The sequence below is a fragment of the [Flexibacter] sp. ATCC 35208 genome (assembly GCF_001975825.1).
Lineage (GTDB): Bacteria > Bacteroidota > Bacteroidia > Chitinophagales > Chitinophagaceae > Chitinophaga.
The window spans coordinates 115,344-162,499 of record NZ_MTKN01000005.1; the positions used below are offsets into that span (position 1 = coordinate 115,344).

The window sequence follows — 47,156 nt, forward strand, 5'->3', positions numbered from 1 at the left end:
ATTACCTGGGTTTACTGCATACTTAACCGGACGGGCTTTTCTGTTACTGAAAGTAAGTTGTAATGCAACCCAGAAGTGGATAATTACCGCGACTTTTAAACCCCATGCCACAAGCTGGATCAGTTCGTTGTGGGCCATGAAATCCGCGTAGGTGTTGAAGCCTTCCCCGTTGTCATTGAGCAGCAGCTGAAGATTACCTACAAGATGCACAATAACAAAACTACAAAGGAACAGGCCGGTAGCACCCACTAATAATTTTTTACCGATAGAGGTATTAAAAAACTGTGACCACTTCATAAGTAAAATTAGCTTCCTTAAAAGATGATATGATAATTATTCGAATATATCGCGCAAAGTTAAAGCGGGAAAAATAAAAACCAAATGATATTTCTCATATTTCGCGTGGATCAAAACCTCATTGGTGCTCATATCCAATGAGGTAGGGAAAAGAATTTTCTCACCCGACACAAGGTCACGTGGAATTTTTGAATTACCCTGATACGATGACTATTCCAACCTGCGCATCATCAGGTTATCGATCTCATTGAAAATATGATGGGGCTGATAAGGCCGCCATTTCTCAACATCCAGCAGATGTACATAGTTGTCCAGATGTGCTTTCTCGAACTCCTGCCGGGTCTGTACCGGCATATTCATCGCCACTATCCACCCACCGTCGTCTTTTATATCATCCCACCACTCTTCATAATAACAATCATCAGAGGAGTGAAAGTTCATTACATTCTCAGTAATTAATAGAAATTTTCTGATTCCTGTGGCAATCATCACATCTATAATGTCCCTTTTCAGGGTCATTATATCATTTTCAATGGCGTCATTCCACTCTCCCAATAGCTCTATTATGACGTAATTGAACTGATAATCAGCATATAGGACTTTCATATACAGGTTCCTGGAACCGAATTCATCCCACTGAGGGTGAACATAATAATTATATACTGTGTTCGAAAAGGTGAATTCACTGTACTCTCTTCCATAGAAAGGAGAGCTTTCATCCTCCTCGGCACTATATAAATGTCGCCAGTTGTAAAATGGTTCTATCTCGTGCATGGGCTATTTTCCTGAAATTAGTGTTTTCACAAATTTCAGGAAAAAACTGCAATTATTAACGGTAGTCCTCCATTGCTTTTTTCACACTGCCGGCTTTCAACAATAACGCCTTCGCCTGCTCATAATCACTGAGGTTCAACTGTCCCATCAGCATTCTCACCCCTCTATCCACCAGTTTATCATTCGTCAGCTGCATATTTACCATCTTATTATCCTCTACACGTCCCAGTTGTATCATCACCGCCGTCGAAATCATATTCAACACCAGCTTTTGCGCCGTTCCACTCTTCATACGGGTGCTCCCTGTCACAAATTCAGGCCCTACCACCACCTCGATCGGGTAATCTGCCGCTGCTGATAAGGGTGCACCAGCATTACAACAAATACTCCCTGTCACTATTCCCGCCTCCCGGCATTGATTCAATGCACCTATTACATAAGGGGTGGTGCCGCTCGCCGCAATCCCTACCACCACATCTTTTTCGGAAATATTATGTGCTAAAAGATCTTTCCATCCCTGCTGCGTATCATCCTCTGCAAACTCCACTGCCTTGCGTATGGCCGCATCTCCCCCTGCAATCAACCCGATCACCAACCCAAATGGCACTCCAAATGTAGGTGGGCACTCACTCGCATCTACAATACCCAGTCTGCCGCTGGTACCGGCGCCCATATAAAATAACCGGCCACCAGCCAGCATCTTATCGGCAATCACCGTCACCAGGTTCTCTATCTGAGGAAGCGCTTTTTCAACAGCCTGGGGTACAGTTTTATCCTCTTGGTTTATATTACTCAGGATCTCCTGCACACTCATCTTCTCCAGATGTCTATAGTGTGAAGGTTGTTCAGTGGTTCTCTGAAAAGACATTTTCGATTGATAGATTTTAAATTTGATGATACTCCAGCAACCCTTCCATAGGGCTCCGTAATATCCTTCCCAGCTGCAGCTCATACAGCTCGCACAACTCCTGCAGAATATCCCTGAAGTTCCAGGCTATGCTACCAGTGAAGTGCAGCGGATGTGTCCAGCTCTCGCTGTATTTATAGATGTGATTGAAAAAAAACTCGTTTAGCCCATCCTCGAGGATGTTCTCTATGATATAGTGCCCTCTGTTCTCTCCCAAAAAACGCGCAAAACCAGCCAGGTAACGGTTAGGCAATGGTTTACGGTATACATTTTCCAGGATTTCATCGTTCGTAGTATTATACATGTAGTCAAAGCGACTCTTCAGTTCCTCGTCAAATGAATTGTAGAGGTACATCTGCAACAACTTTTTGCCCAGTACGGCACCACTGCCTTCATCGCCCAGTACATAACCCAGTCCTGGATTATTCTTTACAATGGTTGTGCCATCATAAAAACCAGAATTGGAACCTGTACCCAAAATACTGGCTATACCGGGTTCTCTGCCACACAATGCCCTTGCAGCCCCCATCAGGTCATGTTTTACATCAACAGCAGCATGTGGCCATACAGATTGTAGGGCTGTTTGTACGATCTGTACACTCTTTGGCTGTAAACAGCCGGTTCCATAATAAAAGATTTCTGCAATCTCTACATCTGCTGGTAACTGTGGTAACAGCTCCTTTTCAAGGATTTCCCTGATCTGCTGAGCGCTTAAAAAATAAGGGCTGATGCCCTGTGTAGCAAAATGTCCTGTCTCATTGCCCCCCGTTAAACACCAATCCGCCTTGGTGGACCCACTATCTGCGATTAGCTTTATTTTCATGACACGCCCGTTAAGGTTTGAGGTTTAGGTGATGATTATATGTTATTATACTATTTTTGCCCCACAAGTTAAACAAAACAGGATTATATATACTACTGCTGTAAAAATTACCTAAAAATGGCCACAGCGCAGCGGACATTGCCGCAATCTTAATATCGAAGTTATGTCGAACAGGAAATTGAATGTTTTTTTACCATTACTTTTAGCCGTAGTACTGGCATTGGGAATGTATCTGGGCCATAAAATGCCGGGGTCTAACACCGGAGCGCAAACGCTCCTCTTTAGCCGGGTAGACAAGGGACCTTTACAGGAAGTCATGGACCTTCTCAAAGTGAAATATGTTGATACCCTGCAACTGGGCGATCTGCAACAGGAAGCTATCGAAGGCCTCCTCACCCACCTTGACCCCCACTCTATCTATATCCCCCCTTCCAGTGTGGAAGAGGTGAATGAAGATCTGGATGGCAACTTCCAGGGCATCGGTGTGGAATTCAACATTACCGGAGACACTGTTAATGTTATCTCCGTCATCGCCGGTGGTCCTTCAGAGACGGCTGGTGTACAGACCGGCGATAAGATCATCAAGGTAAATGACAGCCTGGTAGCGGGTAATAATATTACCAGCGACAAGATCCGTCAGTTACTGCGGGGCCCGAAAGGTTCCAAAGTAATGGTGACCATGATGCGTAACCATGAGCTGCGTCCTATCCAGATCACCAGGGGCATCATTCCACTGTATAGCGTGGATGCCAGTTATATGGCCACTCCTGAGATCGGGTATATTAAAATAAGTAAGTTCAGCGGCAATACTTTCGATGAATTCATGGCTGCACTGCGCAACCTGCAAAAGCAAAAGATGACGAAGCTGGTGATCGACCTGCGTCAGAATCCAGGTGGCTACCTCGATGCAGCTACCCGTATTGCAGACGAACTGCTGGATGATAATAAACTGATCCTTTATACAAAAGGTAAGAGCTATCCCCGTACAGATTATAAATGTGAGAAACCTGGTTTGTTTGAACATGGTGCACTCGCTATCCTGACGGACGAAGGTTCTGCAAGTGCCAGCGAAATACTGGCAGGTGCTGTACAGGATTGGGATCGCGGTACCATCATCGGCCGTCGTACATTTGGTAAAGGCCTGGTACAGGAACAGTTCGATCTGAGCAACGGTGGTGCACTGCGTCTTACTGTAGCCCGCTACTACACCCCTTCTGGCAGAAGCATTCAGAAGTCGTACGCCAATGGTCGCGAGGCATATGATGAAGATATCCTGAACCGTTTCAATCATGGTGAATTTGTAAACCAGGATAGCATCAAAGTACTGGATACCGTAAAATACAAGACGGCAAATGGAAGAGTGGTATATGGCGGTGGTGGTATTACACCGGACCTCTTCATGCCATTTGATACCAGCCGTTTCTCACCAGTGATTTCAAGTATGTATTCCCGTAGTGCCTTCAGTAATTTTGTATATCAATATTACATTGGTCACAAAGATGAGTTCAAACAATATAAAGATGCATCACAGTTTGTAAACCAGTACCAGGTACCGGCCAGCATAATGAGTGCATTCAAGAGTTATGCAGAACGTGATAGTATAAAAGGTTTGAGTGGATTGAAACCGCATGATGAAATTGAAATACAAAACAGGTTGAAAGCAATATTAGCGAGACAGATTTGGAGTTATGAAGGATATTGGGAGTCGCTGAATCAGAATGATGGCATGATGAAGAAAGCAATAGAAGTGCTGAATAAAGAGAAAAACGATTAATTATCGATTTTAAAGCCGGCCGCAGGCCATCTTTTTCCGCCGTTGATAACTGATGCTTACGACATCAGTTATCAACGGCGGATTTTTTTTAATACAACATGAATATCCTAAAAACAAAAAAGCCTTCCTGCATGCAGGAAGGCAAATTTCTTGTAAAACGTTAGTCTTACTTAGCAACTGAATCTGCAGCTGGAGCAGCAACTGAATCAACAGCTGGAGTAGCAACTGAATCTGCAGCTGGAGCTGTAGCAACTGAATCAACAGCTGGAGCTGTAGCAGTAGAATCTGTAGCAGGAGTAGAACCACCGTTACAAGCTACGAAGAACATACCAGCAGCAGCTGCTAAAAAGAATAATTTTTTCATGCTTTGATAATTTTAAGATGGGCAAAGGTATATAGTTATTTTTAATTATAAAACACTTTTGCCCTAATTTTATTAAAAAACGGTCGTTATTTCTTCCGGAAGAACAATTTAAGCGGTACCCCCTGGAAATCAAAGTTTGTACGCAATTGATTTTCAAGGTAGTTACGATACGGCAGTTTCACATCCTCCGGCAGGTTGCAGAAAAATGCAAATGCAGGCGTATACGTAGGTAACTGGGTCACATATTTAATTTTAATAGGTACACCCCTTACTACAGGTGGATGGAATGCCTCAATCGCCTTCAGCATCACATCGTTCAGCTTGGAAGTCTGTACTTTACGCTGACGGTTTTCGTACACACGCAGTGCCTCTTCGATTGCTTTGAATATACGTTGCTTCTCTGCCACTGAAGTAAAGATGATAGGCACATCGTTGAATGGCGCCAGTCTTTCTTTCAGCTGCTTTTCGTAATCACGGGCAGTATTTGTCTTTTTATCATCAATCAGATCCCACTTATTCACCAGGATCACAATCGCTTTCCCCTTACGGGCAGCCAGGCTAAAGATGTTCAGATCCTGCGCAGTGATACCCATTACCGCATCCAGTAGTAACAGACATACATCCGCTTCATCCATTGCTTTGATCGCACGGATCACTGAATAGAATTCCAGGTCTTCATGTACCTTCGACTTACGGCGTAAACCCGCTGTATCGATCAGTACAAAATCTTTCTGGAACATTTTGTAATGCGTGTGAATCGTATCTCTGGTTGTACCCGGAATATCGGAAACGATATTACGCTCTTCACCAATCAATGCATTCAGCAGGGAAGACTTACCTACATTCGGCTGACCGATGATGGCAATCTTTGGGATTTCCTTTGCTTCTGCATCTTCATCTCTCACCTCTTCTTCAGGCATCAGTTCTACTACTGCATCGAGTAACTCACCGCTACCACTACCGCTCATAGAAGACATAAAGAATACCTTTTCGAAGCCCAGACTGTAAAACTCAGCAGCTTCCAACATACGATTGTTGTTATCTACTTTGTTCACCACCAGGAGAACAGGTTTGGAAGAGCGGCGCAATAGTTCCGCCATATTATCATCAAGATCGGTAATTCCTGTAGCAGCATCACACATGAAAAGGAGCACGTTTGCTTCTTCCATGGCAATCACTACCTGCTTGCGGATCTCACGTTCAAATACATCATCACTACCGTGTACAAAACCACCGGTATCAATTACGTTAAAAGATCTGCCATTCCAGTCTGCCACTCCATACTGTCTATCTCTCGTTACGCCAGAGACGTCATCCACAATGGCTTTGCGCTGTTCCAGCAAACGGTTGAACAGGGTAGACTTACCCACATTAGGACGACCGACAATTGCTACTGTAAATCCAGCCATAATATTTTAAAAATTACTAAACTTAAAACCTATATGTTCTGTTAGAGAGCCGTCTCTATTCAGAATTAATAACCGTATTCTTTCAGATAAAGATCATTGTCTCTCCACTTACCTCTCACTTTCACAAACAATTCAAGGAACACTTTCTGACCAATAAACTTTTCAATGTCTTCACGCGCCATGGTACCCAGTCTGCGGATGCCTGTTCCTTTATCGCCCAGGATAATTCCTTTCTGTGTATCTCTCGTCACAATAATCTCCGCAGAGATTTTCGTCAATGTTGTTTTTTCCTGGTACTGTGTCACCACTACTGCTGTGTGATAAGGGATCTCTTCTTCATACAGATGAAAGATCTTTTCCCTGATTATTTCAGCTACGAAAAAGCGGGTAGATTTATCTGTTAATGTATCTTCAGGATAGAAAGGATCACTTTCCGGAAGCATGCTGACAATCTGTTTCAGCAGCGCATCCACACCTTTTTTCTGTAAGGCAGAAATGGTGATGACAGTTGCTTTGCCCCAGTCTTCACATTGCTTCACGATCTCTTCCAGCTTTTCCTTTTCCATCACGTCCATCTTGTTGATCACAAGCAGACATTTTGCTTTCAGTTTCAGCGAATCGAAGAGTTCGAGGTTTTCAGCCACATTGTCTTTCACATCCATCATCAGCAAAGCGACGTCTGCATCTTCAAGTGCTGACTTCACTGCGCCCATCATCTTTTCGTGTAACCGGTAACGCGGATCTATAATACCCGGGGTATCGGAGAATACAATCTGGTATTCATCAGTAGTCACAATACCAGTTATACGATGTCTGGTAGTTTGAACCTTCGGGGATACAATAGCGAGCTTTTCGCCAATGAGAGCGTTCATGAGGGTGCTTTTCCCTGCATTCGCCTTTCCGAAGATATTTACAAACCCTGCTTTATGCATGTAATTTTTTTCCTAAACTTCCTGAAATAAAAAAATCCCGACCTAGCCGGGACTTCGTTTGTAGCGAGGAGGGGATTCGAACCTCTGACCTTCGGGTTATGAGCCCGACGAGCTACCTCTGCTCTACCTCGCAATGAGAGTGCAAAGATAGACAAAGATTAATCCCTGCCAAATATTTTTTAAAAGAAATCCTGCTATCATTTTAACCCGGCCATAGACTCAAGCTATAAGATATACTACTGTCAAGGCTTTCAAGGCAGTACTTTTGAACAAAAAATAATTGAATATTTCTTTTTCTTCATTTACATGAATCAAAAAACTCACTTCTGCCAACGGCAAAAGTGAGTTTTTAAGATTCAGGAAATTGACAATATCAATGAACTGCCGACATCACACCAGGGATAAAGAACAGACCTATAGACGAAAACTATCCCTTTTAAAAAGGAAATTCATTAAAATGGCAAATCATTTCTTACACCTTCATCATCATCTTCTTCTTCATTCTCCCTTTCTAATTCTTCCTCACTTCGCTCCTCCTCTACCCCTGCACTTCCAGTTCCCAATACCCCCCTCGCTCCCGGCAGCAACGCCAGTTCCGCTACTCTCATGTTCACACCTGCCAGCACCTCGCCCTGCTTACCCGCATACCCTTTGAACACAGGCCTGCCTTCCACATACACCAGCGTTCCCTTCTTTAAATACGGTCCCAGATTATCCCGCCCCCAGACAGAACAATTAATCCATGTAGTACGCTCCTGTACTACTCCCATTAAATCTTTAAACTGTTCATTTTGTGCTACACTGAATGACAGCACTGATTTCCCGTTGATGACTTTTTTCAAAGCATCATGCCCCAGATGGCCAATGACCGAAAGTCTGATCATGCAATTACAAATTGATGGTTAACATTAAAAAAAATAAAACGTGTGAAAACTTTCCAGGGGGGATAATATATATGCAATTCTAATTTAACAATTTTCTTCCATTTAAAAAATTTTTCTCTATACCTTTGTTTCGGAATCCGGTATGTACTATCGTACATTTTTTCAAAACCACCAGCCGGCTTCACCTCGGGGTGCCTTACTATCAGGCTGAGATCAGACCCGTTGAACCTGATCAGGTAATGCTGATTAGGAAAGGTAAGTGAACCAATTCTTCCTTACCCACATATGGCAAGCTGCACGCACATGCGTAGCAGATAACTTAATGCTACCCTCATACCGTAGCTTTTTAAACTGTTGAGTCCATGAGACAATTCTTACTGCTATGGCTGGTTTTCAGCGCAGTCTCGGTACATGCACAAACCGTGCTAACCGGTATAATCACTGACAAAAAAACCGGCCACCCCCTTGAAGGCGTGTCTGTCAGCATCCTTTCTGCCGATAATACCGGCGCCCATTCCAATGCCAATGGGGTTTACCGCATTTTACTCCCTTCACAGGGCACCTTTACTATCAAAGCAACTTACCTGGGCTTTCAGCCCCTCACCACTGCTGTGCATACAAACGGAACTAGTACCAATGCCGATCTGCAACTGGAAGAAACCGGCCTCTTCGTACAGCCTGTTGAAATCACCAGCCTCCGCGTAGGCCAGCATGCGCCATTTACTCAATCTACTATCACCGCCGAAGAGATCAAAAAGCAAAACCTGGGACAAGATCTCCCCATCCTGCTCAATCAAATGCCAGGTGTAGTGACCAACTCCGATGCAGGTACTGGCATTGGTTACACCAGCATGCGCGTAAGAGGTACGGACATCACCCGTATCAATGTTACGAACAACGGTATCCCTGTCAATGATGCGGAATCACAGGGCACTTATTTTGTAGATATTCCAGACCTCGCTTCCAGCGTAAGCAGTATTCAGCTGCAACGGGGGGTAGGGACCTCTACCAACGGTGCCGGGGCTTTCGGCGCCTCTCTCAATATCAGCACCAACGATTACCGGGAAAAAGCTTATGGCGAAATCTACAACAGCTTTGGCTCTTTCAATTCATGGAAGAACACAGTCAAAGCAGGTACCGGGCTCATTAACGGCCACTTCACCGTAGATGCCCGCCTGTCAAGAGTCACCTCCGATGGTTATATTGATCGTGCCAGCTCCAATCTCAAAGCTTTTTATACTTCTGCCGCATATATTTCCAAAAACACCGCCATCCGCCTCAACATTTCCTCTGGCACTGAAAAAACTTACCAGGCATGGAACGGCGTACCACAGGATTCCCTGGCTACCCACCGTACCTATAACTCTGCCGGACAAAAATCGGATGGCTCTTATTATAATAACGAAACAGACAATTACCAGATGGACAACTACCAGTTGTTCCTCAACCAGGCCCTCAGCGATAAACTGAACTTCACCGTTGCGGCTCACTATACCAAAGGCAAAGGGTATTACGAGCAGTACAAAGAAGCACAGGCTTACAGTGCTTATGGCCTTACCAACCCTGTTATCAATGATGCGGAAGTGACCAGCACAGACCTCATCCGCCAGCTATGGCTGGACAATGATTTCTATGGTAGCATCTTCTCTGTCAATTACCAGGGCACTAAATTCAGCTGGAGTGTAGGTGGTGGCTGGAACCGTTACGAAGGCAATCACAACGGACAAATTATCTGGGCACAATACGCCATCGACAAGAATTATAAATACTATAACCTGGATGCGATGAAGCGGGATGCAAACATCTACTGGAAAGGTGAATACAAAGTAACCAAAGCCCTCCGTGTATTTGCAGATCTGCAATACCGCGATGTGAAATACAACATTGATGGTTTTGAAGATAATCCTACACTCATTCAGCATAACAAATACAACTTCTTCAATCCAAAAGCAGGTATCACCTATTCTCTCAATGAGCAACAGGATGTATATGCTTCCTTCGCTATTGGAAATAAAGAACCTAACCGCGATGACTTTGAAGCAGCCAAACTACAAACACCCAAAGCTGAAAGTCTGCGTGATGTAGAAGCCGGTTACACCCTGCATACACACGACCTGGCATTGCAGGCGAACGTGTACTACATGAACTACAAAAATCAACTGGTACAAACCGGTAAACTGAATGAAGTAGGTGCTTATACCCGCACTAACATACCTAAGAGCTACCGCGCCGGTATTGAATTACAGGGTACACAGCGACTGGGCAGATATTTCAGCATTGGTTTGAATGCCGCACTCAGTCAGAATAAAGTGAAAAACTTTGTGAGCTATATCGATAACTACGATACAGGTGGTCAGGATACTGTAGTATCCAGCAGCAGTAATATTGCTTTCTCTCCTGCTTTTGTAGGTGGTTATACATTGACTGCAAAACCAATAAAGAACCTTGAAATAGCCTTGATAGGTAAGTATGTAAGCCGTCAGTACCTGGATAACACCGGCGGAAAAGAACGCAGCCTGGATGGTTATTATACGAATGATCTGCGTATCAATTATATCGTACCACAAAAGCTCTTTAAAGAACTGGGAGTACAGTTCATGCTGAATAATATCTGGAACGCTATGTATAGTCCTAATGGTTATACTTATATGTACAGAGAAGGCGGACAGTTATACTCTTCCAACGGGTATTACCCAATGGCCGGAACGAATTTCTTTGCCGGGGTCAATATCGGATTCTAATTTATAAGGGGCACATATTGAAAGAAGTTGTTTCAAAAATAAAGAAACCTCTTCAGCATTACTAAAATGGTTACCTATCTCCATTTGGTACCAGAATTAAGGGAGGCTGTATCTTATAATACGGCCTCTTATTTTTTTTCGTCGGGAGCCCTAAATGTTAATCTGTATGTCAATTAAGGAACTGATTAAAACAAGATGGACTGTCGAAAGTGACAGGATCACGATTTACCCGTACGGATGGTACGAAGAAGATTGATAGACTGGTAGAAGAGATAAAAAGTATTATGAGATAAAAACATGCATGAAAGCGGAAATTCTCCAACGGGGAATGAAAACCATTTTCAAAGAAAACATTCATGAAAAATGGAATTCACCAACGAAGATGAAACCCATTTTCAAAGAAAAAGGGAGTGGAATAATTCCACCCCCTTTAATAAAATAGGTTAGTAAGTCTACTTAGTCAATGCCGCAATCGCTGCATCTACTTTGACAAAGTTAAAACCTTTCAACACATCTTCCATCATTTTATTTATTTCCGCAGTTCCCGGGTTCCCAATACTTCCCTCATGGGTATGTTGCACTGCTTTTTCAGGTGCAAAATTCCCCTTCTCTATATCCAACCCTACCTGCTTGTAAGCTTCTCTGAAAGGCACACCTTCCAGCACCAGCTTATTCACCACTTCCACACTAAACAGGTACTGATACTTTGCATCATCCAGAATATTCTCCTTAATGCGAATATTAGACAACATCAATCCTGTCATCTGAATGCAATCTTTCAGCACCCCAAATGCAGGAAATAAATTTTCCTTCAGCAACTGCAGATCACGGTGATAACCAAGAGGTAAATTGGTGATCATCATCGCAATCTCATTTGGCAACGCCTGCAATTTATTGCAATGAGAACGGATCAGTTCCCACACATCCGGATTCTTTTTATGCGGCATGATACTACTACCAGTCGTCAGCTCATCAGGGAAGGTGATAAAGCCAAAATTCTGGTTCATAAACAACGTCGCATCCATCGCCATCTTTGCCAGCGAAGCCGCAATCCCTGCCAGTGCAAAAGATACGATCTTCTCTGTCTTACCACGCCCCATCTGTGCATACACCACATTGTAATTCAGGTCGTCAAAACCTAACAACTGTGTGGTGAGTGTACGGTTCAGCGGAAAAGAAGAACCATATCCTGCAGCAGAACCCAGTGGGTTTTTGTTCACCACTTTGTAAGCGCCCTGCAGCATCGTCAGGTCATCCACCAGACTTTCTGCATACGCACCAAACCAGAGACCAAATGAAGATGGCATGGCAATCTGCAGGTGTGTATACCCCGGCATCAGGCGATCTTTATATTCTTCACTCTTTTGCTGCAACAGGTCGAACAGGCCCTTTACCTCCTTCACTAATATTTGCAACTCCGAACGCAGGAATAATTTCAGGTCTACTAAAACCTGGTCATTCCTGGATCGTCCGCTATGGATCTTTTTACCAACCTCACCCAAACGGCGGGTCAGCAGCAGCTCTACCTGGGAGTGGATATCTTCTACCCCATCTTCCAGTACAAAGTTGCCTTCCTGTATCTCTTTGTAGATCTGTTTTAATTCTTTTTGCAGCACAGCCAATTCGTCTGCTGTAAGCAGGCCAATCGTCTGCAGCATCGTCGTATGTGCCAGTGACCCAAGCACATCGAAAGGCGCGAGAAAAGCATCCATTTCACGATCTTTACCTACCGTGAATTTATCTACTTCAGCAAGGGCTGCTTTGTCTTTTTGCCAGATTTTCATTTCAAATTAGTTTTTAATAATCTCTTCCAACAATGATATATAACTGTCTATTCCCTGTCTCACTTCATCCACAAAAATGAACTCATCAGCGGTATGTGATCTGGCAGAATCGCCAGGTCCCATCTTGATAGAAGTAGATGGAATTAATGCCTGATCAGAAGTGGTAGGTGAACCATAACAGGTCTTTCCTAACCGCACGCCTGCCTGGACAAACGGATGGTCCAGCGGAATACCGGAAGGACGCATACGGATAGAACGCGGCTTTATTTCACACTTCACATTTTCCTGTATGATCTCCAGAATTTCTTCCAGGGAATACTGTTCTGTTACACGCACATCCACCACAAAAGATACATCTGCAGGCACCACATTGTGTGCTTTGTTCGATGTATTGATCACGGTAACACTCATCTTCACAGGACCCAGTGTTTCAGATACTTTTGGATATTGATAGGTACGGAACCATTCAATATCCGGCAGTGCCTTATAAAGGGCATTTTCGCCCTCATTTCTCGCCGCATGACCCGCTTTCCCATACACTGTGCAATCCAGTACCATCAAGCCTTTTTCGGCGATGGCCAGTTGGGTTTGTGTAGGTTCCCCTACGATCGCGAATTCAATAGCTGGCAACTGATCGAGGATGCTCTCGATACCGTTGTGACCACTGATCTCTTCTTCGGCAGTAGCGGTGAGAATAATATTATATTTTAAATCCTGCCGATCGTAGAAATGCAGGAAGGTAGCGATCAGGCTGACCAGGCAACCACCTGCATCATTACTACCCAATCCATACAGTTTGCCATCCTCAATATCAGGCGAGAATGGATTACGTGTATATTGCGGGTTTGGCTTTACAGTATCGTGATGGGAATTGAATACGATCACTGGTTTAGCAGGATCGAAGTATTTATTTTGCGCCCAGATGTTATTCAGATGCTGGTTGAAAGGAATGTTCCTCGCTGATAGAAATTCGCCGATCAGTTTAGCAGTATCCTGCTCTTCCCTGCTCAGGGAAGGAGTTGCGATCAGTGATTTTAACAGTTCAACAGCGTCTGCATACAGTTGTTGGTTCCACATAGGTGTTAGCGTATTAAGGTGCCGGCTACTGTGTCAGAGGTATTGCTCAGCACATCGTCTGCATGGCCGATCAGCACTTCATTTACCCCACTCTCAATCGCAGCAAATGCGTTGTTCAGCTTAGGAAGAATACCGTCTGTCAGCACGCCGTCTGCCAGTAGCTCATTATAGATTTGACGGTCGATCAGGTTAATGACGGCATTATCGTCCTGTGCGTCGTGTAGTACTCCTTTCTTTTCGAAACAGTAAATCAGTCTTACGTTATATATTTTCGACATCGCAATCGCCAGCGCACTGGCGATGGTATCTGCATTTGTATTCAGGATCTGCCCTTTGCCATCGTGGGTCAGGGAGGCGAATACCGGTGTCAGGTCAGCTTCCAGCAATGCTTTCAGCGGTGCTGACTGTACCTGGTCGTTATTGATGTCTCCTACAAATCCGTAGTCGATCTCTTTTACGGGTCTTTTTACAGCTGGGATAATGTTTGCGTCTGCACCTGTCATACCGATGGCGTTGCAACCGTTAGCCTGTAATTTTGCTACCAGTTGTTTGTTCACCAAACCACCATATACCATGGTCACTACGTCAATAGTATCCGCATCTGTAATACGGCGGCCATCTACATATTTTGATTCGATACCCAGTTTATCACCTATTCTTGTCGCTATCTTTCCACCACCGTGTATCAGTATTTTCTTACCCTGAATATTAGAAAACTTTTGTAAAAAAGCATCCAGCAAAGCAGGGTTGTCGATGACGTTACCGCCGACTTTAATGACAAAAAGATCGATCATATTTTACTTAAAAATTGGGAGGCATCCCTTGCGGGATGCCTTCATATTATTTATTCTTCAAAATCTCACTTAACACAGCCTGCGCAGCCCATACACGGTTGCCGGCTTCTGGTATGACGATCGAATTCGGACCATCCAGTACCTCATCTGCGATCACCACATTTCGTCTTACTGGCAGACAGTGCATGATCTTCGCATTGTTCGTACCTATCAGTTTCGCGTTGTCCACCATCCAGCTGGGATCTGTGCAGGTGATCTTACCATAGTCTTTGTAAGAAGACCAGTTCTTCACATACACAAAGTCAGCACCTTCCAGTGCCTTATCCTGGTTGTATTCGATCCGCGCATTACCACTGAATTTTGGATCCAGTTCGTACCCTTCAGGATGTGTGATCACGAAATCAACTTCACCCCATGCATTCATCCATTGTGCAAATGAATTGGGTACTGCCTGTGGCAATGCTTTTACATGCGGCGCCCATGTCAGTACTACCTTTGGTTTACGTGGCTGCTGCCAGCGCTCTGCAATGGTAATAACGTCGGTGAGGCTCTGCAGCGGGTGCAGGGTCGCACTTTCCAGGCTCACTACAGGTACACCTGCATATTTGATAAACTGGTTAATGTACTTCTCAGTGTAATCCGCTTCCTTGTCTTTCAGACCGGGAAAAGTACGGATCGCCATGATGTCAAAGTATTGCCCCATCACTGCTGCCGCTTCTTTCACGTGCTCTGAGGTGCTGCCATTCATAATCGCACCATCATTCATTTCCAGTTGCCAGCCTTCCTTATCGATGTTGAATACAACCGCTTCCATCCCAAGGTTCTTTGCCGCCACCTGCGTACTCAATCGTGTTCGCAGACTTGGGTTTAAGAATATCATACCCAGGGTCTTGTTCTCACCCAGTTTCTTATCTTTAAAAGGCTGTTTTTTGTAGTCCAGAGCGATATCCACTAACCGTGGGACACTTGGCACATCATCTACTGAAATAAATTGTTTCATTTTTTCTGTATGGCGCTGTAATGATGATAGTATAAAAGTTAGTGAGTGACTTAAGTTTTTGATTTTTAAAGCCTGCCACTGGCATCTGTAATCCTCAGCCGCTATTCTTTATAAAATACAAAATAAGTCAATAACAAAAGTTAGTTCAGTTCTTTGCTGAAAGCAGTCAGGAACTCGTTGGCATGTTCCATGGTCAGTGCCAGTGAAGGCAGCAACCTGATCACATTTGGCTTCGCCTCGCCGGTAAAGATCTTATGCTTAAATAACAGTTCTTTTCTCACATGGTTCAGTGACTCCGGCAGTTCGATACCGATCATGAGACCTCTACCCCTTACCTCGGTTACCTGTGGAAATTTTTGCAGTTCGCTGATCAGGTAGTTACCTACTTTCTCTGCATTCGCAATCAGGTTTTCACTCTCCATTGTTTCCAGTACGGCCAGTGCTGCTGCACAAGCCAGGTGGTTACCACCAAATGTAGTCCCCAGCATACCGTAAGCTGGTTTGATATGAGGAGCGATGATGATACCACCGATTGGGAAACCATTACCCATACCCTTTGCCATGGTGTAAATATCTGCATTCACACCTGCATGGTCGTGGGAGTAGAATTTACCGCTTCTGCCATAACCACACTGTACGCTGTCTGCGATGAATACTGCATTATACTGATCACACAGACTTCTGATCTTTTGCAGGAAAGAAGTGCTGGCTACTTTAATACCACCTACACCCTGTATACCTTCGATGATCACAGAGGAGATTTCGTTGGCTTTGAAAGCCGCTTCCAGTGCTGCTTCATCTTCCCATGGCAGGAAAATTACGTTGTCAGTCTGGTTCACAGGCGCTACGATCTTGGGATTGTCTGTCACCGCAACAGCCAGGCTGGTTCTACCGTGGAAGCTGTTTTTGAAAGCAATTACTTTCTTTTTACCATTGTAGAAAGAGGCCAGTTTCAGTGCATTCTCATTTGCTTCTGCGCCAGAGTTCACGAGGAACAGCTGGTAGTCAGGCTTACCGCTCAGTTGGCCCAGTTTTTCAGCCAGTTGCTGCTGAATAGGGATCTTTACAGAGTTGGAATAGAAACCAACTTTGTTCAGTTGTTCGGTGAGCCGCTTTACATAATGAGGATGTGTATGACCGATAGAGATCACTGCGTGACCGCCATACATGTCAAGGTACTGGTTGCCCTGATCGTCCCAAACGTTGGAACCTAAGGCTTTCTCAATAGTAATATTATTGATGGGATATACGTCGAATAAATTCATTGTTAAGAAGGATCTTAAGATTTAAAATACGATTGATTTCAGCTTCAGTCCTGCAGTTTCATCCAGTCCGTACATGATGTTCATATTCTGAATGGCCTGTCCGGAGGCGCCTTTCACCAGGTTGTCTTCGATAGAGTGGATCACGAGTTTGTTGCCCACTTTCTCTAACTGGATCAGGACCTTGTTGGTGTTTACCACCTGTTTCAGGTCAATCTGTTTATCACTCACGTGTGTGAACGGTGCATCTGCATAATAGTCCTTATACAGCTGCTGTGCTTCTTCGAGTGACAGATCGCTGTTCAGGTACGAAGTGATCCAGATTCCTCTTGGGAAGTCACCTCTTACAGGTACAAAATTGATCTCACCTCCGAAAGAAGGTTGCAACAGCTGTAAGCTTCGTCGTATTTCCTTCAGGTGCTGATGGCTCAGCACTTTGTATGTGCTTACATTGTTGGCTCTCCATGTAAAATGGGAAGTTGCCTGCAGACTTTGTCCGGCACCGGTAGACCCAGTGATACCGGTAGTATGTACTTCCTGCAGTTTACCGGCCTTAGCCAGTGGCAATAGGCCAAGTTGTATAGCTGTGGCAAAGCAGCCCGGGTTGGCGATGTTCTTTGCGCTGGCAATTTTTTCTTTGTTCAGCTCTACGAGACCATAAACGAATTCACGGCCTTTGGCTGTTTCACCGAGTCTGAAATCCTGGCTCAGATCGATGATATTGATGTGTGCAGGGATGTCGTTGTCTTCCACAAATTTCTTTGCTTCGCCATGTCCCAGGCAGAGGAAGATCACATCCACATCGTTGCTGAGTTCACCTGTAAAGGTGAGCTCAGTTTCGCCCAGCAGGTCAGCATGTACGGCATACAAAGGATTGCCGGCATTACTGCGACTGTGTACGAATGATATATTTACGTTGGGATGATTGAGTAAAAGACGGATCATTTCACCGCCACCATAACCTGCGCCGCCTACGATCCCTGCATTTATTTTTTTCTCAGTTGCCATTCTTAATTATTTGCCGCCGTTGGCGCTCTCAGTTACCTGATGCCAGATCATAGTCTGGTTACCGAAGATCTTGCTGAAACCTCTTACATCTTCGCCACTCCAGCCATTATTCATCTCACCGTATTTACCGAATTTGCTGCTCATCAGATCATAAGCAGATTCGATACCAGTTACCTGGAAGCGGTAAGGCTGTAACGTTACAAATACTTCGCCGGTCACATTTTCCTGGCTGTGCTGTAAGAACGCTTCGATGTCGCGCATTACAGGGTCCATGATCTGACCTTCATGCATCCAGTTGCCGTAGAATGCAGCCAGTTGGTCTTTCCAGCTCAGCTGCCATTTTGTAAGCACGTGTTTTTCCAGTGCATGGTGCGCTTTAATAATAATAACAGGCGCGGCAGCTTCAAAGCCTACGCGGCCTTTGATACCGATGATGGTATCACCTACGTGTATATCGCGGCCAATGGCAAATGGGCCTGCTATGGTTTGTAAGTATTGGATGGCTTCGGAAGGATGTGCAAAAGTCTTGTCGTTTACACCAGTCAGTTCACCTTTCACAAATTTCAGTTTCACCTGCTCAGTACCTTCTTTGGTAAGTTGTGTAGGCCATGCTTCTTCAGGCAGGAAACCGTTGGAAGTCAGGGTCTCTTTACCACCTACGGATGTACCCCACATCCCTTTGTTGATGGAGTATGCAGCCTTTTCAAAGTTCATTTCCACACCTTTTTCTTTCAGGTAAGAAATTTCTGCTTCACGGCTCAGTTTCATGTCACGGATCGGGGTGATGATTTCAACCCCTGGGATCATGATATTAAAGATCATATCAAAACGAACCTGGTCGTTACCTGCACCGGTACTACCGTGTGCTACAGCATCTGCACCAACTTCTCTCACGTATTCGCCGATAGCGAGTGCCTGGCTCATACGCTCAGCACTTACACTCAGTGGGTAAGTGTTGTTCTTCAGTACATTTCCGAAGATGAGGTATTTGATTACACTATCATAATAAGAGCGTACTGCATTTACCGTCTTGTGGCTCTTCACACCTAAATTGTAAGCGCGCTTTTCAATTTCCACCAGTTCTTCTTCAGAAAAACCGCCGGTATTCACGATTACAGAATGCACTTCATATCCTTTTTCTTCTGTCAGATATTTAACGCAATAGGAAGTATCGAGTCCTCCGCTAAATCCCAGTACTACTTTTTTCATTTACTTATAGTGATAATGATTGTTGATAATAATATTGTCTATCTATAAAAAATTAAACAGGAAGAATCTTTTCTTGCTCGCAGCAGCAGCGCCGCCGCCGCTTCCTCCCTCTTTTTCTTTACCGCTCTTGAGCAGTACGAATCTTTTATACCGCAGCCAGCGTTCGAACAGTTTGAAGTTGTCAGAGAACTTACGCTTGCGCTGTGAATGCTGGATAGTGCCGTTTGCGGCGACCATCACCTGTGGCTGTATCACTACATTATAATGTTCTGCTGCCGCTGCACGTTTTGCTGCTTCCTCTTTTGCTTTCTCTACAGGATCGTAGAGCATAGCAGTACACAGGCAGTTCTTACGATTCTTGCTGGTCAGCACGTCAAAGTTAACACAACTCCGGCATCCTTTCCAGAACTCTTCGTCGTCAGTCAGTTCTGAGTACGTTACCGGCTCATAGCCCAGCTCGGAATTGATCTTCATCACAGCGAGACCTGTAGTCAGACCAAAGATCTTGGCATCAGGATATTTCTCGCGGGAGAGTTCGAACACTTTATGTTTAATGGCTTTTGCCACACCATGTCCACGGAATGCGGGGTTTACAATCAAACCAGAGTTAGCTACAAACTTCTCATGGCCCCAGGCTTCTACATAGCAAAAACCTACCCATTCACCTTTGTCAGTAACTGCGATCACGGCCTTGCCTTCTTCCATTTTATGCTGTACATATTCTGGAGAACGCTTAGCGATGCCTGTCCCTCTGGCCTTGGCGGAAGCTTCCATCTCGTCGGTAATTGTCTTACCATAATGCTGATCGTCAACGGAGGCTACCCGTACGATAATATTCGGATTTTCCAATCTTGTCAATTGAAAACGTTACAATAAATAAATTGAATCTACTACCCATTTTGAGTGGGGGAAAATACCTTAATGAATTTGTGAGGAGGCATTAAGGTTGCGATAGCGGGCTGGCTAGGCGACACTATCAAATACGAGGTCGTCGGGATAGGTATCTAAAGACATTGAACCCAATGGAGTACTCACCTCCCATTAGGGAAGGGTGAAAAGGAGAAAGGTTATGGGCCGCAAAGTTTTCCAACTTCAGTTCAGCATTAAATTGTTAAAAACTGTCTTTAATTAATCAACCGCAAAGTTATAATATTATTTATTCAATGTGGTCAAAAAATTTTCCGACTTACTGTTAAATTTCCAATGCAAGATTAACAAAAGCCGCGCCAAACAGAGATTTATAGAAAATATATTTTCTCAATCTATATTTCAGCTGATCTACAATGGGTTATGAAAAAGGAGCCCTAAAAAGAGCTCCCTGTGTTCGTAGTTGTGTTAAATTTAATTATTTGCAGCTAGAGGTATAAATCAGCTTTTGGGCGCATTGAACAATTGGACCTCACTCAATACAGGACAGGCTTTGGCTGCTGTGATGGTGATGCGGAGGCCCTTCGTCTCCGTGTCTGGTAATAATAATATACGTTTATGACCAATTGTCGTTTCGTTCGCTATTTCTTTAAATTGACCGTGATCCAGCACTTCTACCCTGAAACTCTTTACACGCTGGCCCAGCGCAATGTACTCCTGCAATAATAAACGGTTGAAAGTCATGGCTTTTTGAAGTTCAGCGTGATCACCGGCGTCAGTGCGGAGTCGGTACTTGCCCAGTAAGTGCCGGCATCGTCATCCACCAGACTGGCAGGTTTTACCTGGGTCCTGGAGCTGGAAGCTGTTACTTTGGCATGCAGGGCCAGGTTCTTTTTAAATACCACCTCACGCATACGACGTGTCTTCAGTTCCATCGCCCCATTCCTTGCCTGTAAAGGTGTTTGGGCCAAAGCTGATAAACATGTAGTTTTCGAGGTCCTGCCACTCCAGCTGTGCTTTCGTAGGCAGAGGGCCGTAAGGGGCAATCTTCTGCGCGTTTGTAGCAGCCAGACAGGTTAACAGCCCGGCTGTAATCAATAATTTTTTCATCGTATTATATCATGGTTTCCGGAGTTAATACCATTGAGAGGAGGATTTCTGCTATTAGTAGAGAAAATAAAGGAAGTCAAAGTTAAAATAGTAGAATTCAACTGTTCCGCCATAAATGAAAAAAATTGCAATTGCAATTCATTTACATTACATTTAACGACCAGCTACACAATACAATACACCATTCAATCATGTTATCGGCAAGAGCAAAACCAAAATGAAACATGAAAAAGCAGCATTTACACCGGAGAACATTTCTCAAAAACACAATGGCCGCCGGAGTCGGCCTTACCTTGCTGGATACTCCTTCCAGGTTATTCGCTAACGTAAAAAAAGAAAAAGTCAGAATGGGCCTCATTGGCGTTGGTGCCAGGGGACAAGGCCACTTAGAGTTATGCTTAAACCGTACAGACGTTGAAGTAGTCGCTATTGCCGATCCTGACACTAACTGGGCAATTCCGGGAGCAAGAAAACTGATTGACAAGATCTACGGCAGTAAAAGGAAAGTAGCAGAGTACACAAACGGACCTGAAGATTTTCACAACTTACTTAAGAGAGATGACATCGACGCAGTGATCATCGCCACTCCATGGGAATGGCATACACCACAGGCAGTAGCTGCTATGAAAGCGGGTAAAACACCTGCAGTAGAAGTATGTGGCGCGACTGATGTTGGAGAATGTTGGCAACTCGTGAATGTGAGCGAAGAAACAGGCGTGCCTGTATTCGCCATGGAAAATGTAAGCTATCGTCGCGATATCATGGCGGTGCTGAACATGGTGAGACAAGGTCTCTTTGGAGAACTGACTCACCTGCAGGGAGGCTACCAACATGATCTGCGGAAAGTAAAGTTCAATGATGGGAAGCAGATTTATGGCGGTGGTGTCGAGTTTGGTGAGAAAGGACTTTCCGAAGCACACTGGCGTACTAATCACAGCGTACACCGTAATGGCGACCTCTATCCTACGCATGGTCTGTGGCCGGTAGCGAATATGATCAATGTGAACAGAGGAAACCGTCTGCTCTCTCTCACATCGGTAGCTACCAAATCACGTGGTCTGCATAAATATATTGTTGACAATAGCAGCGAGAGCCATCCAAATGCAAAGGTGCAATTCAATCTTGGTGATATTGTTACTACTTTGATCCGCACCAGCAATGGAGAAACGATCATGTTGTCGCATGATACGAATTCACCTCGTCCTTATTCTTTGAACTTCCGGGTGCAGGGAACGAATGGTTTGTGGATGGATGATAAAGCAAGTGTGTATGTGGAAGGCAAGAGCCCTTATGATGAGTGGGAAAAAGCAGGTGAGCCGGAAGATGGAGGCAGCTATATGGGTAAATATGATCACCCGCTGTGGAAGAGATATACCAAGAGTTCTGCAGGTGCAGGACATGGAGGAATGGATTGGTATGTGATTAATAGCTTTGTAGAAAGTATAAAGAGAGGAGCGCCTTATGCACAGGATGTGTATGACCTGGCTACGATGTATGCGATAACGCCATTGAGCGAAGCATCGGTAGCAGAGGGAGGGAGTGTACAGTACATACCTGATTTCACGAGAGGGCAATGGATCAATCGAAAACCGATCTTTGCGCTGGATGATCAGTATTAAAACCGGATGATGAATATCTAAAAAGAATGATCAATATTTAAAAAGAAAGCCGCTCAGTGAGCGGCTTTCTTTTTAAAATATATTTCGTAATTGCATAATGGCTTTACCACTCTTGCATACGCAAGTTTGTCTATTAAATCTCTTGTTTACGCTTTCTTCAACCCTACCTTATGCCCACTCAGACCATAATACAGGATGTACAAATAGCAAGGCAGCATTACCACATAAGCAATATGCCTGTCAGAACCCTTTGCAATCGCGCCATAGATCAATGGCAGGATCGCACCACCACAAATCGCCATCACCATGAAAGCCGCACCGATCTTGGTATATTTACCTGCTTTGTTCATTGCCAGCGGCCAGATACCAGGCCACATAAGTGCATGTGATAAGCTAAGCAGAATGATGCAGATAATAGAAGTCCAGCCATGTGTAGCCAACGCACCTATGGAGAGGATCAGCGCCAGTGATGCACAAATGATCAGACCAGTTTTTTGAGAAATTACTTTTGGAATCAGCACGATACCGGAGAGGTAACCAATCGTCAGCGCAATCAGGCTATAAATACCCAGGTTCGTCGCTACCATCTTTTCCAGACCGCTATATTCACCATACAATGCCAGTGAGTCGATCGCTAATACTTCCACCCCCACATAAGCAAAGATACATACTACACCAAGCAGCAAATGCGGAGGAATACCTTTCTTAACACCCGCTTCGTCAGCAGCAGTATCTTCTTCTTCCGTATTGATTTCAGGCAGCTCTGATTTTCTTACCATGAAAGCAAGTGCCAGCAATACCACCGTCATCACCAGGTAAGGTACAACCACACGCTGTGCCAGCGCCTGCAGTTCTGCTTCTCTTGCAGCACCAGTCAGGGTGTTAATCTTTGCGGACAATTCAGTCGCATCACTGAATAACAACTGTACCAGTACGAAGATACCGATCATACCCGCTACCTTGTTACAGATACCCATGATACTGATACGCTGTGCCGCTTTTTCAATTGGTCCAAGGATCGTCACATACGGGTTAGAAGCCGCCTGCAGCAGCGTCAGACCAGTACCTTGTGCAAATAATCCTAACAGGAATAATGGAAAACTACGTGCGTAAGCAGCAGGAATAAAGATCAGGGAACCTACAGCCATGATGAGCAGACCGAGAGACATCCCTTTTGTAAAACCGATCTTCTTCAGGATGGCAGATGACGGAATTGCCATCACCAGGTAACTAATGTAGAAGGCAAAGGTGACGAAAAACACCTCGAAGTCTGATATTTCACAGGCCTGCTTCAAAAAAGGGATCAGCACGCTGTTCAACCAGGTCACAAATCCAAAAATGAAAAATAAAGTGCCGATGATCCCCATAGCTTTGCCATAGTTGGCCTGCTGTTGTGGTTGCATAGGTAAAGGCTCTTTAATAGATGTAGCGGAGTTCCCCATACTGCTGTTTTATATATTATTTAAACACTTTGATTGATATTTGCGAACATACTTAACAATTTCCGCATTTCATAATGAACAACGATAGATTGGCTATTGTTAATAGATGAATGCTAAATTTCCACGCTAAAAGGGTTAAAAAGTATGCTAATCCACCCCTTATTTTGTTTTTTGTCAACTATTAAATGAAATAGATAGATATTTTATACCATATTAGCTAAAACGTTTTTGCATCAGAAAAATCGGGATTTTTTTGATAAAATTTTAGGAATTGTCAAAAAATAATTTATACATTTATCGCTGCAAAGATTACAGTAATTTAACACGTTAACACGTTAGCACGTTTATGGTTCAACAAACAAAGCAAAGTACACATCCCTCTTTCTTTGTACTGATACTTGTATTTTTTTTCTGGGGTTTTGTTGCTGCTTCGAACAGCATATTCATCCCCTTCTGTAAGTCACATTTCCACTTGAATCAGCTGGAATCTCAGCTGATTGACTTCTCGTTCTATGGTGCTTACTTTATCGGCTCCCTGCTGCTGTACTTCCTGTCAGCACTCAGAGGCGTTGATATTCTCAACAAGATCGGTTATCAGAAAGGTATCATCTACGGCCTCCTCATTTCTGTCGTAGGTGCTGTGGCGCTCATTGCCGCAGTTAACATTGGTAGCGGTATGGCTAACACCACCTATGCCTTTTATCTCATTCTGGGCGCATTCTTCATCGTTGCCCTCGGATTCTCGTTACAGCAAACCGCTGCAAACCCTTTTGCCTTCCTCCTGGGAGATCCTGCAAAAGGCGCTCACCGCCTGAACCTGGCTGGTGGTATCAATTCACTTGGTACAACCATCGGTCCACTCATCGTGAGTATTTTGCTCTTCGGTACTGCCAAAGGTTCGGCAAGCGCTGATACTGACATCAGTAAGATCAACACTCTTTACATCCTGCTGATTGTTTTGTTTCTCGTTGCAGCAGTTATCTTCTGGTTCTCGAAAATGCCAAAAGAAACTTCGGACGAGCCTTTTGAGCAATCACCTAAAGCAAGTAAAACACTGGCCGCCATCACCGCATTGTTCGTGCTCATCATGGTGGGTCTGGGCCAGGAGAATAAACTGCCATTCTTCGTGATCGGTATCGTGGGTATCCTCGCAGTCCTCTTCTATGCGAAGATCTCTTCGCAGAAAGGTGCAGATCTCACCTTACAGAAAGGTGGAGAAGGCTGGGGTGCTATGAAATACCCACAGCTGGTACTGGGCATGATCGCCATCTTCGTATATGTAGGCGTGGAAGTTACCATCGCCAGCAATATGGGTGGCCTGCTCGAAACCAAAGGCTTCCTCACTGAAAACGGGCTGACTACCGCCGAAATCGATCCTTATGTATCCCTCTTCTGGGGTAGTATGATGATCGGTCGCTGGACAGGCGCCATCTCCGTATTCAATGTGTCTGAAAGAATGCGCAAAATTCTCTGCGTAATCGTGCCATTTTTCGCTTATGGCCTCGTTTTGGGTGCCAACTACCTGAAAGGTACTGACGTAAGCGTATTGTACCCGTATGCAGGCATTCTGGTGATCCAGATCATAGGTTTCTTTGCTGGTCAGGACAAACCTGCACAAACACTTATGATCTTCGCCATACTCGGTATCGCTGCCAATGCAATTGGTCTGATGACTACCGGTTATGTTTCTCTCTTCAGTTTCATCAGCGGCGGTTTATTCTGCTCCGTTATGTGGCCTTGTATCTTCGCACTTTCCATCGCTGGTCTGGGCAAGTACACTGCACAGGGATCTTCTTTCCTGATCCTGATGATCCTCGGCGGTTCACTCATACCTCCTGTACAGGGTGGTCTTGGAGATGATCCAAACATAGGAACGCATTATTCTTATATAATCCCAGTTATATGCTTTGCATATCTGGCATTCTTTGCATTCAGAGTTAAAACTATTTTAAAATCACAGGGAATAGATTATGAGTCAGCAATTAGCGGTGGGCATTGATATTGGAGGAACCAATACTAAGTTTGGCATAGTAGATCGCAGAGGTAATATTCTGTGTGATGGTCGTATGCTAACGAACCAACACGAAGACGTAGACGCTTTCCTGGACGAATTGCACGGACATCTGTCCGTACTGATCGAACAGGTTGGAGGCATGGACAACATCAGAGGAATTGGCGTAGGAGCTCCTAACGGAAACTTTTATACCGGAAATATTGAATACGCTCCAAACCTTCGCTGGAAGGGAGTAGTTCCATTATCGAAATTGCTGGAAGCTAAATTTGGTGTCCCTGCTGTTTTAACAAATGACGCAAATGCAGCTGCACTGGGTGAATTCATGTACGGTGCTGCCAGGAGTATGAGAGACTTTATCGTTATTACCCTGGGTACAGGTGTAGGTAGCGGTATCGTGGCAAATGGTCAGCTGATCTATGGTCACGACGGTTTTGCCGGCGAACTGGGTCACTGTATCGTGATTCCTGGTGGTCGTTTCCACCCCGGAACCAAGGCACATGGCTCACTCGAAGCATACGCTTCTGCTACTGGTGTGACCAATACTGCACTGGAATTCCTGGAAACACGTCCGAATACACAAAGTCTGTTGCGTGAATTCAAAAAAGAAGAAGTAAATTCAAAAGTAATTTACGAAGCTGCCATGAAGGGCGATCCCCTGGCCATGGAAGTGTATGAGTTCACCGGTAAAGTGCTGGGTGAGGCATTAGCGAACTTCGTCATGTTCTCCAGCCCTGAAGCCATCGTACTGTTCGGTGGTCTGACCAAAGCCGGCGATCTGTTAATGAAACCAGTTCGTGAGCATATGGAAAAGAACCTGCTGCCTATCTTCCAGAATAAGGTAAAGCTGGTATTCTCCGAACTGAAAGAAAGCGATGCTGCTATATTAGGTGCGAGCGCACTGGCATGGGAGATGAAAGATTAATACCAACATAAAGCACTTGTAATTTAAACATTATGCAAGATCGCAGACATTTTTTAAAAGCAGCGGCCCTCGGTGCCGCTGCTTTGTCTTTAGACGGAGTAAAGAGTGCACATGCCGCGCCGTTTGTAAAAAAAGACAGAACGACTAAGCCTATCGTATTATCTACGTGGGATTTTGGCCGTGCCGCTAACCTGGCCGCATGGGAGATTTTGAAGAAAGGTGGTCGCGCACTGGATGCAGTGGAAGCCGGGGTAAAAATACCGGAAGCTGATCCTAACAACCACACCGTAGGTTACAGCGGTTACCCTGACCGTGATGGCCGCGTAACACTGGATGCCTGTATCATGGATGAGAAAGGCAATTGTGGCTCCGTAGCTTCCCTGGAGCACATTGTACATGCTATTTCTGTAGCACGTGCAGTGATGGAAAAAACACCGCATGTGATGCTGGTGGGTGATGGTGCCCTGCAATTCGCACTATCACAGGGTTTTAAAAAGGAAAACCTGCTCACACCCGAGTCTGAAAAGGCATGGAAAGAGTGGCTGAAAAAATCCGAGTATAAGCCCCTCATGAACATTGAAAATTCTTCTTACGGCCAGGGTAATAACCCAACTACCTTTAGCCCGCGCATGCTGCCTGGTAACCAGTATAACCACGATACCATCGGGTTAGTGGCGATCGATGCAAACGGTGATCTATCCGGTGCATGTACCACCAGTGGTATGGCATACAAACTGCATGGCCGTGTGGGTGACTCCCCTATTATCGGTGCTGGTTTGTATGTAGACAATGAAATCGGCGCGGCGACTTCTACAGGTGTAGGTGAAGAAGTGATCCGCATCGTTGGTAGTCACCTGGTAGTAGAACTCATGCGTCAGGGTTATCCACCTGAAAAGGCTTGTAAAGAAGCCGTAGAGCGAATTGTGAAGAAAGGTCCTGAAAGGTCTAAAGGCCTGCAGGTAGGTTTCCTCGCAGTGAACAAAAAAGGAGAACACGGCGCTTATTGCCTGCAGAAAGGCTTCAACTATGCAGTACTTTCTGAGAAAGAAAATAACGTGCTGATTGACGGCAAAAGCTACTATAAATAAGACATGATTACACTTGAAATATGTGCGGGTTCAGTAGCATCCTGTATCGCGGCGCAGGAAGGTGGGGCAAAACGGATAGAACTGTGTGATAACCTGCTGGAAGGCGGTACTACACCCAGCTATGCCACCATCGCACTGGCACGTGAAAAGGTGAATATTGACCTGTATCCTATTATACGCCCACGTGGTGGTGATTTCCTGTACGATGAACTGGAATTTGCCACTATGCAGAAAGATATTCAGCTCTGTAAAGAACTGGGTTGTAATGGCGTGGTAATAGGTTTGCTCACAGCTGATGGCAAGGTAGATGTACCCCGTACAAAAGCACTGGTAGAACTGGCATGGCCCATGGGCGTGACTTTTCACAGAGCTTTCGATATGACGGAAGATCCTTTGCAGGCACTGGAAGATGTGATCAGTACGGGATGTGAGCGTATACTTACTTCCGGCCAACGGAATACTGCGATTGAAGGCGTAGACCTGCTGAAGACATTGGTCGAAAAAGCAGCGGGGCGTATTGCGATTATGGTGGGTTCCGGAGTGAGAGCGAATAATATTGCTACGCTGATTAAAGAGACGAGGGCTACAGAGTTTCATACATCTGCTAAAGGATATAATGAGAGTAGAATGGTGTACAGAAATCCAAATGTGAGTATGGGAGGTATACCGGGAGTACCGGAATATGGTATCTCTCAGACGCAGGTAGATGAGGTGAAAAAAATATTGGAATTAGCTAAATAACAAAAAAGGCTTTTGCAGTTGCAAAAGCCTTTTTTGTTTGAAATTCCGCCCCAATAATATCTTTTTCTCACATTGTAATACAATTCTTTTAAGCGTACCCGGTACATTTATGATTTTTGTCGTTTCTTCTTAAACAAACACAAAAGTTCTATTAGAATAAAGAGATTTTTTTTAATTTTCGGTCTCGTTTTTAAACCGCATCTAATCCAAATTAACAATCATGACGCTAAATCATCAGGAAATTGAACTGATTGACAGTTTCGAACAAATAGCTGTGGATATATATCCTACCGCTAAAGACGGTTCCAAAGCAGTGGCACAGGAAATAGCAGCATTGATCAAAGCAAGACAGGCCGCTAACCAAAAGGTAGTACTAGGCCTGGCTACCGGCTCTACTCCAAAGTATCTTTATGCTGAACTTGTCCGCCTTCACAAAGAGGAGGGCCTGAGTTTCAAAAACGTGATCACTTTCAATCTGGATGAGTACTATCCAATTGAACCAGATGCTCTGCAGAGCTACAACCGGTTCATGAAGGAACAGCTGTTTAACCACATTGACATTCCTGCAGAAAACACACACGTACCAGATGGTACCATTCCAAAGGAAAAAGTGAAAGAATTCGCAGCTCAATATGAAGCAAAAATTGAAGCTGCCGGTGGTATTGACCTGCAAATTCTCGGTATTGGTACAAATGGCCATATCGGGTTCAATGAACCAGGTTCTGCTATCAACTCTCACACCCGCCTCGTAACCCTGGACAACTCAACCAGAATGGCTAACGCATTCGAGTTTTCCAATATGAGCCTGGTACCCCGTCTCGCTGTAACCATGGGCTTAAGTACCATTTTCAAAGCGAAACGTGTAGTACTGCTGGCATGGGGTTCTCATAAATCAAAAATCGTTCAGCGCTCTGTAGAAGGTCATAGCTCTGACCAGGTGCCAGCTTCCCTGCTGCAACAGCACCCTGACTGCAAATTCGTAATCGATGAGCAGGCAGCAGAAGACCTGACCCGCAACAAAGAACCATGGCTGACAGGTGACTGCGAATGGACGCCAAAACTGCGTCGTAAAGCGGTAACCAACCTCGCCCTGAAGCTGAACAAGCCAATCCTGATGTTGACTGACAGGGATTACAATGAAAACGGCTTAAACGACCTGATCGTACAATACGGTTCTGCATATGAATTGAATATCGAAGAGTTCAACGGTCTCCGTGATACCATCACCGGATGGCCAGGCGGTAAGCCAGGTGCACAATTGCCTAGCCACCCTGAACGCTCCGAGCCACTGAAAAAACGTGTGCTGATCTTCTCTCCACACCCTGATGATGACATCATCTCTATGGGTGGTACCTTCATCCGCCTGCACGAACAGGGTCATGATGTACACGTAGGTTACCAGACTTCCGGTAACATCGCTGTTACTGACGAGTTCGTACTGCGTTACATCGACTTCGCAGTAGGCTTTGAAGATATGTTCGGCATCGACCGTAGCAAGAGCTCCCAGGTACTGGCAGATGCGAAAGCATTCCTCGGTAGCAAGAAGCCTTCTCAGAAGGATACTCCTGAAATCCGTGCTATCAAAGGCCTGATCCGCCGTGGTGAAGCAAAAGCTACCTGCCGTTACGTAGGTATTCCTGAAGAAAATATCCACTACAATAACCTGCCTTTCTACGAAACAGGTCTGATAGAGAAAGCACCTGCCAGCCAGGCTGATATCGATATCACCAAAGAACTGATCCGTAAAATTAAACCACACCAGATCTACTGTGCCGGTGACCTCGCGGATCCACATGGTACACACAAGGTATGTCTGGAAATCATCTTCGCTGCGCTGGATCAGCTGAAACACGAAGAGTGGATGAAAGATTGCTGGGTATGGTTGTATAAAGGCGCATGGCAGGAATGGAAGATCAATGAGATCGAAATGGCTGTACCAATGAGCCCTGACCAGGTAAGACAAAAACGCCTGGGTATCTTTATCCACCAGAGCCAGAAGGACGTAGTGCCATTCCAGGGTACTGACAGCCGTGAGTTCTGGGAAAGAGCGGAAGATCGTAATGCGGATACAGCGAACCTGTATGATCAGTTAGGTTTACAGAAGTATGCAGCGATGGAAGCTTTTGTAAGATATCATTTTATGTAAGTATTTGCTTGTTATACGAAAAGGGTGACTGGTTCTCCAGTCACCCTTTTTTATTGGGGTGGGTGGTCGCATGACATTCCCAATTTAATTTTGCACAATTAAATATCAGAATGAAAATATTCTTTACATTTAAAAATCAAAAATTTCAACCAGATCTTGATTCACCCGAATACTAGTATTCCACGATTGTCATTATCCTAAATTGTTATTTATATGAGACTGGTCCTTGCCAGCAGATCCGCCGCTTTCCTGGCCCTATTCCGTGCCATCGCATCTAACAGATTACCCAGCCAACGGCGTTATCTTTTCCATGACCCGTATGCCAAATATTTTCTGCCACCCGCCCTCCGCATGGTGGCTAACTTTTCTGCTCTCCCTGGCCTCAACTACGTCATCAGCAAAATCCTCGATACCCGTTTCGCCGGCGCCCTCACCTCCTGCCTGGCCCGAACGCGGCTCATAGATGTCATGGTACTCGAAACTATCCATAACTACGGTATCAATCAACTCATTATCTTCGGCGCAGGCTACGATTGCCGCATTCACCGCCTCGATTTCAACCCCAAAGACCAGAAACCCAAAGTACAGTTTGTCGAAATCGATCATCCCTACCTTCAGGATGCCAAAAGAGAGGTACTCGAAAACCTGAAAAACAAACCCAAAGAATTTATTGACTATATCCCTGTAGATTTCAGCAATCAACAGCTGGAAACCACCATCCCTCACCACCTGTTCAAAGAACATTACAAGACATTACTGATCTGGGAAGGTGTGACAAATTCACTCACAATTCCAATTGCTGATAAGCTCTTCCAATATTTCAGTAAATTTACAAGCGGCACCAGGATCATATTCATCTACATCGATGAAAAAGTCCTTACCCATACCCAATCTTTCTTAGGCACAGCGATTTCGCCCAAAGAGTTACGCCAGCAACAGGAATTCTGGAATTTTGGAATGGACCCCTCCAAAATGAAACAATTCCTTGTAGGTTATAATATGGAACTGTTGTACGACGTTGATGCTGATACCTACAGGCATACGTCCTTTGGTAAAAGCGCTGACAAAATGAATGGATTGGAATACTATCGGGTAGTAATGGCCGTTGTAAAATAACGTTATGCATATACAAATCTTCATGCACGTGCCCTTTGAAGGCCCGGGATGTATTATTGACTGGATTAACTCCAATACTCACGAAGTTACCTACACACACTGGTACAACCACCCTAACCCTCCGGCTGTAACTGATTTTGATTTTTTGATTGTAATGGGAGGGCCTATGGGCATTCATGATGAAAGCGAATATCCGTGGCTGGCTGTAGAAAAAGCTATTATCAGACAAGCGATTCTGGACAATAAACCCGTATTGGGTATCTGCCTGGGGGCACAGCTGATTGCACATGTATTAGGCGCAAAAGTGTATGCCAATGAACAGCGCGAAATCGGTTGGTACCCTGTGCAATTCAGCCCGTATTCTCCGGTCAAAGTTCTGCCGCAGGAGGCAATGGTGTTTCACTGGCATGGGGATACTTTTGATTTGCCAGCAGGCGCCGGTGGGTTTGCGGCTTCCGCAGCGACACCGAATCAGGCATTTGTGTATAAGGAGAAGGTGATAGCGTTGCAGTTTCATTTTGAAGTAACGCAGGAGAGCCTGGAAAGTATGTTGCAGCATGGAGAGGAGGAATTGGTGGCGGCGCCTTATGTGCAGGAGCGATCATTGATACTGGATCTGGCAGAGTTTATTCCGGAAAATAATGAGTTGATGTATGGGGTCCTGGATTATTTGGCGGGAGTTAAGTATTGAATGAATAAATTACCCAAAAGGACATTTTCGTAGATGCCGATTATATTTGAAAGATCGCTGACGGAGTAATTTAGGGAAATGGCGATTGAATCTGAGGGATTTCTTTTCTGTAAGTAGCTATTGAATTAAATGACTATTGCCTGAATAACCTACCTCCATTGTTAATTTTGTACCTTTGCAATCATGGAAAAGTACGATATCCTGATTGTTGGTGCTGGTCCTATTGGACTGGCATGTGGACTCGCAGCAGAAAAGGCCGGATTAACCTACCTCATCGTGGAAAAAGGCTGCCTAACCAACTCGCTCTACAACTACCCGCTATACATGACTTTCTTCTCTACTTCTGAGAAGCTGGAAATCGGAGGCATTCCGTGGGTGTCTATCAGTGCAAAGCCAATACGCCCGGAGGCCCTGGAATATTACCGCAGGGTAGCTGTGTCAAATAAACTAAATGTACACTTGTTCGAACAGGTGGAAAGTATCACACCAGGTTATACGATCAAAACTACTAAGGAGACTTATTCAGCAGATAATGTCATTATCGCTACGGGTTTTTATGACATACCGAATTTGCTGCATATTCCGGGGGAAGACCTGCCGAAAGTATCCCACTATTATAAGGATCCTCATTTTTATGCTACGCAGAAGGTATTGGTAGTAGGAGCGAATAACTCCTCTGTGGATGCTGCGCTGGAAACGTATCGTAAAGGGGCGGATGTGACGATGGTGATCAGGGATGGTGAGATTGGGAAACGTGTGAAATACTGGGTAAAACCGGATATAGAGAACCGTATCACCGAAGGGTCTATCAAGGTGTATTATCATTCTAATCTGAAAGCTGTGAGGGAAAGGGAAGTTGATATTCTTACGCCGGAGGGGATGGTGACGATTCAGAATGATTATGTGTTGGCATTGACGGGGTATCAGCCGAATTTCAGTTTTCTGGAAAAAGCAGGGATACAGTTGTCGGATGATGAATGGAGACGTCCGAAATATAATCCGGATACAATGGAGACGAATGTGCCGGGAGTATATCTAGCAGGAGTAGTTTGTGGTGGAATGGATACTGGCGTGTGGTTTATTGAGAATTCGAGGGATCATGCAGATAAGATCATTTCGAATATATTACGCAAAGGATAAGGTCTCGCGAAGTGAGACCTTATCCTTTGCGAGCGGCGATGTTTGCTGCGGCTGGCGCCGTAGCAAACATCGTTGAGTAGTTAATGCCATAGCAAACATCGCCCATTAGCTTAATGCCGCAGCAATCACGCCGATTAGTTTCGGTTATATAATATTTACTTCTCTTTCCAGTAATACGCCAAACTTTTCCTCCACACTATCCAACACCTTCTGAGATAAATTATAAATCTCCCCTCCTTTCGCCCCTCCATAATTCACCAACACCAGCGCCTGCTTGGCATGCACACCTGCATCCCCTTCTCTATACCCCTTCCAACCACACTGCTCTATCAACCACCCTGCAGCCAGCTTAAACTGTCCGCCATCTACCGGATACGCCACCACATTTGGAAACGCTCCTTTAATACGCTCGTATACTGCTTCTGAAACGGTCGGGTTCTTAAAGAAACTCCCCGCATTCCCAATCTTAGCCGGATCGGGCAACTTAGAAGACCGGATATTTATCACGGCCTGACTAATCGCCTGTATACTCAGCTCCTGCACCCCCATTTCCTTCAATTCCGTCTCTATCGCCCCGTAACTGGTATTAAAATGAGGCTGCTTACTCAATCTATATGTCACAGACAGTATCGCAAACTGCCCCTTATACTTATGCTTAAACACACTTTCGCGGTACCCAAACGCACAATCTTCTTTGGAGAAAGTCACCACCGCCTGCTCTTCCAGGTGCAACGCTTCCAGCGAATAGAAGGTATCCTTGATCTCCACCCCATATGCCCCGATGTTCTGCATCGGACTCGCGCCTACATTACCAGGAATCAAAGACAGGTTCTCTAACCCCGCCCTGTTCTGCTTAATATTCTCCATTACAAACCCATGCCAGCTCTCCCCTGCCCCTGATTTCACATATACATACTGGTCATCTTCCTTCACTACCTCAATCCCCTTCATCTCATTCTTCAATATCACCCCATCAAAATCCTTTGTAAAGAGCACATTACTCCCTCCCCCCAATATCATATGGGGCAACGCTTTGAACTGAGCAGCACTCAACAGTTCCCGCAACTCATCAGCAGAAGAAAAAGCAGCAAAGTACCTTGACTGAGCAGCTATGCCAAACGTATTATAAGGCCGGAGCAAAACATTTTCAGAAATCAGCATATGGTCGTAAATTTATAAACATACATTACTGACAAAGATAACAAAAGCATGTCTCAAACAGCCGTAGTAATAGGAGGTACCGGATTGACGGGTAGTCACCTCGTCACCAGACTCCTGCACGATGATCGCTTCAGCAAGGTAAAAGTGCTGCTGCGTACGCCCAGTCTGAAACTGCGCCCAGGTCTGGAACCCATTATCGTTGACTTCAACGACGAAGAAGGGCTGGCACAGGCACTTACAGGCGATGTCATGTTTTGCTGTATCGGTACCACCATTCGTCAGGCAGGGAGCCAGGAAAAGTTCAGGGCAGTGGATCACGATATCCCTGTTCGCTGTGCTACCATTGCCCGCAGGCAAGGGATGAAGCAATTCCTGCTCATGTCCAGTATCGGTGCCTCCGCCATCTCACGTAATTTTTATTTGCGTACCAAAGGTGAGACTGAAAATGGGGTGATGGCACTCGCATTTCCCGGTTATCACATTTTCCGTCCTTCTATTTTAGTGGGACTCAGGAGAGATTTCAGGTTAGGTGAATGGTTTGGGTATATCCTTACGGGGTTATTTTATTTCTTCCTTTTGGGAAGATGGAAGAAGTACCGGCCTATCAAAGCCAGCAATGTAGCACTCGCAATGGTTTATGCAGCGGTCAATAAGCCGGATGGCGCGCATATTTATGAGTCAGATAAAATCAGGGAAATGGCGGAAAGGGAGAAAGAAAGAACCTATAGAGCGAATCGATAACACACTCCTGGAATGGTTGAATAGGCAATCACTCAAAAGAGCTTATACATAATCCACATCAGGCACAATAAACACACTCCTGAATTGTTTCTCCGCCAGTAACTTTATAAAATGCTCTCTGAGCAACTGCTTTGTTTGCGCAATTATTTTCGTATCCCGGGGCAGCTTGATCATCATCTCCTGCAAATAATAATTCCTCACCCTGCCTACCAAAGGTGCCGCCGGGCCTACCAGATGTGGGCCTATATGTGGTCTGAGCCAGTTCGCCAATACAAGCGCCGCCTGCTCCACCACCTTCTGATCTTTATGTTTCAATGTCAGCTTCAGCAAACGGAAAAACGGCGGATACCCAAAGTTCTGCCGCTCTGCAATCTCCGATGCATACATCGCCTTATAATCATGTGCCGTTACAAAATGTAAAATAGGATGCTGCGTCCGGTAAGCCTGTATCAACACTTTCCCTTTTCCATGCTTACGTCCTGCACGCCCACTCACCTGCTCCATGAGCTGAAACGCCCTTTCATTCACCCTGAAATCAGGGAAATTCAACAGGTTATCCGCACTCAGTATCCCCACCAGCGTCACATTATCAAAATCCAATCCCTTCACCACCATCTGTGTACCCACGAGAATATCAATCTCCTGGTTTTCAAGCAACTGGATCATCTTATTATGACTATCCTTATTCCTCACTGCATCCATATCCATACGGGCAATGCGTGCTTTCGGAAACAATTCCTGCAAATCAGTTTCTATCTTCTCCGTTCCAAAACTCTTTGGTATCAGCGATTGACTACCACAGGCAGCACAGGTATGTACATAAGGATAACGGGTGCCACAATAGTGACAATGTAACAGATCCTGATGTTTGTGATACGTAAGCGACACATCACAATTCTTACATGTCGGAATCCAGCCACAGGTGGTACACATCAGGAAAGGCGCATACCCTCTCCTGTTCTGGAACAGGATCACCTGTTTGCCTTGTGCGATGGTTGCAAAAACCGCCTGAATCAGTTGTGGTGAGAAATTTTCCTGCATCTGCTTCTCCGCCTGCACTTTCTTCACATCCACAATCTCAATCTCCGGCATTTCCAATCCACCAAAACGTTCATTCAGTTCTACTAATCCATACTTGCCCTGCGTAGCATTAAAGTAAGATTCCAGTGAAGGCGTGGCTGAACCTAACAATACTTTAGCCTTAAAGAGACCGGCATAATAAATAGCCGCATCCCGGGCATGATAGCGTGGCGCCGGATCCTGTTGTTTATAGGAAGGGTCATGCTCTTCATCCAGTATGATTAATCCCAGCTCGCGGAAAGGCAACAACAGGCTGGAACGTGCGCCCAGCAAGATGCGCAGCTCACCGCTCTTCACCTTATGCCATATTTCTACCCGCTCGTTGTTACTAAAACGGGAGTGATAAATACCAATCTTATTACCAAAATGCTTTTGCAAACGGCGTACAATCTGCGTAGTCAATGCAATCTCCGGCAAAAGGTACAGCACCTGATTGCCGCTGGCAATATATTCTTCAATCAGCTTGATGTACAACTGGGTCTTACCGCTGGAAGTGACGCCATGCAATAAGGTGACCGGTTTCTGGTCAAAGCTGTTTCTTACTTCCTGCAGGGCTTTATCCTGGGCAGGACTGAGCGTAAAGTCAATCTGCACATCTACCTTGCCACCACCGGGTACGCGGTCTACCACTCTTTTTTCAATCCACACGATCTCCTTATCGACAAGACCTTTCAGCTGTGCAGCGGAGGCGCCTGATTTTTTGAGCAGTTCACTTTGCAATACACTCCCCTGTGTTTTTATCAGGTGCAGGTAAGCCAGCAACAATTCCATTTGCTTGGGTGCTTTGCCCAAAGTATTGAAAAGGTTGGACAGTTCTTCCTCTGCTTCGTAGCGGGCATGGAGTTGTACGTAGTTTTCCTTCTTCTCTTTATATACTTCTTTCAGCTCTTCGTATACCAGCAGTACTTTCTTTTCGATCAGTTTTTTGATCACAGAATATACTTCTGACTTGTCGAGAATGAGCTGTACTTCTTCAATACGGAGTTCTTTGCGGATGTGCAGTGCTTCTGCAATCATGTACTCATCATCATCCAGGGCGGTGAAATCATCGCCATAGTCATCGTTGAACAACAATACTGTTTCGCTGGAAAGTTTGAGGTGTGCAGGCAGGGCGGCATTGAGCACTTCTCCTTCACTACACATATAGTAAGCCGCCAGCCATTCCCAAAAGGTAAGCTGGGTAGGATACACTACCGGATCTTTGTCCAGTACGTCCAGCAGCGGTTTTGTTTTATAATCAGGTGGTGCGAGTTCGTGAATAGCCTTTACAATACCGGCATACTTCTTTTGCCGGCCTAACTGTACAGCAATGCGGCTGCCCACTTGTACGCTATCCAGCATATGATCGGGCACAGCATAAGTGTAGTTCTTAGGCAGTGCTAATGGAAGTATGACGTCTGCAAATTTCATCGGTAATTTAATAATTCTTTTTCCATGATATCAAACACCTGTTGTTTCAGCACTGGCAAATCGTCCATGGTCATCCCTGCTACTTTTACAGGAGGCAGGTAAACGATGCGGCAACGGCCAGGGTTCAGTCGCTGTAATTTAGAACGAGGCATACGATCCTTACAATCCAGGTACAATATGGGTTGCAGGGGTGTTTGTGTCTCGATTGCTATTCGGAAAGCCCCGTTGTGAAATTGAGTGAGGGGCTTATCAGTATCGTTGGTGGTACCTTCCGGGAAGATGAGGATGGATACTCCTTCCCTGATGGTAGCAATGAGTTCGCGCACGCTTCTGGAGCGGGCTTGGGCATCAGAACGGTCTACAGGAACAACAGCATGTTTGTAAATAAAACCGAAGAGCGGAATTTTCTGCATTTCGATTTTGCCCAGGGGGCGAAAAGGGAGGCGCATGACACCTACAGCCAGTGCGGCATCGAGGTAGGTGCTATGATTTACAACATAAATAAATGGCGTTTTATCAGTACGATCGTATTTATAAATTCTTTTAACGATGATGCCCACAGCAGGGAACCAGGTGCGTGACCAGAACCACAGGAAATAATAAATAATATTACCACCTCTGATTCTACCTGAAAAGCTGGCAAGGAAGATAAATGGAAGTATGAGCAACATTATACCGATAAACATAATGGAGGCATATATAGTATACATCCATTGAATTGGTCTTAGCAAAAGCTTCATGATAAATGCCTGTCTGTTTTTAGTCACATGCAAGCCTGAAAATTACATTAATTGTGTAAAGATGGCGAATTTTTATTTTATGATAATTCCTGCGGATGGCCGGTGGAATGCCTCCGTAAAATATACAACCAAATGATAATCAATGGCAATCACATTGCCATTCTTTATCCAGGTCTATACAGGTCACTACTTTGGTTTCGCCGCTGCAGGGAGCGAATACGATCCGAAGGTGTTGACCATCGTCGGAATATCCTTCCAGTGCGTAGGTAGGACAAGGTAAATCGCGTGGATTTGACTTTTCAGTATTGATTTGCCCTGTTTCCAGGATCTCCGCCACTTCCCTTTCGGTGATCTGCCTGCAATCCATGCGGCAAAGGGCGTGTTTGGTGTAAGTAAGGCGTGCGTGCCTGTCAAGATTCGATGGGTCATTGACCGGGTTGGGTAATGATCGCTCCGCGGTGCCATTATCCTTTACCTGCGGGCGGTGCAATGGACCTCTCCACCATTGTTGCTGCCATGCCAAAACAAGTAGCAGCGCCAACAACAACACTGGAATGTATTTACCATTTGATCTCATAGTGTCTCACAGATTGCTGAAAGATTGCATCTTGGAGAGGCAAGCTATACATTTTTAACAAAATATCCTTAAAAATTCCCCCTTTTCAACTCTCATAAAAAGGAATTACCTTTGCGGGTTCGGTAGCAGGCCATTCCGGCTCATACCCTTAGTGGACAAAGTAATTGAAACGATGACAACAGCGAAAACAGTAGCTTTCCATACACTCGGCTGTAAGCTGAACTTCTCCGAAACTTCCTCTTTGAGCAGGTTGCTGGAGCAGGATGGCTTTGTGCAAACAGATTTTGAAGGGCAGGCAGATGTGTATGTGATTAATACCTGCTCTGTGACAGACAATGCCGACAAGGAATGCCGTTACCTGGTGCGCCGCATCCAGCGCCGGGCCCCGGAAAGCAGGGTGGTGATCACCGGGTGTTATGCCCAGCTCAAGCCAAAAGAAATTGCTGAGATCGAAGGGGTTGACCTCGTACTCGGTGCTGCTGAAAAGTTCAACCTGGTGGAACACCTGAAGAACCTGACCAAGGGAGACAGTGCAAAAATATGCAGCTGTGATATTGAGCAGGTGAATACTTTCCATGCATCTTATTCTATGAACGACCGTACCCGTACTTTCCTGAAGGTTCAGGATGGTTGCGATTATACCTGTACATTCTGTACCATTCCCATGGCAAGGGGCAAGAGTCGTAGTGATTCAATTACCAACGTGATGGAACAGGTGCAGCAGATTGCTGAGAGCGATGTGCGCGAAATTGTACTGACCGGGATCAACCTGGGAGATTTCGGGAAAGGGTTGCAGGGTGGTAAGAAAAGAGAAGAGACATTTTATGAACTGATACAGGAACTGGATAAGGTAGAAGGTATAGATCGTTATCGTATTTCATCTATCGAACCGAACCTCCTGAGTAATGAGATCATTGAGTTCGTAGCGAACAGTCAGCGGTTTATGCCGCACTTCCATATCCCTTTACAGAGTGGTAGTAATGAGGTACTGGGAGCCATGCGTCGTCGTTATCGCAGGGAACTGTATGCGGAAAAGGTAGGACTGATCAAACAGTTTATGCCGCATTGTAGTATAGGGGTTGACGTGATAGTAGGTTTTCCGGGAGAAACGGATGCACATTTCCAGGAAACGTATGACTTTTTACATGCGCTGGATGTGAGCTATTTACACGTATTTACTTACTCGGAGAGAGCGAATACGGCAGCGCTGGAAATCCAGCCAGTAGTGCCTGTGCACGTGCGGAACGAGCGGAATAAGGTACTGCGTAACCTGAGTCATAAGAAGGCGCAATACTTTGCGGAACAGTATGTGGGTGAGACAAGAAAAGTGTTGTTTGAAAAATTCCACAAAGAGGGTATGATGGAAGGGTATACAGACAATTATATCAAGGTAACAACGCCGGTAAGACAAGAATGGGCGAATAATATTATCGACTGGAAACTCAGATAGACAAAGGGGTTCAGAGGAATGAAGAAAATATTTTTGAAAGATTTCTAAAAAAAATTTGGCGAAATAAAACAATTTTCTACCTTTGCAATCCTCTCAGACGAGAGGGCAACAAACGAAAAAGGGAGTTTAGCTCAGCTGGTNNCGAATCCGTCAACTCCCACATTTTTTGATACGTTCTTCTTAATGGTAATTTAAGTAATGGGAGTTTAGCTCAGCTGGTTCAGAGCATCTGCCTTACAAGCAGAGGGTCGATGGTTCGAATCCGTCAACTCCCACAAAAAGCCTTAGCGATTGCTAAGGCTTTTTTGTTTTAGGGAATGAGGAACTTCTTTGCTGCCGCAGGCCAATTAATCGCCCTTTTCTACCGGCGTCACCCTCACCTCCTTCATCTCACTCCCTCTTATCACTTTCAAAAACTGCCACTGCCCGATCTTCTCCTCCGTCATCATTTTAAAAAACTGGTCCGCCGTCTCCACCATCATATCTGCAAATCCCACAATGATATCCCCACTCAATACACCTGCTTTTGCCGCCGGACTATTTCTCTCTACCTGCGTTACAAACAATCCCTGTCGGTTCTTCACTTCATGAATGGCTCTCAACCTCGGCACCAGATCTACCTGCTGCATCGCCACACCGATATACGCACGCTTCACCTTTCCAAAACGGATTAACTGATTTGCGATCGATTTAGCCGTGTTTATACTAATGGCGAAGCACAATCCCTGTGCACCATTTATAATCGCTGTATTGACCCCAATTACGGCCCCATCGCCATTTATGAGCGGACCTCCTGAATTACCAGGATTCAATGCGGCATCTGTTTGTATCAATGCATCCATCATCATTCCATCAGCACCTCTCAATGATCGGCCTAATGCACTGATCACACCTGTCGTTACCGTATGCTGAAAGCCTAATGGATTGCCGATGGCAATGGCGAGTTGTCCCACCTTTAATTCGTCAGAATCTCCAAAGGGTACTGTCGTCATCACCCCTGCTTCTATCTTCAATACAGCTAAATCTGTTGCTGCATCCTGCCCTGCAAGATACGCGGGGTAAGTCCTCCCGTCCTGCAACATTACCCTCAGATGGTTGGCGCCTTTTACGACATGACTGTTCGTAAACAGGTATCCATCTGAGGAAAAAATAAACCCGGAACCAGATCCTCCCACGACATCACCGCGTGGGCTGCGTTCCAGGCGTTCTATTTTAACCACCGCCGGACTTACTCTTTCTACGGCGGAAATAATTACCTGGGAATATGTGTCCATGTCAGGAGGACATCAAATATCTTACCCTGAAGAAATAGGGGACAAGGTGACAGGGAGATGAGGGGCTGGGCTGACAATAAGGCTAGCGGGGGTAAATAATGGCTTTAAAACAGGTACAAAGGGTTTGATATCTTTTCAGTTCTGTACTACTATATTTCAACCAGGGTTTTTGAATAGGTATAACAGGGTTTCCATCATCCTCCCCTTCGGTACTACCATATTTTCCACCATGGCTTTTTACTCCCCACAGCTGCTTTTTCCTCTTCCTGCTCCAGCCATATCGCTTTTCCAGTTTCGAGGTATCTATCATCATAAATCTCGCCATCATCCCCTTGTACTTTCCCCTGCAATACATTCGCCATCCGAATCATCTTATGGATCGTCACCTCATTCGGATTCTTTGTTCCAATACATCCCATTCCATAATCAAACCAAACATGATCGTTCGTGTCTTCATACACCTCTGTAAGCCAGCGACAAAATCCCGCAGCTAAATTGTCATCTTCCGGCTGTAGTTCCAATTCCTCATCCAATTCAATATAAGCCAGCCATTCCTCCATTGAGATATTGCTATCCTCCTCCCAGTCAGCATAATTTTTCTTCCTTATAATGTTCAGGTAGTATCCCATATAACTTCGGTATAGATTCGTCACTAATAGGTCACCAAAAGGGCACTTCAATATCCCAGGGATAATGAAGTGCCCTTTTGGTGACCTTAAGATAACGAAGTTATGACTAAGTTGTACTGAATCTTTGCCGAAGAAATACTGAACTTTCCCCCCCAATTGTACCATACCTTTTTCCCACTCAACCACTCATTATCGCTTCGCCAAAAAGTTTTATCGCTTCGTCAACGACTTTTTTCGCACAGCCTCCCCCTATCCACTAATATTGCCCAAAACAATTGTATGGCAATAGTCAAAGACAACATCCTCCTTCAGCTCGTCAACGGCAGCCTGGGGGACATTATCACCATCTACGTCCGGAACGGACAAATCATCATGGCAAAGAAAAGAGGGGCATCTACCCTACCTCCTACCTCCAAACAATTATTAGCGCGCCTGAGAATGAAAATTGCCGCAGCACTGGCATTAGAAATGATCAAAGACCCGGATGTAAAAGCAGCCTTCGCTGCCAAAGCCGGCCCGGGACAAAATGCGTTTAATATGGCGGTAAGAGAGGCGTACAAAATGCCCATCGTGCAGGAAACGGAGCTGCCTCCTGCTAAAAAAAATATCCCGCCTCAAAAGAAAAGAGACGGGATAAAAAATCTATTGATTCCTGAACATCTGCTGCATCCGGAAAAATTGCTTTCCGGGAAATCATTTCCTGAAAAAATACTTCCTGGGAAATTGCTGCCTGAGAAAATACTTCCTGAGAAAATATTTTCTGAGAAATTGCGCCCTTAGAACTTGTTTCTTCCTGAGAAATTGCGTCATTAGAACTTATTTTCCCCTGGGAAATTGCACCCTTAGAACTTACTTCTTCCTGAAAATCTTTTTCATGAACCTACCCAGTTTCGAGAGATTGGCTAGCTGTTCCTGGATAGGCCGTAGCGTCAGATCTTCTGGTTGGATACCTGCTTCGATATACTCAATTTCTGTCTGTTCAGGATAGATCAGAATGACATTGTTATGCGTAAAATACTTGCTGATACGGGAAGGCAACCCTTCCAGCGAAGGCCTGTAAGACAACGTACCTTTGCGGGCAGAAACGATAATGATCAGATCATTCTTCGTGGTATCATACGCCAGCGCCGGCAGATCTACCAGGTCATGCCAGAGTTTAAAACCAATATCAACCGTCTGCTTCAGATTTTGGATCAGGTCTTCCAGGAACCGCTGCGTGGCGCCTTCACAATACACCATCAGCTTACCACCTACCTGCTTACTAAGCAAAAATAGTTTTTGCATGTAATGAGAAAAACCTATTTCCAGTTCAGCATTACGTGGCAATACCAGCATAATACGGCGTGTTGTATTTAGCGGAAAAGAAAAATCGCATACATACAGATTCTCCCATACACTCTGCAACACATTGTCCAGGGTGGTACCGAAAATAGAGCCAAAGAGTCTGTCTGTAGTACTCGTTTTGTCCGTCCAGCCGATGATCACATCTGTAATACCCAGCTCTTTAGAAGCGCGGGCAATACCATCAGATACGTTCAGATCGATGCGCGTCACCACCTGCACTTTGCTTTCAGTAGCGGCAGCGTGTGCGATCACCGCTTCCATCATTCTGTTTGTCTGGGTCATACGGGCTTTTGCCTCTTCATCGTCCTGCACCACTGCCAGTGGGTATACCGGTGTCTTGGCATTGGGATCTTTGATCATCACGGCAAAGTCCAGCATTGCCTCCATCTTTCCTGGATTCGCAATAGGAATGAGCATGCGCTCTGTCACTTCTTCAGCTTCCGGTTGTTTATCCGATTCTATGATGGCCAGTTTACGCCCGGCGCTTTCCGTCACGAAACTACCCACCAGGCAGGTGATCAGAATAAGGATAACTGTACCATTGAGTACATTTTCATTGATAATCCCCATATTGAAACCGATGAGGATGATGGCGATCGTGGCCGCAGCATGTGCACTACTCAAACCAAAAATCACATTCCGCTGTGGTACGCTATATTTAAATACAAGCTGTGTAAAGATCGCCGCCAGGTACTTACTTACCAACGCCATTACTGTGAGTACACCTGCAATCAGCAAGGCTTCCGGCCCTCTGAGCAATACCCGCAGATCTACTAACATCCCCACACTGATCAGGAAAAAAGGTATGAACAATGCGTTCCCGGTAAACTCAATCCTGTTCATCAATGGTGAAGTATGCGGGATGAGCTGGTTCAATGCCAGTCCGGCGAGGAAGGCGCCAATAATACCTTCTACCCCGGCCATCTCAGCCAGGAAGGCAGCCAGGAATACCATGCCCAGTACAAAGATGAAATGGGAAGTCTTGTCGTCTTTGATTTTCTTAAAGAACCACCTGCCTATCATGGGGAAGATCCACAGCACCAGCCCTGCAAATACGGTAAGGCTCACACTGAGTCTGATCCAGAAGTGCTGATTCAGGTTACCTGCAGCAGCCCCGGTAATGATGGCCAGGATCACGAGTACGGCGGTATCCGTAATGATCGTACCTCCAACCGCGACCGTCACCGCTTCATTTCTGGTAATGCCCAACCGGCTTGCCAGCGGGTAGGCCACCAGCGTATGTGTAGAGAACATACTGGAAACCAGCAGTGTAGCCATAAAGTTGAAATGCAGCAGGTAGTGACAGATCACAAACCCTAAAATCAGCGGGATAAAAAACGTAAATGCCCCAAATACAAGGCTCCTATGCTGGTTTTTACGAAACTCCGTCATATCGAGTTCCAGGCCAGCAAGGAACATAATGTATAGTAGTCCGGCCTTGCCGAACAGGTCTATACTTCCCTTCTCAATGATTTTAAATCCGTGATCACCAATGAACATCCCCGCAATGATCAATCCTACGATGCTTGGGATCCTGAACTTACGCAGGATAATTGGCGCCAGGAGGATAATGAACAGTACCAGGGCAAAAATTGGTACCGGATCTTTGAGTGGTAAACTGATATCAATCAATAATTTAGTGCCATTCAATCCTATCATAGTTCCAGTTTTCAATGTTCACAATAATAATGATAATCAGTGAGATTGTCACCCCGGATAAAATGGTGGGAGTTTAATTTAAAATCACGATTGTAAGCTGTATTTTTGTGCAAATTATACATTTTCGGATATGAGCCAGCGTCAGCAAACAGGCACACACACCAAAGAGTGGGAAGATGTGTTGGTAGCAGAGGATGAACAATTTCCATACAGCCTCATCGTGTGGAACGATGAAGTAAATACATTTGACTGGGTCATTCAGTCCCTGATGGAAGTATGCGGCCATTCGCAGGAACAGGCTGAGCAATGTGCTTTGATCATTCATCATAATGGCAAGTATGCTGTGAAGCAGGGTGAATTTACCGACCTGCGTCCTATGTGCGAAGCGTTGTTGGATAGAGGAATCAGTGCAACTTTAGAAGAAGCTGTTGAAAGATAATGCCTGTCTTTTATCTCACAGATGAGCTAATTTTCCCTCCTGTTAATTTAGCAGATGAAGACGGTCTCCTTGCTTATGGAGGGGATCTATCTGCCGAACGATTATTATTAGCTTACCAGGAAGGGATTTTCCCCTGGTATAATGAACCACCTATCTTATGGTGGAGTCCGGATCCCCGTTTTGTATTATTTCCTGAAGAGTTGAAGCTCAGCGCCAGTATGAAACAGGTGCTGAAGAAGGGTGTGTTTGAGATCACCTTTAATGAAGATTTTGAAGGGGTGATAGCGGGGTGTAAACAATCGCTGCGTAAGGGGCAGGATGGTACGTGGATTACTACAGAGGTGGAGGAAGCGTATGTAACATTGCATAAGATGGGGTATGCGCATTCGGTGGAGTGCTGGCAGGATGGAGAGTTGGTGGGTGGATTTTATGGGGTGATGATAGGGGCGTGTTTTTTTGGGGAGTCGATGTTTGCGAAAGTGAGTAATGCATCGAAGGCAGCGTTTATAACGTTTGTGCAGAAGGCGAAGGGGATGGGGTTGAGTATCATAGATTGTCAGGTGTATACGGAGCATTTGGCGTCGTTGGGGGCAAGGTTTATTGGGCGGGATGAGTTTTTGGAGATTATACAATCCTGATTGAATATAACACTAACGACTGTTTGAAATTTAATCCCAATAAATACATTCATGAAAGCGGAAATTCACAAACGGAACA

At 45.1% G+C, this 47,156-nt stretch carries 43 protein-coding genes, 2 tRNA genes and 1 riboswitch (1 of these 46 only partly in view); of the genes, 16 read left to right on the plus strand and 29 right to left on the minus strand.

Annotated elements, in window-relative coordinates:
- From BW716_RS05480 to BW716_RS05495, 4 genes are all read right to left on the minus strand, one after another.
- Positions 1-297, minus strand: partial view of a succinate dehydrogenase cytochrome b subunit gene (locus BW716_RS05480; protein ID WP_083721521.1) — the 5' end (the start) only. It extends 387 nt beyond the left edge of the window; only the first 297 of its 684 coding nucleotides appear in the window; its start codon is at positions 295-297; its stop codon lies off the left edge, out of view.
- Between the two features lie 210 nt (positions 298-507).
- Positions 508-1,071, minus strand: coding sequence for a hypothetical protein (locus tag BW716_RS05485; RefSeq protein ID WP_083721522.1), 564 nt, complete (start codon positions 1,069-1,071; stop codon positions 508-510).
- Positions 1,072-1,126: 55 nt separating this feature from the next.
- Positions 1,127-1,939 carry an N-acetylmuramic acid 6-phosphate etherase gene (gene murQ, locus BW716_RS05490; protein ID WP_083721523.1) on the minus strand — a complete coding sequence of 271 codons (813 nt, stop codon included), beginning with the start codon at positions 1,937-1,939 and terminating at the stop codon, positions 1,127-1,129.
- Between the two features lie 16 nt (positions 1,940-1,955).
- Positions 1,956-2,801: an N-acetylglucosamine kinase gene (locus BW716_RS05495; protein WP_083721524.1), complete on the minus strand. Its 846-nt coding sequence runs from the start codon at positions 2,799-2,801 to the stop codon at positions 1,956-1,958.
- A 163-nt stretch (positions 2,802-2,964) separates the two neighbouring features.
- Between BW716_RS05495 and BW716_RS05500 the strand changes: the two genes are divergently transcribed.
- The gene (locus tag BW716_RS05500; protein WP_083721525.1) at positions 2,965-4,575 is read left to right on the plus strand and encodes a S41 family peptidase; all 1,611 of its coding nucleotides are present in this window, start codon (positions 2,965-2,967) and stop codon (positions 4,573-4,575) included.
- Between the two features lie 166 nt (positions 4,576-4,741).
- On the opposite strand, the gene BW716_RS05505 is transcribed toward BW716_RS05500, so the two are convergent.
- From BW716_RS05505 to BW716_RS05525, 5 genes are all read right to left on the minus strand, one after another.
- A complete protein-coding gene (locus BW716_RS05505) occupies positions 4,742-4,939 on the minus strand; it encodes a hypothetical protein (protein ID WP_083721526.1) in 198 nt (65 codons plus the stop codon).
- Between the two features lie 86 nt (positions 4,940-5,025).
- A complete protein-coding gene (gene der, locus BW716_RS05510; RefSeq protein WP_083721527.1) occupies positions 5,026-6,348 on the minus strand; it encodes a ribosome biogenesis GTPase Der in 1,323 nt (440 codons plus the stop codon).
- Positions 6,349-6,413: 65 nt separating this feature from the next.
- Complete coding sequence (gene era / locus BW716_RS05515; RefSeq protein WP_083721528.1) at positions 6,414-7,280, minus strand: GTPase Era; 867 nt, start codon at positions 7,278-7,280, stop codon at positions 6,414-6,416.
- A 61-nt stretch (positions 7,281-7,341) separates the two neighbouring features.
- Positions 7,342-7,413 (minus strand) — tRNA-Met (locus BW716_RS05520).
- Positions 7,414-7,732: 319 nt separating this feature from the next.
- Positions 7,733-8,164: a single-stranded DNA-binding protein gene (locus tag BW716_RS05525; RefSeq protein WP_083721529.1), complete on the minus strand. Its 432-nt coding sequence runs from the start codon at positions 8,162-8,164 to the stop codon at positions 7,733-7,735.
- Positions 8,165-8,341: 177 nt separating this feature from the next.
- A riboswitch (TPP riboswitch) is annotated at positions 8,342-8,434 on the plus strand.
- Between the two features lie 92 nt (positions 8,435-8,526).
- Between BW716_RS05525 and BW716_RS05530 the strand changes: the two genes are divergently transcribed.
- Positions 8,527-10,905, plus strand: a complete 2,379-nt coding sequence (locus tag BW716_RS05530) for a TonB-dependent receptor (RefSeq protein ID WP_083721530.1) — start codon at positions 8,527-8,529, stop codon at positions 10,903-10,905.
- A gap of 452 nt (positions 10,906-11,357) precedes the next feature.
- Here BW716_RS05530 and argH read toward each other — a convergent pair whose 3' ends face one another.
- The 11 genes from argH to BW716_RS05585 all read right to left on the minus strand — a co-directional run bounded on the left by argH (position 11,358) and on the right by BW716_RS05585 (position 21,016).
- The gene (gene argH, locus BW716_RS05535) at positions 11,358-12,689 is read right to left on the minus strand and encodes an argininosuccinate lyase (protein ID WP_083721531.1); all 1,332 of its coding nucleotides are present in this window, start codon (positions 12,687-12,689) and stop codon (positions 11,358-11,360) included.
- Between the two features lie 6 nt (positions 12,690-12,695).
- Positions 12,696-13,766, minus strand: coding sequence for a M20 family metallo-hydrolase (locus tag BW716_RS05540; RefSeq protein ID WP_083721532.1), 1,071 nt, complete (start codon positions 13,764-13,766; stop codon positions 12,696-12,698).
- Between the two features lie 5 nt (positions 13,767-13,771).
- A complete protein-coding gene (gene argB, locus BW716_RS05545) occupies positions 13,772-14,560 on the minus strand; it encodes an acetylglutamate kinase (RefSeq protein WP_083721533.1) in 789 nt (262 codons plus the stop codon).
- 46 nt (positions 14,561-14,606) lie between these two features.
- Positions 14,607-15,560, minus strand: a complete 954-nt coding sequence (locus tag BW716_RS05550) for an N-acetylornithine carbamoyltransferase (protein ID WP_083721534.1) — start codon at positions 15,558-15,560, stop codon at positions 14,607-14,609.
- Between the two features lie 140 nt (positions 15,561-15,700).
- On the minus strand, positions 15,701-16,825 hold the full coding sequence (locus tag BW716_RS05555; RefSeq protein WP_083721535.1) for an aspartate aminotransferase family protein: 1,125 nt from the start codon (positions 16,823-16,825) through the stop codon (positions 15,701-15,703).
- 21 nt (positions 16,826-16,846) lie between these two features.
- Positions 16,847-17,830: an N-acetyl-gamma-glutamyl-phosphate reductase gene (argC, locus tag BW716_RS05560; RefSeq protein ID WP_083721536.1), complete on the minus strand. Its 984-nt coding sequence runs from the start codon at positions 17,828-17,830 to the stop codon at positions 16,847-16,849.
- 6 nt (positions 17,831-17,836) lie between these two features.
- A complete protein-coding gene (locus BW716_RS05565) occupies positions 17,837-19,039 on the minus strand; it encodes an argininosuccinate synthase (protein WP_083721537.1) in 1,203 nt (400 codons plus the stop codon).
- Between the two features lie 42 nt (positions 19,040-19,081).
- Positions 19,082-19,897: a GNAT family N-acetyltransferase gene (locus tag BW716_RS05570; protein ID WP_235643498.1), complete on the minus strand. Its 816-nt coding sequence runs from the start codon at positions 19,895-19,897 to the stop codon at positions 19,082-19,084.
- 510 nt (positions 19,898-20,407) lie between these two features.
- Positions 20,408-20,650 (minus strand): hypothetical protein, encoded by a 243-nt coding sequence (locus tag BW716_RS05575; RefSeq protein ID WP_083721539.1) that lies wholly within the window; start codon positions 20,648-20,650, stop codon positions 20,408-20,410.
- Positions 20,647-20,841, minus strand: coding sequence for a hypothetical protein (locus tag BW716_RS05580; protein ID WP_083721540.1), 195 nt, complete (start codon positions 20,839-20,841; stop codon positions 20,647-20,649). Before BW716_RS05580 ends, BW716_RS05575 begins: the two co-directional genes overlap by 4 nt.
- On the minus strand, positions 20,813-21,016 hold the full coding sequence (locus BW716_RS05585) for a hypothetical protein (RefSeq protein WP_083721541.1): 204 nt from the start codon (positions 21,014-21,016) through the stop codon (positions 20,813-20,815). Before BW716_RS05585 ends, BW716_RS05580 begins: the two co-directional genes overlap by 29 nt.
- 224 nt (positions 21,017-21,240) lie before the next feature.
- Between BW716_RS05585 and BW716_RS05590 the strand changes: the two genes are divergently transcribed.
- Positions 21,241-22,635: a Gfo/Idh/MocA family protein gene (locus BW716_RS05590; protein WP_083721542.1), complete on the plus strand. Its 1,395-nt coding sequence runs from the start codon at positions 21,241-21,243 to the stop codon at positions 22,633-22,635.
- A 146-nt stretch (positions 22,636-22,781) separates the two neighbouring features.
- Here the strand turns inward: BW716_RS05590 and BW716_RS05595 are convergent, their stop codons facing one another.
- Complete coding sequence (locus BW716_RS05595; RefSeq protein WP_143708726.1) at positions 22,782-24,077, minus strand: sugar MFS transporter; 1,296 nt, start codon at positions 24,075-24,077, stop codon at positions 22,782-22,784.
- Positions 24,078-24,423: 346 nt separating this feature from the next.
- Here BW716_RS05595 and BW716_RS05600 point away from each other — a divergent pair, with 346 nt between their 5' ends.
- The 8 genes from BW716_RS05600 to BW716_RS05635 all read left to right on the plus strand — a co-directional run bounded on the left by BW716_RS05600 (position 24,424) and on the right by BW716_RS05635 (position 33,935).
- Positions 24,424-26,076: an MFS transporter gene (locus tag BW716_RS05600; protein WP_083721544.1), complete on the plus strand. Its 1,653-nt coding sequence runs from the start codon at positions 24,424-24,426 to the stop codon at positions 26,074-26,076.
- The gene (locus BW716_RS05605; protein WP_083721545.1) at positions 26,048-27,013 is read left to right on the plus strand and encodes an ROK family protein; all 966 of its coding nucleotides are present in this window, start codon (positions 26,048-26,050) and stop codon (positions 27,011-27,013) included. The genes BW716_RS05600 and BW716_RS05605 overlap by 29 nt, the downstream gene beginning before the upstream one ends.
- A gap of 32 nt (positions 27,014-27,045) precedes the next feature.
- Complete coding sequence (locus BW716_RS05610) at positions 27,046-28,101, plus strand: N(4)-(beta-N-acetylglucosaminyl)-L-asparaginase (protein ID WP_083721546.1); 1,056 nt, start codon at positions 27,046-27,048, stop codon at positions 28,099-28,101.
- A gap of 3 nt (positions 28,102-28,104) precedes the next feature.
- Positions 28,105-28,842 carry a copper homeostasis protein CutC gene (locus tag BW716_RS05615; protein ID WP_083721547.1) on the plus strand — a complete coding sequence of 246 codons (738 nt, stop codon included), beginning with the start codon at positions 28,105-28,107 and terminating at the stop codon, positions 28,840-28,842.
- 220 nt (positions 28,843-29,062) lie between these two features.
- The gene (gene nagB / locus BW716_RS05620) at positions 29,063-30,988 is read left to right on the plus strand and encodes a glucosamine-6-phosphate deaminase (RefSeq protein WP_083721548.1); all 1,926 of its coding nucleotides are present in this window, start codon (positions 29,063-29,065) and stop codon (positions 30,986-30,988) included.
- Between the two features lie 213 nt (positions 30,989-31,201).
- Positions 31,202-32,104, plus strand: coding sequence for an SAM-dependent methyltransferase (locus tag BW716_RS05625; protein ID WP_083721549.1), 903 nt, complete (start codon positions 31,202-31,204; stop codon positions 32,102-32,104).
- Between the two features lie 4 nt (positions 32,105-32,108).
- Positions 32,109-32,795 carry a type 1 glutamine amidotransferase gene (locus BW716_RS05630; protein ID WP_083721550.1) on the plus strand — a complete coding sequence of 229 codons (687 nt, stop codon included), beginning with the start codon at positions 32,109-32,111 and terminating at the stop codon, positions 32,793-32,795.
- 183 nt (positions 32,796-32,978) lie between these two features.
- Entirely contained in the window at positions 32,979-33,935 is a 957-nt protein-coding gene (locus BW716_RS05635; RefSeq protein WP_083721551.1) for a YpdA family putative bacillithiol disulfide reductase, read from the plus strand.
- A 144-nt stretch (positions 33,936-34,079) separates the two neighbouring features.
- Here the strand turns inward: BW716_RS05635 and murB are convergent, their stop codons facing one another.
- Positions 34,080-35,096 (minus strand): UDP-N-acetylmuramate dehydrogenase, encoded by a 1,017-nt coding sequence (gene murB, locus BW716_RS05640; protein ID WP_083721552.1) that lies wholly within the window; start codon positions 35,094-35,096, stop codon positions 34,080-34,082.
- 48 nt (positions 35,097-35,144) lie between these two features.
- Here murB and BW716_RS05645 point away from each other — a divergent pair, with 48 nt between their 5' ends.
- Positions 35,145-35,837, plus strand: coding sequence for an NAD(P)H-binding protein (locus BW716_RS05645; RefSeq protein WP_083721553.1), 693 nt, complete (start codon positions 35,145-35,147; stop codon positions 35,835-35,837).
- Positions 35,838-35,879: 42 nt separating this feature from the next.
- Here BW716_RS05645 and priA read toward each other — a convergent pair whose 3' ends face one another.
- From priA to BW716_RS05660, 3 genes are all read right to left on the minus strand, one after another.
- Complete coding sequence (gene priA, locus BW716_RS05650) at positions 35,880-38,327, minus strand: primosomal protein N' (protein WP_083721554.1); 2,448 nt, start codon at positions 38,325-38,327, stop codon at positions 35,880-35,882.
- Entirely contained in the window at positions 38,324-39,013 is a 690-nt protein-coding gene (locus tag BW716_RS05655) for a 1-acyl-sn-glycerol-3-phosphate acyltransferase (protein WP_235643499.1), read from the minus strand. Before BW716_RS05655 ends, priA begins: the two co-directional genes overlap by 4 nt.
- 193 nt (positions 39,014-39,206) lie before the next feature.
- A complete protein-coding gene (locus BW716_RS05660) occupies positions 39,207-39,644 on the minus strand; it encodes a DUF4258 domain-containing protein (RefSeq protein WP_083721556.1) in 438 nt (145 codons plus the stop codon).
- A 172-nt stretch (positions 39,645-39,816) separates the two neighbouring features.
- Between BW716_RS05660 and mtaB the strand changes: the two genes are divergently transcribed.
- A complete protein-coding gene (gene mtaB, locus BW716_RS05665; protein ID WP_083721557.1) occupies positions 39,817-41,094 on the plus strand; it encodes a tRNA (N(6)-L-threonylcarbamoyladenosine(37)-C(2))-methylthiotransferase MtaB in 1,278 nt (425 codons plus the stop codon).
- A 200-nt stretch (positions 41,095-41,294) separates the two neighbouring features.
- Positions 41,295-41,369 (plus strand) — tRNA-Val (locus BW716_RS05670).
- Positions 41,370-41,441: 72 nt separating this feature from the next.
- Here the strand turns inward: BW716_RS05670 and BW716_RS05675 are convergent.
- The 4 genes from BW716_RS05675 to BW716_RS05690 all read right to left on the minus strand — a co-directional run bounded on the left by BW716_RS05675 (position 41,442) and on the right by BW716_RS05690 (position 46,000).
- Positions 41,442-42,368, minus strand: a complete 927-nt coding sequence (locus tag BW716_RS05675; RefSeq protein WP_083721558.1) for a S1C family serine protease — start codon at positions 42,366-42,368, stop codon at positions 41,442-41,444.
- Between the two features lie 212 nt (positions 42,369-42,580).
- A complete protein-coding gene (locus tag BW716_RS05680; protein ID WP_143708727.1) occupies positions 42,581-42,997 on the minus strand; it encodes a hypothetical protein in 417 nt (138 codons plus the stop codon).
- Positions 42,998-43,611: 614 nt separating this feature from the next.
- Positions 43,612-43,752, minus strand: a complete 141-nt coding sequence (locus BW716_RS38920) for a pentapeptide repeat-containing protein (RefSeq protein ID WP_083721593.1) — start codon at positions 43,750-43,752, stop codon at positions 43,612-43,614.
- Between the two features lie 94 nt (positions 43,753-43,846).
- Positions 43,847-46,000, minus strand: coding sequence for a cation:proton antiporter (locus BW716_RS05690; protein ID WP_083721560.1), 2,154 nt, complete (start codon positions 45,998-46,000; stop codon positions 43,847-43,849).
- Between the two features lie 130 nt (positions 46,001-46,130).
- Between BW716_RS05690 and BW716_RS05695 the strand changes: the two genes are divergently transcribed.
- Together BW716_RS05695 and aat are read left to right on the plus strand one after the other, a co-directional pair.
- Positions 46,131-46,439 carry an ATP-dependent Clp protease adaptor ClpS gene (locus BW716_RS05695; protein ID WP_083721561.1) on the plus strand — a complete coding sequence of 103 codons (309 nt, stop codon included), beginning with the start codon at positions 46,131-46,133 and terminating at the stop codon, positions 46,437-46,439.
- On the plus strand, positions 46,439-47,077 hold the full coding sequence (gene aat / locus BW716_RS05700; RefSeq protein ID WP_083721562.1) for a leucyl/phenylalanyl-tRNA--protein transferase: 639 nt from the start codon (positions 46,439-46,441) through the stop codon (positions 47,075-47,077). Before BW716_RS05695 ends, aat begins: the two co-directional genes overlap by 1 nt.
- Positions 47,078-47,156 lie beyond the last annotated feature (79 nt).

Bases quoted from the DNA above. Each gene is read 5' to 3' on its own strand.
- BW716_RS05655 (WP_235643499.1), bottom strand. From the start codon at position 39,013: ATGTTTATCGGTATAATGTTGCTCATACTTCCATTTATCTTCCTTGCC.
- der (WP_083721527.1), bottom strand. From the start codon at position 6,348: ATGGCTGGATTTACAGTAGCAATTGTCGGTCGTCCTAATGTGGGTAAG.
- BW716_RS05505 (WP_083721526.1), bottom strand. From the start codon at position 4,939: ATGAAAAAATTATTCTTTTTAGCAGCTGCTGCTGGTATGTTCTTCGTA.
- BW716_RS05540 (WP_083721532.1), bottom strand. From the start codon at position 13,766: ATGTGGAACCAACAACTGTATGCAGACGCTGTTGAACTGTTAAAATCA.
- mtaB (WP_083721557.1), top strand. From the start codon at position 39,817: ATGACAACAGCGAAAACAGTAGCTTTCCATACACTCGGCTGTAAGCTG.
- BW716_RS05690 (WP_083721560.1), bottom strand. From the start codon at position 46,000: ATGATAGGATTGAATGGCACTAAATTATTGATTGATATCAGTTTACCA.
- BW716_RS05635 (WP_083721551.1), top strand. From the start codon at position 32,979: ATGGAAAAGTACGATATCCTGATTGTTGGTGCTGGTCCTATTGGACTG.
- BW716_RS05605 (WP_083721545.1), top strand. From the start codon at position 26,048: ATGAGTCAGCAATTAGCGGTGGGCATTGATATTGGAGGAACCAATACT.
- BW716_RS05630 (WP_083721550.1), top strand. From the start codon at position 32,109: ATGCATATACAAATCTTCATGCACGTGCCCTTTGAAGGCCCGGGATGT.
- BW716_RS05495 (WP_083721524.1), bottom strand. From the start codon at position 2,801: ATGAAAATAAAGCTAATCGCAGATAGTGGGTCCACCAAGGCGGATTGG.
- BW716_RS05590 (WP_083721542.1), top strand. From the start codon at position 21,241: ATGAAAAAGCAGCATTTACACCGGAGAACATTTCTCAAAAACACAATG.
- BW716_RS05675 (WP_083721558.1), bottom strand. From the start codon at position 42,368: ATGGACACATATTCCCAGGTAATTATTTCCGCCGTAGAAAGAGTAAGT.
- BW716_RS05625 (WP_083721549.1), top strand. From the start codon at position 31,202: ATGAGACTGGTCCTTGCCAGCAGATCCGCCGCTTTCCTGGCCCTATTC.
- BW716_RS05595 (WP_143708726.1), bottom strand. From the start codon at position 24,077: ATGGGGAACTCCGCTACATCTATTAAAGAGCCTTTACCTATGCAACCA.
- BW716_RS05530 (WP_083721530.1), top strand. From the start codon at position 8,527: ATGAGACAATTCTTACTGCTATGGCTGGTTTTCAGCGCAGTCTCGGTA.
- BW716_RS05615 (WP_083721547.1), top strand. From the start codon at position 28,105: ATGATTACACTTGAAATATGTGCGGGTTCAGTAGCATCCTGTATCGCG.
- BW716_RS05550 (WP_083721534.1), bottom strand. From the start codon at position 15,560: ATGAAACAATTTATTTCAGTAGATGATGTGCCAAGTGTCCCACGGTTA.
- BW716_RS05585 (WP_083721541.1), bottom strand. From the start codon at position 21,016: ATGAAAAAATTATTGATTACAGCCGGGCTGTTAACCTGTCTGGCTGCT.
- BW716_RS05555 (WP_083721535.1), bottom strand. From the start codon at position 16,825: ATGAATTTATTCGACGTATATCCCATCAATAATATTACTATTGAGAAA.
- BW716_RS05610 (WP_083721546.1), top strand. From the start codon at position 27,046: ATGCAAGATCGCAGACATTTTTTAAAAGCAGCGGCCCTCGGTGCCGCT.
- murQ (WP_083721523.1), bottom strand. From the start codon at position 1,939: ATGTCTTTTCAGAGAACCACTGAACAACCTTCACACTATAGACATCTG.
- argH (WP_083721531.1), bottom strand. From the start codon at position 12,689: ATGAAAATCTGGCAAAAAGACAAAGCAGCCCTTGCTGAAGTAGATAAA.
- BW716_RS05695 (WP_083721561.1), top strand. From the start codon at position 46,131: ATGAGCCAGCGTCAGCAAACAGGCACACACACCAAAGAGTGGGAAGAT.
- BW716_RS05565 (WP_083721537.1), bottom strand. From the start codon at position 19,039: ATGAAAAAAGTAGTACTGGGATTTAGCGGAGGACTCGATACTTCCTAT.
- BW716_RS05645 (WP_083721553.1), top strand. From the start codon at position 35,145: ATGTCTCAAACAGCCGTAGTAATAGGAGGTACCGGATTGACGGGTAGT.
- nagB (WP_083721548.1), top strand. From the start codon at position 29,063: ATGACGCTAAATCATCAGGAAATTGAACTGATTGACAGTTTCGAACAA.
- BW716_RS05485 (WP_083721522.1), bottom strand. From the start codon at position 1,071: ATGCACGAGATAGAACCATTTTACAACTGGCGACATTTATATAGTGCC.
- BW716_RS05600 (WP_083721544.1), top strand. From the start codon at position 24,424: ATGGTTCAACAAACAAAGCAAAGTACACATCCCTCTTTCTTTGTACTG.
- BW716_RS05575 (WP_083721539.1), bottom strand. From the start codon at position 20,650: ATGACTTTCAACCGTTTATTATTGCAGGAGTACATTGCGCTGGGCCAG.
- argC (WP_083721536.1), bottom strand. From the start codon at position 17,830: ATGGCAACTGAGAAAAAAATAAATGCAGGGATCGTAGGCGGCGCAGGT.
- murB (WP_083721552.1), bottom strand. From the start codon at position 35,096: ATGCTGATTTCTGAAAATGTTTTGCTCCGGCCTTATAATACGTTTGGC.
- BW716_RS05660 (WP_083721556.1), bottom strand. From the start codon at position 39,644: ATGAGATCAAATGGTAAATACATTCCAGTGTTGTTGTTGGCGCTGCTA.
- argB (WP_083721533.1), bottom strand. From the start codon at position 14,560: ATGATCGATCTTTTTGTCATTAAAGTCGGCGGTAACGTCATCGACAAC.
- BW716_RS05525 (WP_083721529.1), bottom strand. From the start codon at position 8,164: ATGATCAGACTTTCGGTCATTGGCCATCTGGGGCATGATGCTTTGAAA.
- BW716_RS05680 (WP_143708727.1), bottom strand. From the start codon at position 42,997: ATGGGATACTACCTGAACATTATAAGGAAGAAAAATTATGCTGACTGG.
- aat (WP_083721562.1), top strand. From the start codon at position 46,439: ATGCCTGTCTTTTATCTCACAGATGAGCTAATTTTCCCTCCTGTTAAT.
- priA (WP_083721554.1), bottom strand. From the start codon at position 38,327: ATGAAATTTGCAGACGTCATACTTCCATTAGCACTGCCTAAGAACTAC.
- BW716_RS05580 (WP_083721540.1), bottom strand. From the start codon at position 20,841: ATGGAACTGAAGACACGTCGTATGCGTGAGGTGGTATTTAAAAAGAAC.
- era (WP_083721528.1), bottom strand. From the start codon at position 7,280: ATGCATAAAGCAGGGTTTGTAAATATCTTCGGAAAGGCGAATGCAGGG.
- BW716_RS05500 (WP_083721525.1), top strand. From the start codon at position 2,965: ATGTCGAACAGGAAATTGAATGTTTTTTTACCATTACTTTTAGCCGTA.